At 43.3% G+C, this 49,666-nt stretch carries 37 protein-coding genes and 2 pseudogenes (1 of these 39 running past the window's edge); 14 read left to right on the top strand and 25 right to left on the bottom strand.

From position 1 onward, the window contains the following. Positions 1-540: 540 nt before the first annotated feature. The 3 genes from H8S63_RS04635 (at position 541) to H8S63_RS04625 (ending at position 2,736) form a co-directional block, all read left to right on the top strand. The gene (locus tag H8S63_RS04635; RefSeq protein WP_007764121.1) at positions 541-1,053 is read left to right on the top strand and encodes a ferritin-like domain-containing protein; all 513 of its coding nucleotides are present in this window, start codon (positions 541-543) and stop codon (positions 1,051-1,053) included. 274 nt (positions 1,054-1,327) lie between these two features. After that, positions 1,328-2,560 carry a site-specific integrase gene (locus H8S63_RS04630; RefSeq protein WP_186925853.1) on the top strand — a complete coding sequence of 411 codons (1,233 nt, stop codon included), beginning with the start codon at positions 1,328-1,330 and terminating at the stop codon, positions 2,558-2,560. A gap of 17 nt (positions 2,561-2,577) precedes the next feature. Next, positions 2,578-2,736, top strand: a complete 159-nt coding sequence (locus tag H8S63_RS04625; RefSeq protein WP_186925852.1) for a hypothetical protein — start codon at positions 2,578-2,580, stop codon at positions 2,734-2,736. A 95-nt stretch (positions 2,737-2,831) separates the two neighbouring features. Here H8S63_RS04625 and H8S63_RS04620 read toward each other — a convergent pair whose 3' ends face one another. After that, entirely contained in the window at positions 2,832-3,593 is a 762-nt protein-coding gene (locus H8S63_RS04620) for a bifunctional 2-polyprenyl-6-hydroxyphenol methylase/3-demethylubiquinol 3-O-methyltransferase UbiG (RefSeq protein WP_186925851.1), read from the bottom strand. Between the two features lie 59 nt (positions 3,594-3,652). Continuing rightward, positions 3,653-4,458 (bottom strand): annotated as a pseudogene (locus H8S63_RS04615) (KilA-N domain-containing protein). Between the two features lie 459 nt (positions 4,459-4,917). On the opposite strand from H8S63_RS04615, the gene metF reads away from it, so the two are divergent. The 8 genes and pseudogenes from metF (at position 4,918) to H8S63_RS04580 (ending at position 10,287) form a co-directional block, all read left to right on the top strand. Then, entirely contained in the window at positions 4,918-5,871 is a 954-nt protein-coding gene (gene metF / locus H8S63_RS04610) for a methylenetetrahydrofolate reductase [NAD(P)H] (protein ID WP_007764101.1), read from the top strand. A gap of 1 nt (position 5,872) precedes the next feature. Continuing rightward, the gene (locus tag H8S63_RS04605) at positions 5,873-7,000 is read left to right on the top strand and encodes a DNA polymerase III subunit delta (protein WP_186925850.1); all 1,128 of its coding nucleotides are present in this window, start codon (positions 5,873-5,875) and stop codon (positions 6,998-7,000) included. A 16-nt stretch (positions 7,001-7,016) separates the two neighbouring features. Continuing rightward, a complete protein-coding gene (locus H8S63_RS04600) occupies positions 7,017-8,387 on the top strand; it encodes a regulatory iron-sulfur-containing complex subunit RicT (RefSeq protein ID WP_007755872.1) in 1,371 nt (456 codons plus the stop codon). Next, positions 8,365-8,835: a gliding motility lipoprotein GldH gene (gldH, locus tag H8S63_RS04595; protein ID WP_186925849.1), complete on the top strand. Its 471-nt coding sequence runs from the start codon at positions 8,365-8,367 to the stop codon at positions 8,833-8,835. Before H8S63_RS04600 ends, gldH begins: the two co-directional genes overlap by 23 nt. 55 nt (positions 8,836-8,890) lie before the next feature. Further along, complete coding sequence (locus H8S63_RS04590) at positions 8,891-9,283, top strand: helix-turn-helix domain-containing protein (RefSeq protein ID WP_186925848.1); 393 nt, start codon at positions 8,891-8,893, stop codon at positions 9,281-9,283. After that, complete coding sequence (locus tag H8S63_RS04585) at positions 9,265-9,777, top strand: hypothetical protein (RefSeq protein WP_186925847.1); 513 nt, start codon at positions 9,265-9,267, stop codon at positions 9,775-9,777. The genes H8S63_RS04590 and H8S63_RS04585 overlap by 19 nt, the downstream gene beginning before the upstream one ends. A 24-nt stretch (positions 9,778-9,801) precedes the next feature. Beyond that, positions 9,802-9,927, top strand: a pseudogene (locus tag H8S63_RS19930) (ATP-binding protein); the annotation flags it as partial. A gap of 9 nt (positions 9,928-9,936) precedes the next feature. Further along, the gene (locus tag H8S63_RS04580) at positions 9,937-10,287 is read left to right on the top strand and encodes a winged helix-turn-helix transcriptional regulator (RefSeq protein WP_186925846.1); all 351 of its coding nucleotides are present in this window, start codon (positions 9,937-9,939) and stop codon (positions 10,285-10,287) included. A 116-nt stretch (positions 10,288-10,403) separates the two neighbouring features. Here H8S63_RS04580 and H8S63_RS04575 read toward each other — a convergent pair whose 3' ends face one another. From H8S63_RS04575 to H8S63_RS04480, 20 genes are all read right to left on the bottom strand, one after another. After that, on the bottom strand, positions 10,404-11,729 hold the full coding sequence (locus H8S63_RS04575) for an ATP-binding protein (protein ID WP_186925845.1): 1,326 nt from the start codon (positions 11,727-11,729) through the stop codon (positions 10,404-10,406). Between the two features lie 176 nt (positions 11,730-11,905). Further along, complete coding sequence (locus H8S63_RS04570) at positions 11,906-12,925, bottom strand: WG repeat-containing protein (RefSeq protein WP_186925844.1); 1,020 nt, start codon at positions 12,923-12,925, stop codon at positions 11,906-11,908. A gap of 272 nt (positions 12,926-13,197) precedes the next feature. Next, positions 13,198-13,875 carry a hypothetical protein gene (locus H8S63_RS04565; RefSeq protein WP_186925843.1) on the bottom strand — a complete coding sequence of 226 codons (678 nt, stop codon included), beginning with the start codon at positions 13,873-13,875 and terminating at the stop codon, positions 13,198-13,200. Positions 13,876-14,137: 262 nt separating this feature from the next. Then, the gene (locus tag H8S63_RS04560; RefSeq protein WP_255467627.1) at positions 14,138-15,328 is read right to left on the bottom strand and encodes a WG repeat-containing protein; all 1,191 of its coding nucleotides are present in this window, start codon (positions 15,326-15,328) and stop codon (positions 14,138-14,140) included. A gap of 158 nt (positions 15,329-15,486) precedes the next feature. Then, positions 15,487-16,185: a hypothetical protein gene (locus H8S63_RS04555; protein WP_186925842.1), complete on the bottom strand. Its 699-nt coding sequence runs from the start codon at positions 16,183-16,185 to the stop codon at positions 15,487-15,489. Positions 16,186-16,662: 477 nt separating this feature from the next. Beyond that, the gene (gene rodA / locus H8S63_RS04550) at positions 16,663-18,120 is read right to left on the bottom strand and encodes a rod shape-determining protein RodA (RefSeq protein ID WP_186925841.1); all 1,458 of its coding nucleotides are present in this window, start codon (positions 18,118-18,120) and stop codon (positions 16,663-16,665) included. Next, positions 18,101-19,963, bottom strand: a complete 1,863-nt coding sequence (mrdA, locus tag H8S63_RS04545; RefSeq protein WP_186925840.1) for a penicillin-binding protein 2 — start codon at positions 19,961-19,963, stop codon at positions 18,101-18,103. The genes rodA and mrdA overlap by 20 nt, the downstream gene beginning before the upstream one ends. Before the next feature lie 3 nt (positions 19,964-19,966). Next, on the bottom strand, positions 19,967-20,464 hold the full coding sequence (mreD, locus tag H8S63_RS04540; protein WP_007755858.1) for a rod shape-determining protein MreD: 498 nt from the start codon (positions 20,462-20,464) through the stop codon (positions 19,967-19,969). Continuing rightward, on the bottom strand, positions 20,461-21,306 hold the full coding sequence (gene mreC / locus H8S63_RS04535) for a rod shape-determining protein MreC (protein WP_143867563.1): 846 nt from the start codon (positions 21,304-21,306) through the stop codon (positions 20,461-20,463). Before mreC ends, mreD begins: the two co-directional genes overlap by 4 nt. 7 nt (positions 21,307-21,313) lie before the next feature. Then, positions 21,314-22,336, bottom strand: a complete 1,023-nt coding sequence (locus H8S63_RS04530) for a rod shape-determining protein (protein ID WP_007755856.1) — start codon at positions 22,334-22,336, stop codon at positions 21,314-21,316. 15 nt (positions 22,337-22,351) lie between these two features. After that, complete coding sequence (gene purH / locus H8S63_RS04525; RefSeq protein WP_007764054.1) at positions 22,352-23,875, bottom strand: bifunctional phosphoribosylaminoimidazolecarboxamide formyltransferase/IMP cyclohydrolase; 1,524 nt, start codon at positions 23,873-23,875, stop codon at positions 22,352-22,354. A gap of 151 nt (positions 23,876-24,026) precedes the next feature. Continuing rightward, positions 24,027-26,063 (bottom strand): M13 family metallopeptidase, encoded by a 2,037-nt coding sequence (locus tag H8S63_RS04520; protein WP_186925839.1) that lies wholly within the window; start codon positions 26,061-26,063, stop codon positions 24,027-24,029. Positions 26,064-26,111: 48 nt separating this feature from the next. Beyond that, on the bottom strand, positions 26,112-28,070 hold the full coding sequence (locus H8S63_RS04515) for an ABC-F family ATP-binding cassette domain-containing protein (RefSeq protein WP_032839811.1): 1,959 nt from the start codon (positions 28,068-28,070) through the stop codon (positions 26,112-26,114). 141 nt (positions 28,071-28,211) lie between these two features. Next, positions 28,212-29,123 carry a hypothetical protein gene (locus H8S63_RS04510; RefSeq protein WP_007755846.1) on the bottom strand — a complete coding sequence of 304 codons (912 nt, stop codon included), beginning with the start codon at positions 29,121-29,123 and terminating at the stop codon, positions 28,212-28,214. Positions 29,124-29,251: 128 nt separating this feature from the next. Next, positions 29,252-31,588, bottom strand: coding sequence for a BamA/TamA family outer membrane protein (locus H8S63_RS04505; protein WP_186925838.1), 2,337 nt, complete (start codon positions 31,586-31,588; stop codon positions 29,252-29,254). 2 nt (positions 31,589-31,590) lie between these two features. Further along, positions 31,591-36,102: a translocation/assembly module TamB domain-containing protein gene (locus H8S63_RS04500; RefSeq protein ID WP_186925837.1), complete on the bottom strand. Its 4,512-nt coding sequence runs from the start codon at positions 36,100-36,102 to the stop codon at positions 31,591-31,593. 42 nt (positions 36,103-36,144) lie between these two features. Further along, a complete protein-coding gene (locus H8S63_RS04495; protein WP_186925836.1) occupies positions 36,145-38,472 on the bottom strand; it encodes a sensor histidine kinase in 2,328 nt (775 codons plus the stop codon). A 19-nt stretch (positions 38,473-38,491) separates the two neighbouring features. Next, complete coding sequence (locus H8S63_RS04490) at positions 38,492-39,844, bottom strand: MATE family efflux transporter (RefSeq protein WP_186925835.1); 1,353 nt, start codon at positions 39,842-39,844, stop codon at positions 38,492-38,494. Further along, a complete protein-coding gene (locus tag H8S63_RS04485) occupies positions 39,841-41,073 on the bottom strand; it encodes a pitrilysin family protein (RefSeq protein WP_186925834.1) in 1,233 nt (410 codons plus the stop codon). The genes H8S63_RS04490 and H8S63_RS04485 overlap by 4 nt, the downstream gene beginning before the upstream one ends. Before the next feature lie 5 nt (positions 41,074-41,078). Further along, entirely contained in the window at positions 41,079-41,918 is an 840-nt protein-coding gene (locus tag H8S63_RS04480) for a peptidylprolyl isomerase (protein ID WP_186925833.1), read from the bottom strand. Between the two features lie 87 nt (positions 41,919-42,005). Here H8S63_RS04480 and H8S63_RS04475 point away from each other — a divergent pair, with 87 nt between their 5' ends. The 3 genes from H8S63_RS04475 to H8S63_RS04465 all read left to right on the top strand — a co-directional run bounded on the left by H8S63_RS04475 (position 42,006) and on the right by H8S63_RS04465 (position 45,602). Continuing rightward, positions 42,006-43,349: a sigma-54 dependent transcriptional regulator gene (locus H8S63_RS04475; RefSeq protein WP_186925832.1), complete on the top strand. Its 1,344-nt coding sequence runs from the start codon at positions 42,006-42,008 to the stop codon at positions 43,347-43,349. Positions 43,350-43,504: 155 nt separating this feature from the next. Beyond that, positions 43,505-45,061, top strand: coding sequence for a sulfatase (locus tag H8S63_RS04470; RefSeq protein WP_186925831.1), 1,557 nt, complete (start codon positions 43,505-43,507; stop codon positions 45,059-45,061). A 274-nt stretch (positions 45,062-45,335) separates the two neighbouring features. Continuing rightward, positions 45,336-45,602 (top strand): hypothetical protein, encoded by a 267-nt coding sequence (locus H8S63_RS04465; protein WP_004299920.1) that lies wholly within the window; start codon positions 45,336-45,338, stop codon positions 45,600-45,602. Positions 45,603-45,724: 122 nt separating this feature from the next. Here H8S63_RS04465 and H8S63_RS04460 read toward each other — a convergent pair whose 3' ends face one another. The 3 genes in view from H8S63_RS04460 to H8S63_RS04450 are tightly spaced (at most 36 nt apart) and all read right to left on the bottom strand, a layout consistent with a single transcriptional unit that may run on beyond the window. Then, positions 45,725-47,296: a LamG domain-containing protein gene (locus H8S63_RS04460; protein ID WP_186925830.1), complete on the bottom strand. Its 1,572-nt coding sequence runs from the start codon at positions 47,294-47,296 to the stop codon at positions 45,725-45,727. 36 nt (positions 47,297-47,332) lie between these two features. After that, positions 47,333-49,261 carry a RagB/SusD family nutrient uptake outer membrane protein gene (locus tag H8S63_RS04455; RefSeq protein ID WP_186925829.1) on the bottom strand — a complete coding sequence of 643 codons (1,929 nt, stop codon included), beginning with the start codon at positions 49,259-49,261 and terminating at the stop codon, positions 47,333-47,335. Between the two features lie 13 nt (positions 49,262-49,274). Further along, positions 49,275-49,666, bottom strand: partial view of a TonB-dependent receptor gene (locus H8S63_RS04450; RefSeq protein WP_186925828.1) — the 3' portion only. Its footprint extends 2,854 nt past the window's final position; 392 of the gene's 3,246 nt are visible here — the last part of the coding sequence; the start codon falls outside the window, past its right edge — the gene reads right to left on this strand; it ends in the stop codon at positions 49,275-49,277.

Below are 49,666 nucleotides of genomic sequence, written 5' to 3'. Positions count from 1 at the left end.
AACTAAAGGTTCAAGCAGGGGAAACTAAAGTTTCAGGCAGAGGAAACTGGAGTTTCAAGAGGGGGAAACTAAAGTTTCATACGCAGGAAACACTTGGTGAAAAGCAGGATGGCAAAGACTGTGCGTAAGGATAAGTAAGGGAAAGTGTAAGGATGAGCGAGGGAAAGGTGTAAGATACACCGCATCTGCAACCATCCCACACCACTATCCTACACCCTATTAATATACTAATATTCAACAACATAAAGTGAGACTAGTGTAGGATGGCAGATGATTTGTCTATTCAAATACACAAGAAAGAGAATACAAGGACATTTATCGAGGGATATTCTGAAAAACAACTGGCGAGAACCAATTGCCGGTTATAAATGCGATACGCTAAACGAGAATTTTGTGCATTGAGTAAAAATTTAGTTCAGCGTAGAGCATTAGAATTCCCACAAAAACACTCTTTCTGTTAAAACCGGCAGACCTCTAAAACAAAAATAAGTTCAGACTGTTACATAGTCAACTTAAACATATTAACCTAAACATTAAATTATGGCTAGAGAAAGTGTAAAAATCCTACAAGGGAAATTAGATGTGGAAAGTTTGATTTCACAGTTGAACGCAGCATTGGCTGAAGAATGGTTGGCATACTACCAATATTGGGTAGGTGCATTAGTAGTAGAAGGAGCTATGCGTGCCGATGTGCAGAGCGAGTTTGAAGAACATGCTGAAGAAGAGCGTAGACACGCACAATTGCTTGCCAACCGCATCATCGAACTAGAAGGTGTTCCGGTGCTCGATCCTAAGAAATGGTTTGAACTGGCGAGATGCAAATATGATGCTCCACAAGAGTTTGATTCCATTAGTTTACTAAAAGACAACGTTGCTTCCGAACGCTGTGCAATCCTTCGTTATCAGGAGATTGCCGACTTTACCAATGGGAAAGATTTCACTACCTGCGACATCGCAAAACATATTCTTGCCGAAGAGGAGGAACATGAACAAGATTTACAAGATTATCTGACTGACATCGCCAGAATGAAGAAATCATTTCTTGATAAGTAAATTCTAAAATAAACACATAGCGAGAAAGCAAATTAGAGCAAAGCGTAGCGAATTAGCTGATAGAGCGTTCGTTACGCTTTGTTTTTCTATGGGGCAGAGCCAACGAAATACCACCTCGAAGCCAAACGGCGCAGAAGTTCAGTAACCACTCGTTACTCCCGCAACGGGTGCGGATTTCTTGCTAAAAGGTTCTGTTTCTGCGTTTTGCATCGATTTACATAGCTGTCGGTAACTCACTAATAACTAATTTTGTAACCCCAAAAAGGAGTGAGTTATGCGTAGTACATTCAAGGTATTATTTTACGTGAAGAAAGGCAGCGAGAAGCCCAACGGCAACCTGCCTCTGATGTGCCGTATCACGGTGGACGGCGAAATTAAACAGTTCAGTTGCAAGATGGACGTTCCCCCACGCTTGTGGGACGTGAAGAACAACCGTGCTTCGGGCAAGAGCGTCGAAGCGCAGAGAATCAACCTTGCAGTAGATAAAATCCGTGTGGAGGTAAACCGCCGCTATCAAGAGTTAATGCAGACGGACGGTTATGTTACCGCCGCCAAACTCAAAGACGCCTATCTCGGTATCGGCATCAAGCAAGAAACCTTGTTAAAGCTATTCGAGCAGCACAACGCCGAATTTGAGAAGAAAGTCGGGCACAACAGGGCGCAGGGTACATTTACCCGTTATCGGACGGTCTGCAACCATATTCGGGAGTTTTTGCCCCATACCTACAAGCGAGAGGATATTCCGTTAAAGGAACTCAACCTTACGTTTATCAACGACTTCGAGTATTTTTTGCGCACGGAGAAGAAATGCCGCACCAATACCGTGTGGGGCTACATGATTGTGTTGAAGCACATCATTTCCATTGCGAGGAACGATGGGCGTTTGCCGTTCAATCCCTTTGCAGGATATATCAACTCTCCCGAAAGCGTGGATAGAGGCTACCTCACCCAAACGGAGATACAGACGCTCATGGACGCACCCATGAAGAACGCCACCCACGAGCTTGTACGGGATTTGTTCGTCTTTTCGGTGTTCACGGGTTTGGCGTATTCGGACGTGAAGAACCTCACCGCCGACCGCCTGCAAACATTCTTCGACGGCAATCTTTGGATAATCACCCGAAGAAAGAAGACCAACACCGAATCGAACATCCGTCTTTTGGACGTTTCCAAACGTATCATGGAGAAATACAAGGGACTGGCAAGGGACGGTCATGTTTTCCCCGTTCCGAACAACGGAAGTTGCAACAAGATACTCAAAGAGATAGGCAGACAATGCGGCTTCAAGGTACGTTTGACCTACCACTGTGCACGTCACACGAACGCCACGACCATGCTTTTGTCGCACAGCGTACCCATCGAAACGGTGAGCCGCCTTTTGGGACACACGAACATAAAAACCACCCAAATTTACGCCAAAATCACCGCCCAAAAGATAAGCCAAGACATGGAAACCTTGTCGCACAAGTTGGAGGATATGGAGAAGAATATCTGCCGAGCCATTTAATTAAAAACAGAATACCGATGAAAGAAGAAAGGAATATTATCACGATGGACGGGCAGGGCAATATAGGCGCAACCGCCATGACCGAGTGGGAAATCTGCGAACTGTTCGAGAAGTTAAGGCAGAACATACGCCGACCTATACAACCGCAAAGAAAAAGCAAAAGGATGAAGCTGTAACCGCTCATTTCACAGAAACAACAAAAATGCTGCTTGCAATTTTTAGAAGAACAGTGTTTTGGTTGTATTTTGTCTATGGTTTTATCATTTTGCCCTTACTCTTTAAGTTCCAAAATGTATATTTGTTTCTCTGAATTGTCATCAAATTCTCCTTCTGTAAAATCCCCGAATTTATGGACAATATTAAATCCAATTTGTTTGAGGTATGAATTTAATTCTTGAGGAAAGAATAATCTCATGTCCATATTTTGGACTGAATGAAATTTATCGTCAATAAAATATTGCCACTTTATACGATTAATTTGAGATGCGCTTTCATAGTGCATACTTTGTTTTATCAATACTTTTCTTCCATCATTGGTTGTATATTCGGCAATAACCTGTTGCTTCCGCTCGTTTTCAACAATATATTGGATATTAGGATTGAAGCAGTCCAATAAAAACAAACCTTTTTCTTTCAAGTGATTTTTTACGATTTTCAACGTATCAAATAAATCCTCATTTTTATACAAATGATGAATTGAATTAAACGGAATAAAAATAAGATCAAATTTTTCTCCTAAGTTCAATTCTCTAATATCTACCTCAATGAAATCTATTTTTAACTCAGCTTGAAATGCTTTCTCCTTTGCCCGTTCAAGCATGGATAAAGTATAATCAACTCCCTTAATATTATACCCGGCCTTTGCTATTGGAATCGTAAGTCTACCCGTACCACAACAGAGTTCAAGTATTTTGGCATCTTTATTTTGAGGTAGCCATTTTTTGTAGAATTCCAAATCGAACAGAGAATTATTCAACCCATCATAAATATCTGCATTATAAATAAAATCACCAACTTTATAATCTGTGTTCATATTCTTTATTGATTGCTAATACATTACAATGCTTATCTGTAAAGAGATTCTTCAATTTTTTATTTCAACAGCTTACGATTTTGATTATCATCACTTTCCAATATATTCATTTGATGGATAGCTATTTGGTTTAGCTTAACAAGACGTTCCCTTTGTGTCATGTTCTGTTCGATAAACACAGCATTTAGATTCTCCATATTCGACAAACAGATAAGTTCATTGATAGTAGCATAATCACGAATGTTTCCTTTCAGTTCGGGATTCGCTTCTCTCCATTGTTTTGCTGTCATACCAAACATCGCTACGTTCAGCACGTCGGCTTCATTGGCATAAATAGTGCTTGCCTGTACGGTGTGACTTCCATCGGAATAAGGTTTTGCTTTATGGCATCAGTATATATGCGGTAGTTGATTTTCGACAATTCACGTTTCGCAGACCAACCGAGTAGCCTTTGTTCTTCTGTCTTTAGCCGCTGATACTCCTTAACAAAAAGTAATTGGAATTTAGGAGAAATCCACATACCAAAATGATATGCTATATCCCGATGTGCATACGTACCACCATAGCGACCAGCCTTAGAACGAATGTCAATTGCACCGGTCCGTTCTATCCACGTTTTCACCGGAAGCACAAAATTGTTACTTCCTGCCGCATTTTTAATTGTACCGAATTCAGTACAATTAAAATCGGGATTATATAACATTTCCCATTCGCCAAGATACTCGATAATGCTTTTAAGGCTAAGCCAACTGAAGATAATATGCTCTTGCAGTTGGCTTCTTGCCATGTCTGTAAGACTGATGTAGTCTTCTTCATTGTACTTGACAACGCTAATATCTGTATTTTGAACGGTAATTTTTGCCATTGTAATTGATACGTTGATTTTCAATCACAAAGGTCGCTATAATTTGTGAGATTGCATTCTTTTTAATGGACTATTTACAAAGATAGAATGCAATTTTTTAATAGTAGACATTATTTCCCAAATAATTATTATACCTTTGTAAATGCAAAGAGTTATTTGACAGCATAGTACTGCAAAACACCGAAAATGGCACAGTTGCTAAATCGTTACCACTACTTCTCAAATAATTCACTAAGAATTTATTCTTCAATCGGTTAAGTCAAACCGAGAAAAATCTAAAATAATAATGATTAGGTAAGAGAGGGCGTATCCTACACGGGGTAATCCCTCTTTTATGTATATTAGTACGATAAAAACAAAACTATTTTAGCGTAAATCAAGAAGAAATCTTTCTTTTTTCGTATTTTTGTCCCAATATGCACGTTTAATCCAAGTAGATAACGAACATTAGGGAAAAGAATGAAAGTAATTGATTTAATACATAACAACAAAAAAACAGCTTTTTCTTTCGAAATCCTGCCGCCACTGAAAGGAACCGGAATAGAAAAGCTATATCAGACAGTCGATACACTTCGGGAATTCGATCCGAAGTATATTAATATCACGACCCATCGCAGCGAATACGTTTACAAAGATCTCGGCAACGGGCTATTCCAACGAAACCGCTTGAGAAGACGTCCGGGCACTGTTGCTGTGGCTGCCGCCATCCAAAATAAATATAATATCACAGTCGTTCCGCATATCCTATGCAGTGGCTTCACACGCGAAGAGACAGAATATGTACTGCTCGACCTGCAATTTTTGAACATCACTGATTTGTTAGTGCTACGTGGGGACAAGGCAAAACACGAATCTGTTTTCACCCCCGAAGGCGACGGATATCATCACGCAATCGAGTTGCAGGAACAAATCAACAATTTCAATAAGGGTATCTTTGTGGACGGTTCGGAAATGAAAGTGACCAACAGCCCCTTTTCTTATGGTGTGGCATGCTACCCGGAGAAACATGAAGAGGCTCCCAATATTGAATCCGACCTTTATTGGCTAAAGAAAAAAGTGGAAGCAGGCGCAGAATATGCCGTAACACAATTATTCTACGATAACAAAAAATATTTTGAGTTTGTAGAACAAGCCAAAGCGGCAGGCATCAATGTTCCAATCATTCCGGGAATCAAGCCGTTCAAGAAACTGTCCCAACTGAGCATGATTCCCAAGACATTCAAGGTGGATTTGCCGGAAGAACTCGTGAAAGAGGCTTTGAAATGCAAAACGGATGCGGAAGCCGAACAAGTGGGTATCGAATGGTGTGTAGCCCAATGCAAGGAATTGATGTCTCACGGAGTACCAAGCATCCATTTCTACTCCATCGGAGCGGTGGACAGTATCAAGGAAGTAGCCAAAATCATTTATTGATATGTTTTTCAGAGACGTAATCGGACAGGAAGAAGTCAAGCAACGGCTCATTCAGGAGGTGAATGAAGGACGCATCCCACACGCCCAGCTCATTTGCGGTCCGGAAGGGGTGGGAAAAATGCCATTGACCATTGCATACGCACGCTATATCAGTTGCTCCAACCGGAGTGAAACGGATGCCTGCGGTGTATGTCCGTCCTGCGTGAAGTTTAACAAGCTGGTACATCCGGATGTGCATTTTGTATTTCCGATCGTGAACAAGGCGAAAAGTCCCAAAGTATCGGTCTGTGCCGATTTTCTTCCGCAATGGAGAGAACAACTGCTCACCTCCCCTTACTTCAACTTGAATCATTGGTTGAACAATATTGGAGCGGAGAATAAGCAAGCGCAGATATTCGCCAACGAGAGTGATGAGATTCTGAAAAAACTCAGTCTGAAATCCAGTGAGGGAGGATTCAAGATTACAATCGTGTGGCTACCGGAAAAATTGCATCCGGTGTGTGCCAACAAACTGTTGAAACTGCTTGAAGAGCCGCCCGAAAGAACTATTTTCCTGCTGGTATCGGAAATGCCGGACATGATTCTGCCCACCATCCAAAGTCGCACACAACGCATGAACGTGCGGAAAATTGACGAGGCAAGCATCGACCGGGTGCTACAAACGAAGTACAGCATTCAACCTGCCGACAGCCTTTCCATCGCCCATCTGGCAAATGGAAATTTTATCAAGGCACTCGAAACGATTCATCTGAACGAAGAAAATCAACTGTTCTTCGATTTATTCGTCAGCCTGATGCGGTTGTCCTATCAACGGAAAATCAGGGAAATGAAAATGTGGAGCGAACAGGTGGCAGGCATGGGACGCGAACGCCAAAAGAATTTTCTGGAATATTGCCAACGCATGATTCGGGAAAACTTCATCTTTAACCTGCACCAACGTGATCTTACATATATGACGATCAGTGAACAGAACTTTGCAACCCGCTTCGCCCCGTTTGTCAACGAACGTAATGTAATGGGAATCATGGACGAGCTAAGCGAAGCGCAAATACATATTGAACAGAATGTAAACGCTAAAATGGTATTCTTCGACTTCTCGCTGAAGATGATTGTACTGTTGAAGCAATAATTAATATATAAACACTATGGAATATAAACTTCATAATGGGAGCGGCGGTCTTTGCTGCAAAGGATGCTCCCGACAAGATAAACAACTGAACACCTACGATTGGCTGGCGGATATACCGGGCAATGCGGAAGAGAGTGACATGGTTGAGGTACAATTTAAGAACACCCGGAAGGGATATTATCGCAACAGTAACAAAATCAAACTTGAAAAGGGCGATGTGGTGGCTGTTGAAGCTGCTCCGGGACATGATATAGGTGTGGTGACGCTGACCGGCAGACTGGTTCCCCTGCAAATGAAGAAAGCGAACTTCAAGGCGGACACGGAAATCAAACGCATCTACCGGAAAGCCAAACCGGTGGATATGGAGAAGTTCAACGAGGCGAAAAGCAAGGAACATGGCACTATGATCCGTGCACGCCAGATTGCGTTAAGTCTCAATCTGAACATGAAAATCGGAGATGTAGAGTACCAGGGGGATGGCAATAAGGCTATCTTCTATTACATTGCCGATGAGCGCGTGGACTTCCGCCAATTGATCAAGGTATTGGCTGAAGCATTCCGCGTACGTATCGAGATGAAACAGATCGGCGCCCGTCAGGAAGCGGGACGTATCGGAGGCATCGGACCTTGCGGACGTGAGCTTTGCTGTGCGACGTGGATGACCAGCTTTGTTTCCGTATCTACGAGTGCCGCACGTTATCAGGATATTTCCCTGAACCCGCAAAAGCTTGCCGGACAATGCGCCAAGCTGAAATGTTGCCTGAACTATGAAGTAGATTGCTATGTGGAAGCTCAAAAACGTCTTCCGTCCAAAGAGATAGAACTGGAAACGAAGGATGGTACTTTCTATTTCTTCAAAGCGGATATCTTGAGCAATCAGATCTCTTATTCCACAGACAAGAATTTCCCGGCAAATCTGGTTACCATCAGCGGGAAGCGTGCTTTTGAAGTGATTTCGATGAATAGAAAAGGTATGAAACCGGACAGCCTGTTCGAAGAAGAAAGAAAGCCGGAACTGAAGAAACCGATTGATTTGCTGGAGCAGGAAAGCGTTACCCGCTTTGACCGTAACCGCAATAAAGAGGGTGGCAATAATGCGAACCGGAATAATAAGAAGAAGAAAAAAGGAGCTAATAACGACAACCGCCCTCAATCGGCTGAAAACGCTAACAGGGGAGAAAGAGAGAACCGACCGAGAAATAATAATAATCGGAACAGAGGACAGAATCAGGGACGGAATAATGAAAACAGACGACCGGAAAGAGGGATGAATCAAGAAAGACCACAAGCTCAAGAAAGGCCGGAAAAGCCAGAAAGACCGGTCAAAGAGCCGAATAAAGAGAAACCGAAACCGCAAACCAATAATGAAAAGCCTGTTCAGGAATAGTTTATTTTGCCTTTTCACCGCTTGCCTAACGGCGGCATGCAACGAGAATACCGTGTATCACTCTTATCAATCCCTTCCCGACAACGGGTGGGGAAAGAGTGACACACTCTCCTTTTTTGTTCCTATCACAGACAGCCTCCCTCCGACTTTGAGACTATTTGCGGAAGTCCGTAACCGTACGGATTATCCTTATCAGGACCTTCATTTATTTATCAGTCAGAATCTACAGGATTCCACTGTGTGGCGCACCGATACCATCGCTATTCACCTAACTGACTCTACAGGAAGATGGTTCGGCAAAGGCTGGGGCAGTGTCTATCAGTCGGAGGCTTTCATACGCTCGGTTCGCCCGCTACATCCAGGAAACTACACTTTTAAGATAGTATCCGGTATGAAAGACGACATATTGCAGGGGATAAATGATGTGGGGATACGGATATCACGGTAAGCAGAAAATAAAACTTAAATATTTATCAAAATCTAAGAATATAAAAGATATCGTTATGAGCGAAAGTCAGAATATTGAATATAAAGAGTCTTGGCATGACGAGTATCTGAAATGGATATGCGGTTTTGCCAATGCACAAGGTGGCTGTATTTATATAGGTATAAATGATAAGCAACAGGTAATTGGCCTCCCCGACTCCAAAAGATTGTTGGAAGACATACCTAACAAAATTGTCAACTATTTAGGTATCGTGGCCGATGTCAACTTATTACAATCAGAAGAAGGTAAAGAATATATCGAGATTGTAGTGGAACCAAGTAATATGCCCATTGCTTACCATGGGGCATATCACTACCGCAGTGGTTCCACAAAACAAGAATTGAAAGGCGTTGCACTTCAACAATTCATATTAAAGAAAATGGGACGTTCTTGGGGGATGAACTATTAGAAGATAGGGCAACACTCAATGATATTGATCGAAAAGCTATAGATTATTTTCTTCGAAAAGCCATTGAAGCGCATCGTATTAACCCCGAGCTTAAAGATGAAGATACCCGAACTGTATTGGAAAATCTAAAACTGATTGATAACAATGGAGTGCTCACCAATGCTGCGATACTATTATTCGGAAAAGACCCTCTTCGCTTCTTTCCCGGTGTGGAATTCCGTATCGGACGCTTCGGGATAGATGAATCAGATCTTATTTTCCAAGACGTAGTAAACGGAAATATTATTCAGATGGCTGATAAAGTCGTCACTTTATTACGTTCCAAGTACCTCATATCCCCCATTCACTATGAAGGTATGCAACGGCTTGAACCATTGGAAATTCCAGAAGATGCTTTACGAGAAATGCTCTACAATAGCATTGTACACAAACGGTATGCAGGTGTTCACATACAGATGTGGATATTCAATGACCACATTGAGCTATGGAACTAGGGTAAACTACCCGACGAACTTACAATAGATGCACTTAAAGGAAAGCACTCCTCACATCCTCGTAACATTTTATTAGCTTCCGTATTCTACAAAGCCGGGTTTATAGAAACGTGGGGACGTGGTATTAGCAAAATATGTAACGCTTTTAAAGCGATAGGAATGGAAGAACCCGTCTTTAAGCAATCAGAGGGTGGTATGCTAATTACGTTCAAAAGAAACTACCCTACAATGACAAATGAGAAATCACATAGTAGAGCGAATGACCCAATAAATGACCCAATAAAATTATCATCAGTTGACATAAATGTATTACATATATTATCTACGAATACAAAATTAACCTACAATACTCTTGCTGAAGCCTTGTCATCATCAAGTGCTACAGCGAAACGATCATTGCAGAATTTAAAAGCTTATGGGTACATAACCCGTCAAGGGTCCAACAAAGCAGGTTATTGGCAACTCACCGAGAAAGGAAAGATTTTTATAATTAAAGAACAAAGACTATAAAATACATAAGCGGGGCGTTGCGGGTGGAGGGGATACCCTCGTGAAGCTGCACGAATCAACTTATCCACACCACCATCATAAAACAATAAAACTTAAATATTAATATTGGTCTTTATTTACCCAATCACCTCTGCCAAAATATCCTCTAACAAGAACGGAATCACTCCCACATACATTACACCGTCCTCGTCCGTCCAAAGCTTGCGGCTACCGTCCAGCACAACAATCTTGCGAAAGAAGTCGCCAGTATTTCTCAAAGAAAAGGTCTCCTGTGCCTTCTTCTCAGGCGTGTCCACATTCAATGCCGACTGGATATACACTTTACTATTACCTACATTGACCACAAAATCAATTTCATATTGAGACAATTTACGCTTGCCGTCTATTACGCGCGTCAGTTCTACAATGCCCACATCAACAGAATATCCTCTACGGATCAAATCATTATAAATCATGTTCTCCATTAGATGTGAACGCTCCTGCTGACGGAAATTTAATCTGGCATTTCTCAGTCCCAAGTCCATGGCATAGTACTTCTGAATCTTGTCAAAATACTTGCGTCCCTTCACATCCCATCGTTTCGCACTCTGGAAGAGAAATGCATCCTCCACATAGTCCAGATAGTTTTTGACGGTATTGTGCGAAGGTGATTTCCCCATCAGCGTTCCAGCCGTATTGGCCAGTTTGTTCGGATTCGTCAGTGAGCCTACTGACGATGAAAGAGCATCAACCAAAGCACTCAATATGTTATCATCCTTCAGATTATATCGTTCCACAATGTCCTTAATATAGACATTTGAGAAAAGCCCTTGCAAGTACTTGCGCTTCTCCTTTTCGTCTGGTTCAAGAATCGTCAAAGGCATACCACCGTACATCAGGTATTCCTCCAGTGCATCAGCTTTTTCCATCTGGGCTACCGATAGGTATTCTGCAAATGATAGTGGGTAAACTTTTATTTCAGAACCACGGTCACGAAAATTTGTCACGATATCCTTCGACAGCATCTTAGAGTTCGATCCCGTCACATACACATCAAGGTTCGGGCGCGCCATCAGATCATTCAAAATGTCATAAAAAGTGGTGTAAAGCAACTCTCTATCCTCTTCAGGTACCAATGATTCGTCCACATCCTCATTTTTTACCTTATACGACAACTGTATCTCATCAATCAATACATAAAATTTTCTGTCTGTATCCCTTGTAGACTCTATGATATAGTCGTACAGGAGGTTCGGATTACGATACTTGATGTCTGTCTTTCTGTCAAGAGCCACCTCCACGAAATCCCTCTCCTGAGCTCCTTTCTCTATTAATCGGTTCTTAAAGAGAGTTGAGAGTAGGAACGACTTACCCGAACGTCTTATACCGGTCACAATCTTTACCTTTCCGTTCCAACATTTTGTGAGTAACTGTTCAACATATTCGTTTCTATCTATTATCATAATAGCGCACTCTTAGGATGGTTATGAAAATTCGGTCGCATATTACAACCATTTTGTCAGTACAAAAATATTCTTTTTCTTTTGACTATCCAAAACAATGCAATAATTAATATTCCAAATTCATATAGAAGGGACGACTATTCGCCTGTTTCTTCACCCCACCTTCGCCGTAAACGTTATTCTCCCAACGACCAGAATGTGCTCACATAAGGGAATCCCAAAGCTATCGCATCACCATTACCACGTGAAACGGAGCGAATCAAATCGTCTACCCCACTATTCATAAGTCCTTCCACTGAAACATCATAATTCAGCCTATTCCCTTTCTCATCGCACATGAAATATCCCTCATCGTTTGAATAGGCTACAACCACCTTCCCTCCTATCAACGGTGTTTCAATCTGTTTGGCGGTGGATTCACTATCCCCGCTTCTATCATACCGTTTGCTACCATAAAAAGCGTATTTACCCCACCTAAAGCTCAAGTTATCCTCCAAGGGTCCCAGCTTAATGTTTCCTTTTTTATCACCCCAAGCGAAACCGCCATCACGCCCTTTTAGACAATAAGCATACCAATCTCCATCGCAAGTTATCCATGAATACTTGCCTTCGGTATCCATAAACAATTCCTTGCCGTCCCTGTCTATAATACCGTACATACCGTCTTTGCGCACTATTGCGCAACCATTCAAGTCGAAAGGTCCAATCTCCGAATACGTCTCAGGCTCAACGATGATATTGCCCTGCCTATCTATTACCGCAGGCTGGCCTCCCGGATTACAATTCACAACAATGCGATCGGAATGAATCACGCGTGAGTTTTTCTCTCCATAAATACAGAAGTCCCCTTGAAACAAAGAGATATTCCCCTTTCGGTCAATCACACCGTATCTGGTTTTCCCATCCTCTGTCCCCCCTTCGACAAGCGCCTTTCCGTCAGCATTGAACAAAGTGATAGGTGTCGCCAAAGTAGTAAACAGTTCCTTACCCGAAGTATCAATAGCTATATATCCTTCTTGTGTCATTTTCCAAGCCACTCCGTTCCAGAAGCCCGTTATATCAAAACATTCACCGACATCAAAAACTTTTTCACCTTTCTTGTTGATAAAGGCATACCCTTCGCGCATCCCCATCAACACTTTTGCTAGTCCGTCAGAGAAGAAATCGGCATCCCTGAATTCTCCCGCAAAAGCCAACTCGCCGTCCTATGTATAATAGGCGTTTCCCAGAGGTATCAAATCTATATCTGCCAACGGGCTATTTGAACTGCCTCCGCAAGCGGAGAAAAAAAACGCAACATAAACCGTTGCGCAATAAATCAAAATCTTTGTTTTCATAGTTCTTTAATTATGATTGTTATTACACATAATTCATATTTCCTTATTAAAACGCAAACCACAAAGCTAACAAAGCAAAAATAATAGAAGCCACCAACTTAATTCAGACTTTCTCATATTCTATTTCTTTTTCAATCACAATAAACAATAATATACTCGCTCTCACTTACATCAGTTCCATACTCCATCTCAATAGCCATTTTTTCTTTTACTTTCACAATATATCCATCGTCATCAAACTCATAATTATATTTCGCCTCACCGGTATAATTAGATATTGAGACAGGCAATTGCTTCGACTGCCCCCATGCAAAGGCGCAATAATACCATGGATAAGGAGTATAAATATTAGTAAGACAATTTACAATATCAATATTAACAGGCTTATTTTCCTTTTCTCCATATTGATAAGTACATTCAGAGTATCCACCTTTTACCTTATCCAAATTACCATCTTTCCATGTAAAGTCACAGATATCACGGACAACGCCAGTTGATGATTGCAAAATCCGCCAGTTCCCATCAATCCCGTATGTTTCTTTGACTTTCATATTTCCTTCCTGCACCTCTACATTTACCGGCGCTCCGGGTTCAGACGTAATCATAGCTTTCTGTTTCCCATTCCAATTTATTTGAATGGAATTCTCCTTATAAATATAGGTATAGACATCCGCATTTCCAGTCTGCCGCTTCTCCGTAGCTGAAAGTATACGCTGTTGTTCATCGTAAGTAAAATCAATTGTCCGATCAGTAGATTGGATAGTTTTAATGTAACGCATTGCCGGAGCAGTTTTTTGTGTATCTCTCATGCTTTTCTTTGGTTTACACCCTGCTTGTAAGAGTACAAAGAGAAAAAAAATCAGAAGTGTTAAGTTTAAGCCTTTATACAGTTTCCTTTCTCTTAGTTGTTGCTTAATCGTTCTCATATCATTTCAATTTATAAGTTAATATTATTTGTCTGTCCTTTGTTAGTCAGCAGCTTGCACTTTCTTATGCCACTCTTTGGCACGTATCAAGCTTTTGAAAACATCGTGTCCTTATTCTAAAATAACTTTTAACAGTTTACTATTTTTAATATGCACCTTTCCAATATGCCCACGGATGAACGATGTAATCACCAATCGCTTCCAAATCATTCGGTTCCCAAACACAAGCAAAATAATTATCGTTTAATTCAGGATGAAGAATGTCATCAATACCTTTCTCACCAATCAATGCGCAAGTACGTTCCTTCACATCAAGCCCCACAGCTATACCGTTAACAAAAGGAGTTACTAACAAATATCCGTAAATTTGCCCATTAAGATATAGATGTAGCGTATCTTCCAGCCCTTCCTTTGTCAATGCGTGAGATTTATAAACACGCGCTCCATCTAAATCGAAAGTGGAAAAAGCTATAGAATAATCAGAGCCATAAAAAGGATAAGGACCAGCCTTCGTTCTGCCATATTTAAACTCTATATCACGATTGACCGCCGCTATTTTTTCTTTCCCATTCTTATCACACCAACCTATTTTATTATCTTCCGTTTTAAAATAATACCAATTGCCGTCATTCTCCAAACGAGTATATATTGGCTCTATCAGAATTTTCCCCTTACCATCCACCAAACCGTACCTACTATCTTTATAAAATACTGCACAATCATTTTGGTCAAACTCGAGGGGAAGATCTTTGGAAATATAATCGACCACCAGCTCTCCTTTAAAGTTAATAGCACCAATAAGTCCTTCTTCATTCTTCACACTTGCCTTTCCTCGAAGTGGCGGAGTCTTGACGTATTCCGTAACCGCTCTCGCTATATCCTCACGGGGCTCTACCAAGATTTCTCCCTTTGAATTAAATACACCAATATTGCCATCGGCTGCCATAAAATAGGCTACTCCTTCATAAAAAGCAGTCAATGGTCTGCCAGCCAATTCAAACAAGACTTCACCCTTCTTGTTAATGGCCGTGGCACGTGTTCTGTCTTCAAGACTTCCTCCTTGAACAAAAGCTATGCCTTCAGAGAAGTCGGAACATTTGGCATATTCCGCATATTCACCGAAAACCTTTGCGAAAACTTCCTCAGCATTTAGTACCAACGTACCATTGCGATCGAGAAAATAGACATCACGTACCTTCAGCAAACCATCTTTAAAGAACCCCGAACCTAAACTATAATTTAAATTTGGCTTCCAGCCTATAGCTGCAAGTTCTCCGGAAAGTGCATCCATTTTCTCCCCATTCTCATCCACATAATAAAAACCGGCCTTACTCATACAAGGAATAGGGAAAAAGCTGCGTTGAGGTCGTTGGGTATATTACTTCCACACGCAGAAAATAAAGTCACCACACAAATAAGCGACAGATAAAACAGTGTTTTCATTCTCATAATTATTTTTTTGTTATCTATTTATCACAAAATATAACCGACTGTTTACTTTTCAAACCGACGATCGATATAAAAGCAAGTGACTTTTGCCTCCGGCTTAAAGTCTTCCGGAGTCAGCTGAATCGATTCGCTTTCCAATTCGGATGTTTTTGCCAAATCGCCATTCGCAGTCATGTCAAGAGCTTTCCTCTTGGTTTGCTCCGTCAAGTCATCCAGTTCTTCGTTCACCACATTGATGCGCAGATTTTTCCCATAAGCGATGTATACTATTCCTTGGTCGAACATCTCATCATACATAATCATCGCTTCCATTCCTTTTTTCGTCACCGCTTCCCGTAAAGGCATTCCCACCTTAACACCGTTCTCCAAAGAGACGTATGGAGAAGTGACGGTCAGTTCTTCTATAGGAGACAATTGCTTTTCCAACATAAAATTAGCAACTTCCACATCATCACAATATAAGGTATAAGTTTGAAGCGTCATAGCGGCAGGTTCATAATAAAAAGTCCCTTTCTCTACCTTATTATATAGTCCTTCATCAGTATCAGACATATTTTTGAAAGGATGCTTCATCCGCAAACTTCCCACACCATCCTCTGTGAGGATAAACGGTTTCACTCCCGCATTGGCTTCCACCTCCGCCTGCACGGCAGAAGGATCAGCGTTCGTCTGTTTCTTACTATTACTACAAGAGAATAAACACATTGCTATAGCAATGAGGTTGATCATAAAAATCTGTTTCATTTCAATTTATCATTAAAGTTATACATTAGGACTATTCATACATAATTACGTTTCCTTGATTCAATTGTTTTTTCGTATTAGGCAAAACAATGAGATGCTCACCCACCATATGTATAAATCACCAAAGGCATTATTCCCGACTCTTACGAGTCAGAAACAATGCCTCCTTTATATGTTTTCAAAGAATATTTAGCTAATAGATGTTCACTTGTGTGTGTGTGTGTGTGTGTGTGTGTGTGTGTGTGTGTGTGTTATACAAACATTACACATACGCAAGTTTTTAACATTATTTTTGTTGCTATTTCCTTGTGCTATCATAGTATTTCCCTTATTTCGATTCAAAAATAAGACTTTTTAGCATAGAAAGCAACAAAATACCAAAATATTACACCAAAAAGGAAATCATTGACTGATAAAAGTGTAGCTAAAATACATTTTTATCAGGATACAAGTGTTATTCGAAAGATAAACAATTTGTTAGAGTCTTCTACTCCGTCCCGCATCAATACGTAGGAAAATGAACAACAGTATCGTAAAGCCCCATAAAGAAGAACCTCCGTAGCTAAAGAAAGGTAATGGGATACCGATGACCGGAGTAAGTCCCAGCACCATGCCTATATTAATAAATAGGTGAAACAGGAAAATGCTGAGGACTGAATAGCCATAAACCCGACCGAAGGTGGAGGGTTGACGCTCCGACAAGAAAATCAAGCGGAAAATCAAGATCAGGAAAGCTATCAAGACGGCTGCCGAACCGACAAAACCTTGCTCCTCTCCCACCGTACAGAAGATGAAATCAGTATCCTGTTCGGGAACATATTTCAGTTTGGTCTGCGTACCATTCAGGAAACCTTTCCCTGTCAATCCACCGGAACCGATGGCAATCTTGGATTGGTTGACGTTGTATCCCGCACCGGTCAAATCTTCTTCCAAGCCCAATACCACTTTGATGCGGACTTGTTGATGGGGCTCCAATACGCTATCGAATACATAATTGCTGGAATATAAAAATCCGATAGAGCCGATGGTAAATAAAGCGATTAGAAAGTAAGCACGCTGACGCTCACTTAATGCTAAATAAATCAAATAGCCTATTGCAACAGCACACAGTCCCCACTGCACCCAGACCAGACTAAAGTGTACCCAATATTCCGATATCAAATAGGCAATCAACAATATCCCCAGACTTCCACCGATAATATTGCGGGCAGCCGCCCATTTCTTACGATATACCCACACCATGCCACCGGCAAACAATAAAATCAGCAACAATACAATAAACTCTCCCAACGGCGTAGGGGTATCTGCAATAAAGACCTCGTCAAAACGAATACCGACCACAAAGTAGATTACCGCACAGACACCTGCAAAAAGTACTACTCCCGGCATTCCTTCCCGATAAAGCACCAAGAAAAAGGCGAGATATACCAATGCAGATCCTGTTTCCCTCTGCCCGATAATCAATAACATCGGCAGAAGAATAATCAATCCCAAAGCTAAAGCACACTTTTCTTTCTTGATACTGAATGAGTAGGCATTCATATATTTGGCCAATGCCAAAGCTGTAGCAAACTTAGCGAACTCGGCGGGTTGCAGGCTGACCGGCCCCATCACCAACCAGGAACGGGAACCTTTTGTATCCGGAGCAATAAAAATCGTGACAATCAACAGAAGAATCATCCCTATATATATAATGTACGCGAACATATCGTACATCCGGTCTTCCAACATCAGCAACACAAATCCTAGCCCGAAAGAACAGATAATCCAAACGAACTGCTTACCGGCACGAGTCGAGAAGTCGAGAAAATCACGCTCGCCATAGTCATAGCTGGCTCCGCACACGCTGAACCATCCGCCAATAATCAGGAGCAGGTAAATACAAATCGTCACCCAGTCCAAAGATTTCCATAAACTATCGCTCCTCATTACCATACAATATCACTCTGTTACTAATTTCTTCCGCTCTTATCTCATTTTCCGGCGACAACTTGCCTTTCATATATTGTTCCATCATCAAAGCACCGACCGGCACTCCGTATGTGGCTCCCCATCCTCCATTTTCCACATAGACGGCAATGGCTATTTTCGGCTTGTCCATTGGCGCAAAGCCCATAAACACCGAATGGTCATGTCCGCGATTCTGTGCCGTACCTGTCTTTCCGCAGGCTTCCAATTCCGGGACCATCATTGACAGCATACGGCAAGTTCCTCCGGTAGCGGCCGCACGCATACCTTCCACCACCGACTCATAATGTCTTTTTTCAATCGTAGTATAACGAGGAGTGCGATAAAGACTGTCTATCCGGTTATCCTGAATTTCTTTCACGATATGAGGCGTGACAAAATATCCTCTATTGGCAATCGTCGCTCCCAGATTGGCTATCTGAAGAGGGGTAGACAAAATTTCTCCCTGACCGATAGAAATACTGATCACCGTCAATCCGTTCCAATGCCCGCGATAAGCCTTGTCATAGAACTGTGCATTCGGAATCAACCCCCGTTTTTCTCCCGGCAGGTCGACTCCCAGTTTGTAACCGAACCCTTGCGAAACCATGTGATCTTTCCATACGGTAATAGCATTTTGCGGTGAGCCATACTTACGGTCACCGAACATACGAAACAGCCCCCAACAGAAATAAGAGTTGCACGATGTAGCAATGGCGGGTATCAGCGGAAGCGGCGCTCCATGACTATGGCAACCTACCGTCAGCCTGCCGTAATGGAATCCGCGCGAACAGGGAAAAGTCGGACTTTGCTCTGTTATAATACCTTCTTGTAAGAAAGTCAGCCCTTGTGCTGTCTTGAAAGTAGAGCCCGGAGGGTAGACTCCCATCAAAGCACGGTTCAACAATGGTTTCATCTTGTCGCGTTGCAACATCAGATGATTCTTACCACGCTGACGACCGATCATCAAATGCGGATCATAATTCGGGGAAGATACCAGGCAAAGGATCTCACCGGTCTCCGGCTCGATAGCTACAATACTTCCGATCTTGTTCTTCAACAAGCGTTCACCCAAAATCTGCAAATCAATATCCAGACTCAATGTCAGGTTCTTGCCGGGAACAGAGGGACGGTCGTAGGCCCCATCCATATAGTGCCCCTGGATACGGCCATGCGCATCACGAAGCAGAATCTCAATCCCTTTTTCTCCACGCAGGTACTTCTCATACGATTTCTCTACGCCTAACTTCCCGACATAATCTCCACGAATGTAGTATCCGTCTTCATCCGCTTCCATCTCTTTGGCAGATACCTCTCCGATGTCGCCCAGCGCATGGGCAGCCGCATTGTAAGAATATTGGCGGATCGTACGACGTTGGATATAAAAGCCACGAAACTTAAATAGCTTTTCCTGAAAGACACCGCATTCCTCCGCCGACAACTGCGACATAAACACTTGATTCGTGTAACGGGAATATCCCGGATTGCGGCGACGGTCTTTCATATCGCTCATAATCTTCAAAAATTGGGCACGGGTGATATTCAACGACTGGCACAAGTCGAGCGTATCGAGATCCTCGACTTCCTTCGGAACAATCGAAATGTCGTATGCAGGCTGATTGAATACCAACAGTTTCCCGGTCCGGTCGTAAATCGCTCCACGCGAAGGATATTGGATCTTATTCAGAAAAGCATTACTGTCAGCATTCTTCTTATAGTCATCTGTTGTGATCTGCAATGCGAAAAGTCGTACCAGATAAATCAAGACAATAGACAGGGCAATGCCTCCGATAACAAATTTACGTTTCTCTAATCTATAATCTTTTGCCATTTTTTACTTCCTTATGCCTTCAACAGCTACAATACAGGTTACAGTCAGAATGGTGCAAAGTAACACCCGCAGCAGCAACAGCCAAATACTGGAAAACGAGAAGAACTCAATGGAGAGTAACGCCAGGCTATGTACAAAAACACTTGCAGTCGTATACTTAAGAAAAGGAGTAATCCCTATCGTCTTGAAAGACGGGATGAAGCTATCCAGATTATCGCGAGGTGTGAACAGTCGCAGTAAAGAAGGACGGAGAAAAGCAAGCAGCACCGTCGCAGCCGCATTCATTCCCGGAGTATCAGCAAATACATCGATAGTCAGTCCGAAAAAGAAAGCCCACAACATCAACTCATTCCGCGAAGTGCCGGAGTCAAACTTTAGGATAAAATAAATATAAAGAAAAGGAGTAGCATAACCTGCTATATGGACATTATTCAGGATAAGCACTTGAAGAAGCACCAAGCCGATAAACCATCCGATTCTATGTATATAGGTGATAATCATTCTTTCGTTACCTTATTTTCAAGTTTCTTCTGCTCTTCCTGCCCATTCCGGGCTATCACACGGACATCGCCGAGCTTTCCGAAATCGGTAGCCAGCTTGATTTTCAGCAGGTAGGACAACCCGTCATTAGAGTCGGACATATCATCCACCGTACCTACCATAATGCCTTCCGGGAATACGGTCGAGAATCCGCTGGTCACTACGGTATCGCCCAAATTGAATTCCGCATGACGGGGCAGGTCTTTCAGATAAGCGTAACGCGAATCTCCATGTTCCCATTTCAGATAGCCGAAATAATCACTGCCTATAATCTTGCAACTTATATTGGACTTGCTGTTCAGTACAGAAATCACCACCGAATAAGATGGAGAAGTTTCATACACGATACCTACAATTCCGTTACCGTCTATCACTCCCATCTCAGAGCGAATGCCGGAGGAAGAACCTTTGTCGAGCGTGATATAGTTATCGGGCAGTGTCAGACTGTTTTTTATCACATGAGCCTTGAACAGCTGATAGTCACTTTGAGGCATCTGCCGGACACTGTTAATGGTAATAGAGTCCACCTGGCGTTCTTTCAACGCTTTCTCCAGATTGGAGATCTGCTGTTCGAGCAACATATTCCGGTCCAGTAAATCCTCATTGACCGATTTCAAATGAAAGTAAGAGGAAATGCCTCCCGACACATCATAAACCGCCCCCACAACCGTATTGGCAGAAGTGAAAAAAGCACTCTGCTGATAACGGTTGAACCGAAATAACAAAACAAAACTGGCTACCTCTAATAAGATAAAGAGGAACCAGTAATTGTATTTCAGAAGGAAGTTTATTAAATTCCGCATCCCTGAGTTATCTCATTAAGAAAGAGAAACGATCTACATTCTTTAATGCAACTCCCGTGCCTTTAGCTACAGCGTGCAAAGGATCTTCCGCAATGTGGAAAGGAATATTGATCTTATCAGTCAGTCGCTTATCCAACCCACGAAGCAATGCGCCACCACCGGAAAGATAGATACCGTTGTGCACAATATCAGCATAAAGTTCAGGAGGTGTACTTTCCAACGCACTCAAGATAGCCGTTTCTATTTTCGAGATTGATTTTTCCAGACAGTGAGCCACTTCCTGATAGCATACAGGTACCTCCATCGGAAGAGCCGTGATACGGTTAGGACCGTGAACGATATAATCTTCCGGAGCTCCTTCACCCAATTCGGTTAAGGCAGCGCCCACATTTATCTTGATACGTTCCGCCATACGTTCGCTGACTTTCACGTTATGCTGACGGCTCATGTATTCACGGATGTCTTCCGTCAGATCATCACCCGCCACACGGATGGAGTTGTTGGAAACAATACCTCCCAAAGAAATAACGGCAATTTCCGTAGAACCACCACCTATGTCCACAATCATATTCCCTTCCGGAGCCTCTACGTCAATGCCGATACCAATAGCCGCAGCCATCGGTTCGAAGATCAGATAGACATCCCGTCCGCCGGCATGTTCGGCAGAGTCACGAACGGCACGGAGTTCAACTTCCGTACTTCCCGAAGGAACACCGATCACCATACGAAGAGAGGGTGAGAATAAGTGATTGCGTGTATTCACCCGCTTAATCAAACCGCGCATCATCTGCTCGCAAGCGTAGAAGTCGGCAATCACACCATCTCTCAACGGACGGATAGTGCGTATGTTTTCGTGGGTCTTTTCGTGCATCAACTTCGCCTTTTCCCCCACGGCTATCATCTTATCCGTACGACGGTCCAAAGCCACAACCGAAGGCTCATCCACCACGATTTTCCCGTTCGTGATGATGATGGTATTGGCTGTACCCAAGTCCATCGCTATTTCTTGTGTAAAAGAGAACAATCCCATTCTTAATTATTATTTTTAGTGTTTAAAATGACGGATACCGGTAGTCACCATCGCCATGCCATGCTCATTGCAATAAGCAAAAGACAAATCATCTTTTACCGAGCCGCCCGGTTGGATTACTGCCGTAATACCTTCCTTATCCGCAATTTCCACACAATCGGGGAAAGGGAAGAAGGCATCCGAAGCCATTACCGCGCCATTCAAGTCGAATCCGAATGACTTAGCTTTTTCAATTGCTTGTTTCAATGCATCTACACGTGAGGTCTGTCCGACACCGCTTGCGAGAAGCTGCTTGCCTTTTGCCAATACAATAGCGTTTGACTTACTGTTCTTCACAATCTTGTTGGCAAACAACATATCTTCCACCTCTTCCGGAGTAGGAGCTTTGTCTGTTACGGTTTTGAGGTCGGCTACCGTTTCAATATTAGTATCTTTATCCTGCACCAATACGCCATTCAGCAAAGCACGGAATTGCTTCTTCGGCAATTTGGCTTCCTTGCGAACGAGAATGATGCGGTTCTTTTTCTGTCCAAGGATTTCGAGTGCGTCCACATCATAATCCGGTGCGATAATCACTTCAAAGAAAATCTTGTTGATTTCTTCGGCTGCTTCTTTATCAACAACCCCATTTGTAATCAACACGCCTCCGAAAGCGGAAACAGGATCACCGGCCAATGCATCTTTCCATGCATCCAGCACAGTAGACCGTGAAGCCAGACCGCAAGCGTTATTATGCTTCAGAATAGCGAAAGTGAGGTCGTCAAATTCATCAATCAAATCAACGGCAGCGTTGATATCGAGAAGATTATTATAAGAGATTTCCTTTCCGTGAATCTGGTCGAACATCGCTTCCAGATTTCCGTAGAAATAGCCCTTCTGATGCGGGTTCTCACCATAACGAAGTTGTTTTTGGCTATTGACAGAGCAACGGAAAGCAGAACCTTCGCCTGCATCAAAATAATTGAAGATCGCTGAATCGTAGTGAGAAGAAACGGCAAACGCTTCTTTTGCCATCCAACGGCGTTCTTCGAGTGAGGAAGTGGCGCCGTGCTCCATCAACATATCCAGCAACGGTTTGTATTGTGCCTGAGAAGCAACGATAATTACGTCGTTGTAGTTCTTGGCTGCGGCACGAATCAGAGAGATTCCGCCTATATCGATTTTCTCAATAATATCTGCTTCGGATGCACCGGAAGCTACGGTAGCTTCAAACGGATACAGGTCAACAATGACTAAATCTATTTCAGGGATTTCATACTTTTCAATCTGTTGCAGATCTTGCTCCAGCCCGCGACGACAAAGAATACCTCCGAATATTTTCGGATGTAATGTCTTTACCCGACCACCGAGAATAGAAGGGTAAGTGGTCAAATCTTCCACTGCCTTACAAGGATATCCCAATGATTCAATAAACTGACGAGTTCCTCCTGTTGACAAGAACTCTACTCCTTCTTCATGAAGTTTGGTAATAATTTCATCCAAACCTTCTTTGTGGTATACAGATACCAATGCAGTTTTTATTCTTTTAGACTCTGACATTGAATTGCTTATTAAGTATTTGGTGTGCAAAGTTACGAAATATTGTTTATCGTACGTAATAAATAAGGTGTGAATTAATAAAAAAAAGCGTTGACTCTCTCAAACGGAAAATCAACGCTTCTTCGCAAAGTATATTTTTGTTCAAAAACTATTACCAGATGGACACCCGTTTGTCTTTAGCCACGAACATAGGATCCTGCTCAGTAATATTGAATGCTTCGTACCAGTTTCCAATATGAGGAAGTGCACCGTCTACACGCCATTTGCCTAATGAGTGAGGATCGAGTTTTGTCAATCGGAGAATTTCTTCCGGACGGATATTTCCTGCCCATACATTAGCATAAGCAAGGAAGAAACGTTGTTCGGGAGTAAATCCGTCTACTGTTTCAAGCGGTGCATTAGCTGTCGCGTTCTTGAAAGCCTGGAAAGAAACTTGCAGACCGCCATGATCGGCAATATTTTCACCCAAAGTCAACTGACCGTTGGCATGCACACCGGGAGCTACTTCAATACTGTCAAAGAAGTTCACCATTACTTGGGCACGTTCCTTGAACTTTTCAGCATCCTCTTCCGTCCACCACTCTTTCAGGTTTCCGTCTTTGTCATATTGGCGTCCCTGATCGTCGAATCCATGTGTCATCTCATGCCCGATAACGACTCCGATAGCACCGTAATTCATTGCATCATCGGCGTTCATATCGAAGAATGGCGGCTGCAGGATAGCTGCGGGGAAGCAGATTTCATTGGTAGTAGGATTGTAATAAGCATTAACAGTCTGCGGTGTCATCAACCATTCATCCTTATCTACCGGCTGACCGGCTTTGGCAATCATTTCATTGTAATCCCATTGACTGGCACGCTCGATATTCGCCCAATAAGAATCGTTCTTAATCTCCAAAGCCGAATAATCTTTCCACTTGTCCGGATAACCGATCTTTACATGAAAAGCATCCAGTTTCTCCAATGCTTTCACCTTAGTCGGTTCGCTCATCCATTCCAGCGCCTTGATACGTTCGCCCAAAGAAGTTTGCAGATTCTTCACTAAGGTAACCATACGCTCTTTTGCAGCAGCCGGAAAGTATTTTTCTACATACATCTGTCCTACCACTTCACCGAGAACAGCGTCTACCGTACTTACCGAACGCTTCCAACGAGGCTGCATTTCTTTCTTACCGGACATCGTCCTACTATAAAAATCGAAGTTCTGAGCTTCAAAGTCATCGCTAAGATATGAAGCGGCAGCATCTATCAAGCCCCATTGCAAGTACAATTTCTGATCGTCCAATGATACAGTGTTAATCACATCGGCAACTTCTTTCATAGCGGCAGGCTGACCTATGTTCACTTCCTTCAGGTCTTTCAAACCTGAAACAGCGAAATAAGTATCCCAGTCGAAAGTCGGGATGTTCTTTTTCAGCGTTTCCATATCCATCTTATTATAATTGGCATGAGGATCACGCAATTCCACTTGTGAACGGGCCGCTTTAGCCAAACGGGTTTCAATGTTCATTACAGCTTTTACCGCTTTCTGTGCAGTAGCCTCATCATAACCTGCCAACCGGAACATTTTGGCGATGTGTTCCTGATATTTGTTACGGATGTTGGTAGTCTGTTCGTCTTCTTCCAGATAATAATCGCGTTGTCCCATTCCGATACCACCCTGATAGGTCTGTACTATATTCATCGAACTGTTCATATCATCCGCACCGACAAACATCGTAAAGTAAGGCCGTATACCTTTCTTCTGACTTTCGGCAATGTATGCGTAGATTTCGTTCTTGTCTTTCAGCGCATCGATAGCGGCCAATTCGTCTTTAATCGGAGCTACTCCCTCCTGGTTCAACTTCACACTGTCCATTGCGATGTTGTAAAGGTCGCCAACTTTCTGAGCAGCGCTTCCCGGAGCATTGTCCGTCTTTGCGGCCAGTTCGGCAATCAGGGATTTCAATTGTTCACGGCTGTTCTCACGCAACATATCGAATGTTCCGAAACGGGAATATTCGTCAGTCAACGGGTGATCTTTCACCCAACCGCCACACGCATATTGATAAAAACTTGTACCCGGCACAGCCGTGGTATCCAGATTAGCAAGGTCGATACCGGACGTCAGTACGGCCTCTTTCTTACTGTTACATCCTGTTGTCATAAGGCATACCGCAAGAATTGGTAAATACTTGGTTACTTTCATACTCAATATAATATATTATAGAATTATCATGTTATGCGAAGGAAGACCCTAGCCTTTCACTTCTTCCAGTTCCATCGACACCCGTTCCCACTCTTCAACGATTGTGTCCAACTGTTGTTTCAGTTTCTGATGGCGTTCATATAGCTGCATATCCGAAGCCCCTTCCGGAGTCGCCATCTTCTCTTCCACAATGGCAATCGCGGCTTCCGTCTCTTCTATCGAGGCTTCACAGTCCGCTACCTGACGTTCGAGTTTCTTAATCTTCTTATTCAACTCTTTCTGTGCCTCATAAGAAAGTTTGTTTTCCGAAGGTTGCACAGCTTCCTGTTCTCCATTTCCTTTGGCTGTTGCCGTAGGAGAAGCAGACAATCCGGCGCCTTTTTGAAGTTCATTCAGGCTATCTATCTTTTTCTTTTGCAGAAATTCATAAATACCTCCGAGATGCTCTTTCACCATTCCTCCACCGAACTCATATACTTTAGTCGCAAGTCCGTCCAAAAAATCACGGTCGTGACTGACAAGAATGACTGTGCCGTCAAATTCACGGATCGCTTCTTTCAACACATCCTTTGAACGCATATCCAAGTGATTGGTCGGTTCGTCAAGAATCAGGAAGTTTACAGGTTCAAGAAGAAGTTTGATCATTGCCAATCGGGTACGTTCTCCACCGGAAAGGACTTTGACTTTCTTGTCCGAAGCTTCGCCGCCAAACATGAAGGCACCCAAAATATCCCGTATCTTCAAACGGATATCTCCCGTTGCTACCCGGTCTATGGTATCAAACACCGTCAGATTTTCATCCAACATCTGTGCCTGATTCTGTGCAAAATAACCGATCTGAACATTATGACCGATGGTCAGTTTGCCGTCAAAGTCAATCTCACCCATTATACATTTCACCAATGTAGATTTACCTTCACCGTTCTTACCGACAAAAGCTACTTTCTCTCCCCGATTGATAGTGAGATTTACATCATGAAAAACAACATGATTACCATACGCTTTGCGCACGTCTTCGCAAATCACCGGATAGTTTCCGCTACGGCTGGCAGGAGGAAATTTCAAGCGAAGTGAGGAGTTGTCTTCTTCGTCCACTTCAATACGCTCTATCTTTTCCAATTGCTTGATGCGGCTTTGTACCTGCACGGCTTTAGTTGCTTTATAGCGGAAGCGTTCAATGAAATCTTCCGTATCCTGTATCTGTTTCTGTTGATTCTCGTAAGCGCGGAGCTGCTGTTCGCGACGTTCCTTGCGCAAGACAACAAATTCGTCATACTTCACTTTGTAATCATAAATCTGTCCACAGGTAATTTCGATAGTACGTGTGGTTACGTTGTTCAAGAAAGCGCGGTCATGGCTGACTAGTACGACAGCATTGGCACGAATTGCCAGGAAATTTTCCAGCCATTGGATACTTTCGATATCAAGATGATTGGTCGGCTCGTCGAGTAGCAGCACATCCGGACGGCGCAACAACAATTTTGCCAATTCGATACGCATACGCCAACCACCGGAAAACTCTGAAGTAGGACGATCAAAATCCTCACGGCTGAATCCCAGTCCGAGAAGTGTCCGTTCGATTTCCGCCTGATAGTTCGTGCCCCCCATCATTAGGAAGCGGTCGTTCTCATGCGTGAAACGGTCTATCAACTGATGGTATTCTTCCGAATCATAGTCTGTCCGTTCAGCCAGTTCCTGATTCATTCGTTCCAACTTCGCCTGAAGTTCAAAAATATGTTCGAATGCCTGTTCCGCTTCTCCCATCACCGTCCGGTTGTCGGAAAGAATCATGACCTGAGGCAAATATCCGATAGTTACATCTTTCGGAGTAGCTACAACTCCATGTGTCGGCGATTGTAAACCTGCCAATATCTTCAACATGGTCGATTTGCCCGCACCATTCTTGCCGACTAACGCAATGCGGTCTTTCTTATTGATAACATAACTGACATCCTCAAAAAGGGGTGTCGCATTAAATTCTACTGATAATCCTTCTACTGAAATCACTTCTGTCTCTGATTTATAAGATTTTGGACTGCAAAGATAATGAATAATTATTGTATAAATGTCAGTATCATCCGTTATCAAAAACAAAAAAGCAGCCATTCTGAACGAATGACTGCTTCCTATCTTAATCTAAGCCCCTCTTTAGAACAATTTAGCAGGATATTCACCGGCATCTACCAATGCCTGAATCTTGTCTACTACGCTTTGGCGATCTTCCGGATAAGTAACACCGAACCATTTGCTAGTAGTATCCAACACTTCAACAGTAGCGGTTCCGTCATTAATCAATTTATCCACCATCAATGGAATGAAGAATTCGCTCTTCAGATTTTCCATGTTCTTCGGATCGCTCAGGAAAGTTTTAAAGAACTCCTCGCTGTAAGCGAAGTAATCGGGAGTGAAACCCCAGAAATTCATACTTACCGGAGTTGTGTCGGGGGTAGCAGTCCATTCACCATTATCATCGATATATTTCACTTCACCGTCCAAGCGTTGAATCTTCGTACGTTCTACAACAGAAGTCAGCAATCCTTTCGCATCTGTGCTACAGATTCCACGAGATACCGTACCGCTTTCGCTCAAGGTATTTCCTACGCGGAAGCCTACCATTGAATAAACATTTTTCGAACCTTCGGGAAGAGCAGCCAGATATTTACCCATCACCTGGAAAGAATCGCGACCATAAAAGTCATCACAGTTAATTACCGCAAACGGTTCTTTAATCACATCGGCACCCATCATTACCGCATGGTTAGTACCCCAGGGTTTTGTACGGTCTGCCGGACAAGTAAAACCTTCGGGAAGAGCATCCAACGCTTGAAATACAAGCTCGCAAGGAATATGACCTTCATATTTGGAAATAATTTTCTCACGGAAATCCTGTTCAAAGTCTTTGCGGATTACAAATACAAGTTTGCCGAATCCGGCATTAATAGCGTCATAGATTGAATAATCCATAATAGTTTCGCCATTAGGCCCCAGACCGTCCAATTGTTTCAAGCCTCCATAGCGGCTGCCCATACCGGCTGCCAATAAGAATAAAGTTGGTTTCATAAATTGTGTAATATTAAAAGGTTAGTGATGTCAACGGCATCAGATTTCGTTGCAAAAGTACAAAAATAGTTGAATCCGACAGGACAATTATCAATCATTATTTACCAAAATCGTACAAAAATCATTCATTAGAAGGGATAACCGATAGCAAAATGTATTCCCAGATTTTTCATAAAGGCTCCGGTAACATTGTAATACCCACTTCTATCCGTATCGTAAGGCAGATGCAAAGGTACACCGAAATCGAGACGGAACACAAGAATATCCATATCATAACGGAAACCGACACCTGTACCCAAAGCAATCTGTTTCGGGAAAGTCTTCAGTTCGAGTTGTGAATTCGGACGAGCCTCATCTTTACGCATCAGCCAGACATTTCCCGCATCCAGGAAAGTGGCCCCCCAAATACTTTTATAAATACGGAAACGATATTCCACATTTGCCTCAAAGCGGAATGTACCTGTCTGATCGAGGTAAGAATAACGACTTTCCGCCGGATGATATCCACCGGGACCTATGCTACGCACCGTAAAAGCACGGATACTGTTAGCACCTCCGACATAAAACTGTTCGCTATAAGGAGCTATCGTAGCATTTCCATAAGAGAAAAGTGCTCCCAATGCCACACGGGACGCTATTCTGTTATTCTTATCAATATTCCATAAATGACGGAATTCCGTATTCAACTTCACGAATTGTGCAAAAGGAACATTCAGCAATCGTTTATTTTCTTTATTAAAAGGCTGACCGAAAGCACGATAGATCACTGAGGTCAGATTTCCGGCAGAAGTCACTGTAGATTGCCACCAGATAGGATTCTTTATTCTCCGCGTCGAAGCATTGTCATACGTATACGTGTATTCCATAGCAGGAATAAACTGGTCTTTCAAACTGATATACAATGCCGGATTCTCCTGAGCGATCTCCTTAAACTCTTCCGACTGATGTTGCAGGACGTTGAATGTCAATTTGAAAGGAGTGATACTATGACGGCTTATACGTGTCGGCTGGAAATCATATGTCGCATTTCCACCGAATGACAACAATTTATAATATCTCGCACGGTTCAACTGATCGATATACAACCGGAAAGTTGTGGTTGCCGGAAAGTCAAATTCCATTTTGCCCCAACGTGGGAACACAACTCTGGGAAAAGTCAGTGATGTGGAAAGTCCCATCTCCCAACTGTTCATCAAAGAACTTTTCTCTCCACCTCCAGTCTGCCACTCATAAGAGCCTTTAAGCTTTACATTCCAGCTTTCTCCACCACCGAAAACGTTGTTACGGGTAACACCAAAAGCAGCACCGGGACCGGTCTGATCGTTGCTCTTAGTTACTACGTTCAACTCCAACTCGGCATCCAGTGGCTTGGCAAAAGTGGCTTGTACACTCACATTCAGCGTATCACAAACTGCTGTCGTGTCCTTAGGAGCATATTGTATATCCAAATAGCTGAATATACCCAACTGGCTTAACTTTTCCTGAACCTGCTCTTGCCTGTATTGACTGTAAAGCCTAGTACGATTGGAAGCACGCATCTGTGCATTACGTACAAACTGTTGATAATTCAACCAACGATAAAGCATATTGGGACGAACCTGCAACTTCTTATAATAGTGAATATTCAGGTTCTTATACATCATGCTGTCATTCGGGGATTCTCCATTCTTTCCAAACAGATAAACAGAGCCATTGCCTACATAATAAGGACGTTGCGCAGCAGCAGGCAAACCGGGTACGGGAATCATCCGGAGGCTGATATGCCCGCCGGGCACTAAGGTGGTATCCGCCTGATAAGTCATATAGTCGGGACGGAAATAGAAGTATCCCCGGTTACGCAACAACGTACTGATACGTGTACGCTCGTCATCCAGGTCCACAACATTGAATTGTTCGCCGGGACTTATATAGGAATACCTGCGTCCCCGCTCCATAATCCGCAATGTCTGCGGAGTGAAACGCTCATAATACACCGTATCTATGAAATAGGGATTCTTCATATCCACCGTGTAAAGAATACCGGCTTTCAAGCTATCCTTCTTATCCGCCAATGTTTCGTAAGTTACTTTTCCATTGAAATAGCCATAATCATGCAACAGATTGGTGGCGACTTTGATGCGCACCTCCGGATTGACAGTAGAAATAAAAACAGGAGGATTGGCTGCAAAACGGTTGAACATCCATTTCCCGAATCCTTTCTTGTACTTCACAAAATCATTGTACATCCACATCTTAAAAGGAATGGGCAGAAACAGAATTTTCGTACTCGGAGCCTTGTCAAGCGCCGCTTCTATCTCGGTCAATGCCGTCTGACCTACCGAAGTGTTCGATTTATTCTGAATAACCGTTTTGTTCCCGGTATAGAGTATTTCGTCTTCGGGCAAATGCTTCGTCACCGAACACCCCGAAAACAACATGATACCAATCAGACAGCCTGTTAATATGTTACTATATATTCCTTTCATTCTTACTTCTTTTTCTTAAAGATGAACAGTTCACTGAGTTTATCCAGTTTCTTGCGAAGTACCAGACCGACTCCGGTCTCCGTAATCTCGCCTTCGAGCACACTCTCATAGTTCTTATCGTAGAACAGACGGACATAGCGGGTTCCTGTCCTATCCAGACGGTATTCCAAAGAGATATTGTCGATGAATGACTCGGCATTATTCGTCGCATTCTCACCCGTAGATACCTTACCGCCAATAACGATCTGGAACCGGTTATTGAAGAGACGTTGCGAGTAACGGAAGCTGTAATCCGTACGCTTACCACCAGTATCTGAAAGATCATGATCTTCGATACCCACCGAGACACTTGCATTCTTCAAATTGCCCATCAACGAGTTAATCTGACTACTCAACACGGAATTCAAGGCAGACCCCATATTCAGCTTGCCTACTCCACCACCTCCACCGCCAATCGGTCCGGTACCGAGATAGGTTTTCATCACCATGATATAAAGCGCCTGCTTGCCACGTTCTTCCGCCCCCATAGCTGTAAGTTCATTTTGTATGGTCGCGTCTTCGGGAGCCGACACATCAAATGCAAACGAAAGATTATCCAACCGGTTCTTGATTACAATGGAAACATCGAAATTAACCGTACGTGTTCCACCATTCTCTCCTTCGGATACGGAAGCGCGGATACGGTCGGTCGCCTTAAAGTTCAACATCGGGTCCATCGGATTGCCTGTCCATTCTACGTAACTGCCGTTATCTATGGCAAACTCTTTGGCTGCAATCACCGGCAAAGCATATTTCATCAAACCACCGCTCAAGGTATAACGTCCTGTCAGGGTCAAGTCACCCTGCGGAGTATATTTCATGGAAAGGTCACCTCCCCCTTCCAGTTCGATACGATTGTCATTGCTCGCATCCAAATCTACTTTCAAACGGACGGAAGGATCAATATGAACCATCATAACCATGTCCAGACCGCCTAAAGAAACTGTCGGCACTTCCTGACGGACAACTGTAGTAGTATCGCTAAACGAAGTAAAAGTGACCAAACTACCCAGACGATCCTGTACTGTCAACGGTGAGTCTGTCAGTATATACGAAACATCTGTATTACCCAGCAGACTGATGTTTCCCCGCATATTCAATCCATCCAAAGGTCCCTTTACTGTTGCACGGAAATCGGCAAATACCTTTCCATAAACCAAACTTTCACGGGTACGCTTAGCATCCAGAAGCGTATAATTCTGCGCAAGCATATTCAGATTTGCCATCGGACGACTCATATCGCGGAAATCTACATAGCCATCAATCGTAAACGGATTTTTCGATGTAGTGTAAATTGCGAATTTATCAAATAACAGACGGTTATTATTTATCTGCACCGGACGATTATCGAACATAAAACGAGCACCATACTGTCGGGAAAGAACAGCTACACTATCCAATGACAGTTCTCCGTTAATCAGAGGTTGTTCGGTACTGCCCGTTATTTTCAGATTACCATCCAAATCGCCCGATAAAGTGACCATCTGATCGGGAACAAACACATTAGCTACCCGAAGCGGGAAATGATCCAGCTCCGTATTCACCTCCAAGCTGTCTTTCCCCGTCCCGGTAGGTATCAACTTACCATCCGCCAGCAATACTTCCACTTGGTCGTGATTCAAGTACGCATTCAGATACTGTTTTCCCTGCTCGCCCGGTAGCCATGTAGCCCCCAGCGTAACATCTCCAATACGTTGCCGTTCGTATGTTAACTCATCGATAGACAACTCCGCAGACAGTTGAAGGTCCTTTTCCGTCTGTACATAATGAGCTTCCGCAGAGAACAGTCCGGTTATCTCCGGGAAATAGGGAAGTACACTGCTAAGCTCCGCCAAACGAATTCTCCGGATTTCAACATCGATATTCTGTAAAGACACGGTATCTCCCGGAACGGAATGAATACGGAAACCCATCCCTTCATCATCCCACATATCCACATTGGCATATACACGCATATTCTTGTGCAGATAGATCCAGTTATGCTTCTCATTGAAATGGAATTTCTGGAAAGCGATAATCGGGTTTTCCGGGATTAAGGTAAAAGCAATACCGTTGCCTTTTCCGTGTCCTTCAAATAAAGGACGGGCGTTGACACCCAACAGTACGCCTGTTTCTCCTTTTTCGTTTTTATAATCGACCAGCAACTCCGCATCCCGGTCACGAATTTCTCCCGTAATAGCAGTCGAGAAAGAGAACTGCGGATTCTTCGGTCCGTTAATCACTCCGGCACGCAGCTTCATGGAGGTAGTATCTTGCTTGACAGTAAAGAATATGGTATCCAGTTGCAAAGTATCGACCTTCAATGTATGAATGGCAGCCTTACCATTAATACCCCAGTCCGGAGCGGTTCCAAACTTCATGGATGCATCCTGATAGGATATGTTCTGAGTAGCCAGGAAATAGGCTAACGGATTCTCTTTACCTGCTGAGAAAGAGAGTATAGCAGTGGGCAAGGCTTCACGCAATTCGGCATGGTCCAATGCTTTTTCATCAATTTGTCTCATCAGCACATCCACAAAATGAGTAGACTGCCGAATCAACGGTTCCACCCCGGAACGTGCACTCAAGTTGAGTTTCATATCTCCGGACACCAAATGGGTAAACACCCGATTCTGGCGGGCTTCCGCAGAAAAGTTAAAAGCAAGCGGATGTTTCATCGGCTGCGGCATTAATCCCAACTCATGCAAATCCAATTGAGTGACATCCATTGTCACTTTTCCATCGGGATAACTGTGTGCCAAGTTATATTCGGCCTCAGTCGTCATCTTCAGCAAAGCATTGTCACTGGTCAGACGGGCTGTTACCAATGCCCCTTTCAAAGCTCCAGTCAAATCAACATTCGAGAGATGATATTGGGCATAATGAAGCTGATCTAACGACAGATTCAATTTGGCAAAAGAACGATAGGACGTCACATCCAGTCCTCGCCCTTCAGCGTCAGCCGAAAGTGAAAGTTCATAAATTGAATCTTTCGGTAGGAAATTATGCAGTTGAAGGTTGTTTATTTTTAAGTCTGCCTTGTAGACCTCGGTGAGCGTATTCAATGCCGCGTCCATATCTATAGTACCCTCTCTTTCTCTCAGTTTCAAATTGGCCTTATATGCAGGACCGTTTATATCAACCTTCGCAGCCATGTCCATACTATCGGGAATTACAATAGTCCCATTGGGAGCCTCACCGGACAAAGCAGTCAGGAAGTTCAGATTCTGGGTAGTCATCTTCAACCCGACCGTTCCCGAGCGCGTGATACTGTCCGCCAGATTTTCAAGAAGCCCACCACCCTCTAAAGAAAATGCTCCCGGCAAATCTACCGTAAAGCGCGAAATCTGCATCTCTTTCAGATTACCGTCCGTACCCGCACGAATAACAAGAGGACGGAAAGGATAGGCTTCTTTGAAACTATCCGGCAGCCCACCCGTAAACAGCATAACATCCTCTTTACCGATGTATGCGTTGAGATTGGCGGACAAACGTCCCGTAGTAGGGATGTTGACAAGTTCCCAATACGTATGGGCAGACAAATCAATTTCAGAATGAGGAGTCTGCAGCTTTAAGCCCGGAACACAAATAATTGAATCATTAGAATAAACCCTGCCCGCCAACGAGGTAATGCTCAGTCCCGAACGTTCATTCATTGAAAATTCACGGAGCACGGCATTCATATTCCTACCTTTATATAATAAGGAGTCCAAACCGATCCGGATATCACGGACCGCAATATGAGAAGCATCGAAGCCTTCGACCGGTTTAGCAGCTCCGGTATCATAATTGGCAGAGCCTCCCGACAACAGGAATTGTTTCAAGCTATAAAACTGATTCTTCAGATCCGCTTGCGCATCATTTACAGACGCTTCGCCGATGTAGGCTGCCATACGCATGGAATCAGCCGGAAGCTGCATACTGAATGACACATTTCCCAAATTCAACTGATGAAGGTCTACTTTCCAATTGACAGGAGCGGAAGCGGTCGTGTCTTTAGGAGCGGTCGTGGTGTCGTTCATTACCAATTGGACATGGGTGTCTGATAAATCGACCTGATTAATAATCGCTATTTCATTGGATAAATCCACCCCATGACTCTGCAGAAAGAAACGTCCCAAGACACCTTTTATCTTCATTCCCTCTATCAGACCTGCGGAATTGACTGCAACCTGATTTAGTGTAACTTCATCGACTTCTACTTTTCCTTTGATAAGTGGCCACGCCTGCACCCGCACATTCAAGCTCTCTAAAGACAACAAAGTATCCGGCTGTTGAATGACTTCTACACCACGAACTAACAGATTGAGCGGAAAACGAAGGTCAATCCGTTCCACCTGAATCTGCATACCGGTTGCTTCAGAAGCGTATGCAGTTACTTCCCGGCGTAAAAGATTTTGTACGGGAGGAATATAAAGTAATACCATCAGTATTACAAAGAGTATTATTGGAGTAAGCAATATCCAGCTTACCCATCGTATCCATTTTCGTTTCATACAAAGCGTGTCAGTGTAAATTGAAGACACAAAGTAAACAAATTATTTTGAGAAAAGGTTTGGATAACGATAAGAAAGATACTCTTTTGCCTCACTAATTATATGCGGAACCGTTGCCAGCACTGTAAGTGTTGTTTGCTTTATCTCGTCAACGAACATCTCTCCACGACAACTTTCCAAATATTTTAAAGGAGCAATTGTTTCGGATGCACCAATCAGTGTGAAAAGCGGAAGAAGTTTATGAGCCATAGCAGCTATCGCGTCCGTATCTTCATTGTCTAAGGCTTGTTGCATCCGGTCAACATTTTTCCCTGTCTCTTCGATGAAAGTCTCAATAATGGAACACGCCGCCTCCGGGTCGTCCTCCGAATAGGCTGTCAATGCGGAGAAATTCATCAATCCGCTCCCCATATCTTCTGTGATATGCGCCTCATCCGCAACCAATTGTCCTTCATTGATCGTCTGCAACAATTCCTTTACCGTAAATGGTTTATGCAGACATCCGGCAAATCCATGTTCGTACAACGCAGCCTTATCCATCTCACTACGGGCAGTAACAGCAATCACGGGGATCGTTTTTGCCTGCGGAATATTGGAAGCGCGAAGTAGTTTCACCAAATCAAAACCATTGACGGCCGGCATTTGTATATCGGTCAGTAATACATCAAAAACAGAAGCGCGAAGTTGTTCTATAAGTTCCTCCAATTGCTCGCAACAAACAGCATCAATGCCGTGCTGTTTCAGCATAGCTGCCGTCAAGCTGAGTTGGATTTTATCGTCATCAATCAAAAGAACACGGATCACCTTCATCGGAAGAATGGTAGCTGGCTCTTGGATAGATTCCCCTTTATCACTTTCCGAAAGTTCACCCTCCGTTACCGATTTCCCCACCGGATAAAGAGGAAGAGTCACCGTAAAGCAACTTCCTTCTCCCGGTGTGCTTTGCACATCAATTTCTCCTTCGAGTAAAGTTACCAGTTTCTTCACGATGGACAATCCGAGCCCGAACCCCTCTTCACCTTGTGCACCGGACAAACGGGTAAACTCCTGAAAGATGCGTTCCCGGTCTGACGGAGCCATCCCTTTTCCGGTATCTGCGATGGCTATTGTCAACTTTGAAGAGTCGTATGTAGCCGTCAATATTATCTTACCTTTTTGAGTGAACTTAACGGCATTGGATAAAAGGTTGTTCACAATCTGACGGAGACGCAAAGGGTCACTAATAAATCTCCCATTCAAATCGGAAGCGACATTACTTTGTAAAGTCAATCCTTTGGCGGCAGTCAAAGGCTCAAAACTAATATAAATTTCATCAAATAGCTGCGAAGGATTAAAGGTGACGCGATTCACCTCCGCTTTATTAAGGTCGAGCCGATGAAAATCGAGCAGGTCACTGACTAACTTCAAGAGATGTTCCGAAGAACTCTTCATATTTTCAAGATAGAAACGCTGCCGTTCATCCCGAGTCAACCGGGATAGCAGTTCGGTATACCCCATAATAGAGCCTAACGGTGCTTTAAAGTCATGAGTAATGGCAAGCATTAACTTTTCACGGGCGACAAGCAAATCCTCCGCCCGCTTGTTGGCTTCCTCCAGTTGTCGACGATAGCGGTTGCTCCGAGATATATCGCGTATGATCAATATCAAGAAAAAGGCAGACAAAAACACCGCCCCAATAGCGATTCCCGAAATAGTACGTGCCGAACGCATCCTTACTGCTTGTTGCTGCTCCGCATCCTGGAGTGCACGCTGAGTCATTTCTTCCTCATACCCCTTTATCAAGCTATCCATTCTTGCAGTCAACTGTGTATTCATCCGCTGATACTTCGTACTGGTACGCCGGATGGTCTTTTTCCGTTGCAAACGTTTTTCCTCCGTAGCCATACGGATTTTTTGCTGTAAGGAATCCTTAGAAGTGGCAGGTTCCAGAATCGTATCCGTAGCTACCTCCAAAGAAGTGTTGACAAGTACGGCACTATCCTGTTTGGAAGGGACAAATACTTCCGCTAACCTCTTGAAGAAACCTTTCTTCTTCGGAGCAGTCAGCAGAGAATCGCGTTTGGTTATGACACGATGTTGTACCCGTTGGTGGGTAATGACGGAATCCTGTTCGGAAATAATTTCCTTAATCTCCGATGCAGAAAGAAGGCTATCGTTCGCTTCGCTCAACACTCGTAACATTTGAATTGTATTCCGGTCTTTCTCATGGAGAAGGGCCAACAAGCTATCCGTACGCAAATTCTGCTGGTTGTCCGCAGCCGATAACGCTTCCATCTCACGATGCACAAACACCAACGAGAAAAGAAGAATAGCCAGTAGCAAAGTGTAACCAATGGTTATTTTGAGTTTTGTAGAACGGTAGGAAGCCATAGGAACAACGAATTACAAGTTATTGTCGGAGGGCAAGCTGTTTCGTCATGTAGTGGAAACGCCACCAAAGCATCAGCCCTGCACTTGTCAGTCCAAAAGGGAACGCCATCCATACGCCTACAACACCCCATCTCATCACGAAACCGCAAAAATAGCCTACGGGCAACGAGATAATGAAATAAGCGATAAAAGCGATGACCATCATCAGTTTTACGTCTGCAATTCCACGCAAAGCGTTGGCAAAAGTGATCTGCAAGCCATCGCCAAACTGGTAGACAAGGAAAGGAAATATTAACGAAGTAACCATAGCGGCAACTTCAGAACTGTCAGTAAACCAACCTCCCAGATAATTCCGACAAAGAAAAACAATGAAAGACAACACGACACCCAATGCCATCATCAGATGGAAACCGGCATAGGCGGAACGACGCACATTCACCATATCATCCTGACCATTGAAGTTACTGACCCGGACAGCAACGGCAGCTCCCATCCCGTAGTACATCATAAAAGTAAATTGTGAAATTGCCAACATGACTTGATGGGAAGCTAACGCAATCGTCCCCAACCAGCCAATCATGATGGCACTCAGACTGAAGGAAGCCGTCTCCATTCCCATCTGAAAGGCAACCGGCCATCCTAATCCGTTCAAACGGCTGAAAACAACACGCGACCATCCCAAACGGAAAAAGCCGACCTTATAACGAATGAAGCGCGGACTACGCATAAAGATGATTACAAAGACAACGACCATCACTATACGTGAAAACAGAGTACTGATACCTGCTCCCAACAATCCCAATTCAGGAAAGCCGAACTTTCCATAAATCAGAATATAGTTTCCGATGATGTTCAATACATTTCCGCCAAGCAAGATCCACATGGCTGTTTTAGTATCTGTAATTCCATCCGTAAATTGCTTGAAGCCATTGAAAAGCATAACAAACACCAAAGAAGCAAGTAAAACCAGATAATAAGGTTTAATCAGAGGAATCAATTCCTCCGGTTGACCAAGACGCTCTATATTCAGGAATAACAGCGTCATACATATAGTCAGCAGAAGCGCAACCATCAGATTGGCCAGCAAACTATTGCGCAATGCCTGTCCGGCAGGGGCAAATTGGTGAGTTCCATACAGCCCTCCCACGATAGGTGTCAACCCGTACGAGAATCCCGTACTGAAAATAATAGCCAGATTAAACACATTATTCACGAAAGAAGCTGCGCCCAACTCTACCGTACTATGGTGACCGATCATCAACGTATCTGCGAATCCAAGTATGATCACTCCTATCTGTCCGATGACAATAGGAAGTCCAAGACAGAATAATGCCTTGTAATGCTCTCTGTATGTTCTATAAATATTTCTCATTTACTTTTATAATAGAGTATAACCCCGTTCTCCCGCCGGAAAGCCGATTGGGCTACAGCCTGCAACTGTCCCGCAGTGACGGAACGATAACGTTCCACCTCCCGCTCCATGCTTTCCGCCCGTCCGAGCAGTTCGAACCAGGCAAGATTAGTCGCTACATTCAAATAATTAATATTACCGAATATCTGAGTAGACTCAAATTTGTTCTTTACTTTTTCCAACTCCTGCTCACTGACAAGTTCCTGTTGTAGGCGATCCAATTCTTCCCAAACGGCAGCTTCCGCCTGTTCCAGTGCCACGCCTGCCGACGGCTTTCCGGCAATATGGAACAAACCCGCATCTACACTGCCGGATATATAAGCGTCAATACTTGAGAATAACTGCCTTTCTTGTACGAGACGCTGGTTCAGGCGGCTGGAACGCCCGTTGCTTAATATATCCGAAAGGATATCAAAGGCATAGTAATCAGGGTGATGATGGTCACACATATGATATCCCATGAACAACGCATCAAGAGGAACATTCCGCTCTACCGTTAATCGTCGTTCTTCCGTCTGTTCCGGTTCCTGCGGCAAGTTCCGTTGAGGAACCTCCCGACGGGGAATAGGGCCGAACCATTTCTCTGTCAGTGTCACTGCCTCCTCGAAAGAGATGTTGCCGGTGACAGCCAGTATCGCATTATTCGGAGCATAAAATCGGAAAAAGAATGCTTTCACCTCCTCCAACGTTGCATTGGCGATATGCGACAGTTCCTTACCGATGGTAGGCCATTGGTAAGGGTGCGACCGGTAAGCCAATGGCCTCAGGAGATGTCCTACATCTCCATAAGGCTGATTCAGGCAACGCTGCTTAAACTCTTCCATTACCACTCCCCGTTGCACTTCCAGACTCCGTTCGCTGAAATCGAGGCTCAGCATACGATCTGACTCCAGCCAAAAGCCGGTTTCCACATTCTGGCGGGGAACAGTGAGGTAATAGTTGGTAATATCATTATTCGTCCAGGCATTATTCTCCCCACCCGCCAATTGGAGCGGCATATCATAATCGGGAATGTTGACCGAGCCGCCGAACATCAAATGTTCAAACAAATGCGCGAAACCGGTATGTTCGGGATGCTCATCACGAGCTCCCACCTTATATAATATATTAAGGGCTACCATCTGCGTACTTTCATCCTGCGAATGCACCAGACGCAATCCATTGCCAAGAATATGCCTGTTGATTTTCATATCATTTAGTCAAGTATGGTCGCTTTTATTATCTTCACATCTTCTTCAGGACGGTCGCTACGGTCGGTTTTTACCTGCTGGATTTTGTCTACTACATCCATCCCTTCCACTACTTCGCCGAATACGGTATACTCACCATCCAGATGCGGGGTACCGCCTACCGTAGTATATGCTTCAATCTGCTCCGGAGTGAAATGAAATTCCGGTTGCTTGGCAGCTATCTCCTGTGCTTCTGCAAACAGTTTTTCCTGCAAGTCATAAAGCCCGTTTTCATCGTTTGCTTTCCGCATCTTATAAATTTCTTTCATGTGCTTCTGCGCCAATGTATTGAAAATAACATTAATCTTATTCTCATTCATCTGGCTCTCCATACTTAACAACGTAGAATCATTGTAAACTTTTCCTGTCACGATATAGAACTGACAGCCGGAAGACTCTTTCTTCGGGTTCACATTATCTCCTTGACGGGCCGCCGAAAGAGCGCCTTTCTTATGGAAGAATTTCGGATATACAAATTCTGCCGGAATGGTGTAACCTACATCACCGGCACCCAACATCTTGCCCTTCGGAGCATTCTTCGAATCCGGGTCACCCGCCTGAATCATAAAATCTTTGATAACGCGGTGAAACAGTGTACCTTCATACATTCCGTCTTTCACCAATTTAATAAAATTATCACGATGTTTGGGAGTCTCATTATACAACTTCACTTTGATGTCTCCCGCAGTTGTCTCAATCTTTACCAATGTTTCTTTATCCATGTCTTCTCCTTTTTTAGTTCCGGTCTTGCAAGCAATAAGTCCGCAAAACGATATGGTTAATAATATCAATACAATCTTTTTCATAACGCTTTTATTTAATTTAAGTTTGCAAATATACCACTTTCGCCTAAATCCTCTTACCTTTGTGACTTAAAAGAATCAAAACCTGACATGATGAGATCCATATTGATCGTTGAAGATGATATAACTTTTGGAATGATGCTCAAAACCTGGCTAGGCAAAAAAGGATTTGAAGTATCATCAGTAAGTACCATTGCACGTGCCCGGAAGCATATCGAAAGCCAAACTGTAGATTTGATATTATCAGATCTGCGGTTGCCCGATCATGAAGGCATCGATTTACTGAAATGGATGAATGAACAGGGAAAAGCCATTCCTCTGATCATTATGACCGGTTATGCGGATATCCAGTCCGCTGTACTGGCAATGAAACTCGGAGCACGAGATTATATTGCCAAACCCGTGAATCCGGGAGAATTACTGAAGAAGATATCTGAAGCTTTACAAGATTCTCCATCACAAGTTTTCTCATCGCAAGCTACTTCAAAAGTTACAAACGAAGGGCAGCACTCTTATCTGGAAGGAGAGAGTGACGCCGCCAAACAACTTTATAATTATGTAGGTCTGGTAGCTCCGACCAATATGTCCGTTCTTATCAATGGTTCGAGCGGAACAGGAAAGGAATATGTAGCACACCGCATCCACCAACTCAGCAAGCGGAACAATAAACCGTTCATTGCCGTAGATTGCGGTTCCATCCCCAAAGAATTGGCAGCTTCCGAATTTTTCGGTCATGTGAAAGGCTCCTTTACAGGAGCGTTGACGGACAAGACAGGCGCTTTCGTCGCAGCCAACGGCGGTACTATCTTTTTAGATGAAATCGGAAATCTCAGTTATGAAGTACAGATACAATTGCTCCGTGCTTTGCAAGAGAGAAAGATACGTCCGGTCGGCTCTACACAGGAAATTTCGGTAGATATTCGTTTGATATCCGCAACGAACGAGAATCTGGAGCAAGCCATCGAAAAGGGGACATTCCGTGAGGACCTCTATCATCGTATCAACGAATTTACCCTACGAATGCCTGACTTGAAAGAGCGGAAAGAGGATATTTTGCTTTTTGCCAACTTCTTCCTCGACCAGGCAAACAAAGAGCTGGATAAACATCTGATCGGTTTTGATACAAAAGCATCACAAGCTTTAATGAATTATCATTGGCCGGGAAATTTGCGCCAAATGAAGAACATAGTCAAAAGAGCGACTTTATTGGCACAAAGCAGTTTCATCACTTTATTGGAATTGGGAACCGAGCTCTTAGAAACTCCTGCATCCAGCAATACAAGCATAGCATTACGCAATGAAGAGACTGAAAAAGAGCATATTTTGGAGGCACTACGCCAAACAGGAAACAATAAGAGCAAAGCAGCGCAATTACTGAATATTGATCGGAAGACTTTATATAATAAATTGAAATTATATAATATTGATTTGTAACAAGTTACGTTCTTGCATTTTCTCAAGTATTCTCATCACGGTGAGAAATGATTCCTTTTTGTAGTGCTCGTGCTCGAACTTATCTTTAACCGAATCTATCGCATTACCAGATATTATTAATTTTAATGCATATTCCATAGAATAAAATGACCCCCATGAATAAAAAAACATTATTACCCCTTGTATTTGTGCCACTCGCAGCAACCAATCTGCAAGCACAAAGCAATATGCAAATAGAACACGCGGACAAACGTCCAAATATCATTCTCTTTATGGTAGACGATATGGGATGGCAGGATACTTCACTCCCATTCTGGACACAGAAGACACACTATAACGAATTGTACGAGACTCCCAATATGGAGCGGTTAGCCAAACAGGGAATGATGTTTACCCAAGCATATGCAAGCAGTATCAGTTCTCCTTCCAGATGTAGCCTCATCACCGGAACCAACGCCGCACGTCACCGAGTAACTAACTGGACGCTGCAAAAGAATACAATGACAGACCGTAAAGATAGCATTCTGGCAGTCCCTGACTGGAATTACAATGGAGTAAGTCAAGTGTCCGGCACCAATCATACTTTCGTAGGAACCTCCTTCGTGCAACTGCTAAAGAACAGCGGTTATCATACTATACATTGTGGAAAAGCCCATTTCGGAGCGATAGATACTCCAGGAGAAGATCCGCATCATTGGGGATTCGAGGTAAATATTGCCGGACATGCGGCCGGTGGACTTGCCAGTTACCTGGGAGAAGAGAACTACGGACATACCAAAGATGGGAAAGCGGTATCACTGATGTCTGTTCCCGGATTAGAGAAATATTGGGGAACGGAAACTTTTGTAACCGAAGCGTTGACTTTGGAAGCCATTAAAGCACTGGACAAAGCGAAAAAGTATAATCAGCCTTTCTATTTGTATATGTCGCAATATGCCATCCACATTCCTTTGAACAAAGATATGCGCTTCTATGAGAAGTACAAGAAAAAAGGAATGACAGACCATGAAGCTGCTTATGCCACACTGATTGAAGGAATGGATAAAAGTTTAGGTGATTTAATGAACTGGCTAGAAAAGAATGGAGAAGCCAACAACACTATTATCATTTTTATGAGTGATAACGGAGGACTTGCATCCGAATCCGGATGGCGTGACGGCAAGCTGCATACACAGAATTATCCATTGAACAGTGGTAAAGGTTCTACTTATGAAGGCGGTATCCGCGAACCGATGATTGTCAGTTGGCCGGGAGTAGTAGCTCCGGGAAGCAAATGCAACAACTACTTGTTGATAGAAGACTTCTACCCTACTATTCTTGAAATGGCAGGTGTCAAGAACTACCAGACAGTTCAACCGATAGACGGTATCAGTTTCATCCCTCTGCTGAAACAGACAGGCAACCCAGCTAAGGGTCGGAGTCTTTTCTGGAATATGCCTAACAACTGGGGAAATGATGGTCCCGGAATCAACTTTAATTGTGCCGTTCGAAACGGTGACTGGAAATTGATTTATTACTATGGAACAGGAAAGAAAGAGTTATTCAACATACCTGATGATATAGGAGAAAGCAACAACCTTAGTGCACAGCATCCGGACATCGTGAAGAAACTTTCTAAAGAGCTGGGCAACTTTCTAAGAAAAGTAGATGCACAACGGCCGACTTTCAAAGCGACAGGTAAACCTTGTCCCTGGCCGGATGAAATCAAGTAGATAGATTACCTAAATAAAAGAATGGTAGCGGAGAGTGTGGAATAATTCCACACTCCCCGCCACAGTTTCCACACGCCCCACACATACTTCCCCACTATCCTAATTGGCATCATCTTCCTCATTCCCTTATTTATCAATCACTTATCATACATTCTCTAATTTTGGCACGCGCTTTGCTCTTTAATTAGACGTTAGCGAAAAAGCAATAACCAATTCCTTAACACAAGAGAGAGAATTGAAAATATATGTCTAATTATCATTAAAGCAAACGATTATGAAAAAATTAGTATTAGTAGTAGCAATGTTTATGTTTGTTTGTGGTGGTTCATTCCTTGTAAAGGCTCAGAGTTCTGCAGAAGCTGTGACAGCCCCGACAGAAATCAATGCAACAGTTGTCAATGATACAGTAGTAAAAGATACTGTAACTAAAGAAGACGCGCCCGCAAAGGCATCACTGGTTGCACTTGCCGCCAATGTCAATGATACGGTTGTCACAGACACTACATCAAAAGACAAACCGGCTGAGCCTGTCAAGGAATAACCTTGCCAACAACATGCAGGACATAGTCTGCCGAAGAATAGTAAGCACACTACAAAAAAAAGCCATCCTTACTTTCGTCTATTCCGGGGATGGCTTTTTTATATTATCCTATCTTCTTACAATTATTCTGTAGGAGTACTTGTTTCCAATATCGGATCTGTTTTCCAACTTGAAACTATATTTGCCGCCTCTGCTTCGAAGCTCTTTCCTGCCAAGGACACAAATGTCTTGGTATTACCATTTCCATTATTGAATAACCAATTAGCTACCATTCCATCCTTATCCTCACTCAACAACTTGCCGCTCTGCTCGGAGATCTGTTGCTCCGACAAGGCTTTTGTCCAAATACGGGCATAACTGATAGCTCCGTTCAACCGACGTTTACCATCAGACTGGCCGATGTAGAAATCAGAAGTAAGATTGATCTCTTTCAAATCATCCGGCGTACCGTTTGATAATTGAAGCGTTTCTCTGACACCATTTACATACAATGCAATCCGTTCGCTTCCGCTCTTACTATTATCCAATACCACAGCCACATCATACCACTTATTGGTTTCTATCTTAGTAGAGCCCTCATAGCGAATACTACCTTTATCATCTGCAGCAAGCTGAAGGAAACGTTCTTCATCATTGCTTCCTCCCTTATGCACGTCGACACGCAGCAAGAATTTCTTCTCTATACCCATCACCGTATTAATCCGGGCATTTCCATTGTCATTGCCATTCAACGACTCAATATTGAAACGAGCCTCAAATGTGATCGTACTCAAATTCTTTAGCGATTCATCTACCGTACCATTATATTCAAACGGTACTTTAAAGTAATTACCGCTACCCAGGTTCGCTACTTTATCTGCCTGCACCACCGTAACAGTGAGACTTAATTCCTGTTCCGCTTCGTCTCTGACAACCACAGTGGTAATACCTGCCTTTTTACCTATTAAATTGAAATGAGTGTCATCCACCTGCTGAATAGCTACAACTTCTTCATTCTCCGCTGTCAGACTATAACCTCCGTTTCCTTTCTCTACCGTAATCATGATCTTATTATTGACTCCAACTCTCGGCGTTAAATTAGAAACATCGATAGAGATCGGATTTACCGTCACCTGAACCACTGCCTGTTTTCCTTTATGATCTGTAAAAATCACCGTTGTATGTCCGTTCTTCAAACCTGTCAAAGTATAGAAAGGACGGAATTGGTCGGTATTGACCAGGCTGACAATTGTCTCATCCTCCACTTCATAAGATAATTCATCATTACTGGAAAAATTTCCCATACTAACAATCAACTGCTTTTCATCAGCGACTTCCAATATTACCTCCGTCTGATTCACTTCCAGTTCAAATATACCTACATTCACAGAGATATTGGCAACCACTCCTTCTCCATCCATTACCTCAATGGTAGTGGCTCCATTCTGCGAACCACTTTTCACTGTTATCAATTCACCGGAAACCGTAGCCGTTGCAATAGCTGTGTTGAAACTTCTTACGGTATAGTTTCCGTTTCCAACCACTACATTCACTTTGGCTTCTTCATTCTGCCCGATACGTATTACCGGTTTGTTCACAATCAACTCTATCAAGTCTTGAGCTACCTCGTTATCATCATCGTCATCACAACCCGTAATAGCAAACGATAATACCGACAAAAGCAACAGACACATATATGTATAGATTCGTTTCATCTGATTTTCTTTTTAAAGTTATACATTCCTACCGGTTTACCATCCGGGATTTTGTTCAATGGTCGGTGTCTTCTGCAACTCACTCCGGCGAATCGGGAATAGATAATGCTGAATAGAGAAGGTACGCTCTTCCACGCAGAAACGTTCCATTCTATATTTCACACCGTCAACCGTAATCGCTCCATTCTCATCCTGCACCGGACGCATCCCGTTAATCATTCGCTGGCAACGGGGCAACGCACCGTTATTGGCAGCCCAATATTTTTGTGTACGTTTTGAGTTGTCGCTTCCGCTGGATTTCCAAAGGCTTTCTTTTGCCAACTCTTCCTTGCTTGTTGGTTCAAGATACAAACGGCATGTCCACGGACGTTTTCCTTCGTAAAAGAGTTCCACGCGACGTTCACGTTGAATATATTCACGCATCAACTGCCGATTGGTCTTTACTTCCGGCGGCATCGGTTTCATAAATGAACGTTCGCGAACAGTATTCACCAGTTTATAAGCCTCATCTATATCCTCTCCCAATTCATTACAAGCCTCTGCATAGATATAGATAAACTCAGGAAGACGCCAGATGGCAGGTGCGTTAATGCTGAAGTTACCGGATTTATTCCAGGATTCCTGTTGAAATTTACGCAGATAATAACCGGTAGTAGTCGCATTAGTAGCACCGATCTTATCGGAACCACTCGCTGTATTAATCGTTTTCGATTCGTTCTTATTGTTACGATAAGGAGCTCCGTGATAAATAATATCCCGATAGAAACGCGGGTCACGAGTACCTTTCACATACGGATTAGCATCGTCATAGCCACCTTTGCGGGCTTCTGCCGAATATACCGGATAGCCATAATCACCTACGATATATTCGTATTCATCCACTTGTTCCTGCACCGGTTGCTGGCGCGAACTTCCCTCACGGCTGGGCGGATAAATATCACCCTGCCATGCCTGATCCTTGCTCTTCGTCATAAAGAACACATACTCATTGGCAAAGGCATCCATATCATAAAACATATCCCACAAACGAGCATATACACGGCTGTCATTCAGATTACCGTCAGCCGGATCCTTGAAATCATTTGCACCATGTTTCGTATAGAGAGAATAACGCTTGGTTCCGCCGACTTCGAAATCCAGAACGGCTTTAGCCGCTTCTTTGGCTTTTCTCCAACGAGTAGCATCATAAGCGTACTCATTTTCGAATACACGGCGCAGGTTATATCCGTATTGAGAAGCACCATTCCACAACGGAGTAGCCGCCACCCAGCGGACAAAAGAGATCAGTCCCAAACAAGCTCCCTTGTCTACACGTCCAAAGTTTTCGGAGGTCTTCACATATTTGTTAGGCACCATGCCATAAGCTGTCTGCGCATCCGTTACTATCTTCTCTACCATCGAGTGAACAGATTCTTTCTTAAAGTCCATATTATCTCCGGCATTAATCACACGGTCAATATAAGGAGCCTCACCATACATACGCAACAACAGCATGTGGAAATAACCACGCATGAAATACATTTCACCGATACGGTTGCGAAGATCACCATCCTGCTGTGGGTTGTCGGGCGTATTATACTTCTGTACATTTTCTATAATCAGGTTCGCTTTACGGATTCCTTCATAAAGAGCTTCCCAATATTGCCCTACACTGCCGGGCAAAGAATTCGGATTCCAGGCACCGTTATTAAAGTTATTCGTAATGTTTCCTTCTACATTAGTTCCTTCACACTCATCCGTAATAGCACTGTTGCTGAAATGTTCGAAGAATACCAGCGGACGGTCTGCTTTTTTTGCAGCTGCGTATACATCGGAGACTAGTCCGTTCACCTTTTCGTAACGGGCAAAAACGTCCGCTTCCGTAATATTATCATCATCGTCCCGGTCCAGGTAATCACTACACGAAGTGAAGAACAACGGCAGGACACATAAAGCAATTGCTGAAAATCTATATAACTTTTTCATATTTCTATCTTGTTTAGAATGTTATATCAATACCAAAATTGAATACCTTTTGAATAGGATACCATGAAGCTCCGTCTCCTGACTTCGTCTCCGGATCTATATCCACATCACCCAGTTTATCAAAAGTCAACAGATTCAAACCTTGTACATAGATACGTGCCTGTTGCACATGGATTTTACGTAATAATTGGGGCGATACATTGTAACCAATTTCCACATTCTTCAGACGCAGGTAGGAAGCATCATACAAAAACAAACTGCTGTTTCCATTCTTGTTGTTATCATGTGTTCCATAATGCAATGCCGGATATTTGGCAGTGGCAGCCGTCTCCGGTGTCCATCGGTCGAGATGCATTTTCTTCACACGTCCGATTTTATCCTGTTCAAACTGCGGGAAGTCAAATA

Source organism: Bacteroides sp. NSJ-39, from assembly GCF_014287315.1.
GTDB classification, from domain to species: domain Bacteria; phylum Bacteroidota; class Bacteroidia; order Bacteroidales; family Bacteroidaceae; genus Bacteroides; species Bacteroides finegoldii.
This window is presented reverse-complemented; position numbering and strand designations above follow the sequence as displayed.

Coding starts and splice junctions, on each gene's coding strand:
- H8S63_RS04485 (WP_186925834.1), bottom strand. CDS start 41,073: ATGAAAATCAACAGGCATATTCTTGGCAATGGATTGCGTCTGGTGCAT.
- H8S63_RS04565 (WP_186925843.1), bottom strand. CDS start 13,875: ATGAGAGATACACAAAAAACTGCTCCGGCAATGCGTTACATTAAAACT.
- H8S63_RS04520 (WP_186925839.1), bottom strand. CDS start 26,063: ATGAAAGTAACCAAGTATTTACCAATTCTTGCGGTATGCCTTATGACA.
- H8S63_RS04495 (WP_186925836.1), bottom strand. CDS start 38,472: ATGGCTTCCTACCGTTCTACAAAACTCAAAATAACCATTGGTTACACT.
- metF (WP_007764101.1), top strand. CDS start 4,918: ATGAAAGTAATTGATTTAATACATAACAACAAAAAAACAGCTTTTTCT.
- H8S63_RS04580 (WP_186925846.1), top strand. CDS start 9,937: ATGGAAGAACCCGTCTTTAAGCAATCAGAGGGTGGTATGCTAATTACG.
- H8S63_RS04505 (WP_186925838.1), bottom strand. CDS start 31,588: ATGAAAGGAATATATAGTAACATATTAACAGGCTGTCTGATTGGTATC.
- H8S63_RS04635 (WP_007764121.1), top strand. CDS start 541: ATGGCTAGAGAAAGTGTAAAAATCCTACAAGGGAAATTAGATGTGGAA.
- H8S63_RS04625 (WP_186925852.1), top strand. CDS start 2,578: ATGAAAGAAGAAAGGAATATTATCACGATGGACGGGCAGGGCAATATA.
- H8S63_RS04465 (WP_004299920.1), top strand. CDS start 45,336: ATGAAAAAATTAGTATTAGTAGTAGCAATGTTTATGTTTGTTTGTGGT.
- mrdA (WP_186925840.1), bottom strand. CDS start 19,963: ATGGCAAAAGATTATAGATTAGAGAAACGTAAATTTGTTATCGGAGGC.
- H8S63_RS04575 (WP_186925845.1), bottom strand. CDS start 11,729: ATGATAATAGATAGAAACGAATATGTTGAACAGTTACTCACAAAATGT.
- H8S63_RS04600 (WP_007755872.1), top strand. CDS start 7,017: ATGGAATATAAACTTCATAATGGGAGCGGCGGTCTTTGCTGCAAAGGA.
- H8S63_RS04605 (WP_186925850.1), top strand. CDS start 5,873: ATGTTTTTCAGAGACGTAATCGGACAGGAAGAAGTCAAGCAACGGCTC.
- purH (WP_007764054.1), bottom strand. CDS start 23,875: ATGTCAGAGTCTAAAAGAATAAAAACTGCATTGGTATCTGTATACCAC.
- rodA (WP_186925841.1), bottom strand. CDS start 18,120: ATGGTAATGAGGAGCGATAGTTTATGGAAATCTTTGGACTGGGTGACG.
- H8S63_RS04590 (WP_186925848.1), top strand. CDS start 8,891: ATGAGCGAAAGTCAGAATATTGAATATAAAGAGTCTTGGCATGACGAG.
- H8S63_RS04490 (WP_186925835.1), bottom strand. CDS start 39,844: ATGAGAAATATTTATAGAACATACAGAGAGCATTACAAGGCATTATTC.
- H8S63_RS04480 (WP_186925833.1), bottom strand. CDS start 41,918: ATGAAAAAGATTGTATTGATATTATTAACCATATCGTTTTGCGGACTT.
- H8S63_RS04475 (WP_186925832.1), top strand. CDS start 42,006: ATGATGAGATCCATATTGATCGTTGAAGATGATATAACTTTTGGAATG.
- gldH (WP_186925849.1), top strand. CDS start 8,365: ATGAAAAGCCTGTTCAGGAATAGTTTATTTTGCCTTTTCACCGCTTGC.
- H8S63_RS04470 (WP_186925831.1), top strand. CDS start 43,505: ATGAATAAAAAAACATTATTACCCCTTGTATTTGTGCCACTCGCAGCA.
- H8S63_RS04560 (WP_255467627.1), bottom strand. CDS start 15,328: ATGAGTAAGGCCGGTTTTTATTATGTGGATGAGAATGGGGAGAAAATG.
- H8S63_RS04460 (WP_186925830.1), bottom strand. CDS start 47,296: ATGAAACGAATCTATACATATATGTGTCTGTTGCTTTTGTCGGTATTA.
- H8S63_RS04455 (WP_186925829.1), bottom strand. CDS start 49,261: ATGAAAAAGTTATATAGATTTTCAGCAATTGCTTTATGTGTCCTGCCG.
- H8S63_RS04620 (WP_186925851.1), bottom strand. CDS start 3,593: ATGAACACAGATTATAAAGTTGGTGATTTTATTTATAATGCAGATATT.
- H8S63_RS04555 (WP_186925842.1), bottom strand. CDS start 16,185: ATGAAACAGATTTTTATGATCAACCTCATTGCTATAGCAATGTGTTTA.
- H8S63_RS04510 (WP_007755846.1), bottom strand. CDS start 29,123: ATGAAACCAACTTTATTCTTATTGGCAGCCGGTATGGGCAGCCGCTAT.
- H8S63_RS04530 (WP_007755856.1), bottom strand. CDS start 22,336: ATGGGATTGTTCTCTTTTACACAAGAAATAGCGATGGACTTGGGTACA.
- mreD (WP_007755858.1), bottom strand. CDS start 20,464: ATGATTATCACCTATATACATAGAATCGGATGGTTTATCGGCTTGGTG.
- H8S63_RS04630 (WP_186925853.1), top strand. CDS start 1,328: ATGCGTAGTACATTCAAGGTATTATTTTACGTGAAGAAAGGCAGCGAG.
- mreC (WP_143867563.1), bottom strand. CDS start 21,306: ATGCGGAATTTAATAAACTTCCTTCTGAAATACAATTACTGGTTCCTC.
- H8S63_RS04500 (WP_186925837.1), bottom strand. CDS start 36,102: ATGAAACGAAAATGGATACGATGGGTAAGCTGGATATTGCTTACTCCA.